At 67.3% G+C, this 57,671-nt stretch carries 51 protein-coding genes and 1 tRNA gene (2 of these 52 only partly in view); 32 read left to right on the forward strand and 20 right to left on the reverse strand.

Annotated features, from left to right (window positions below):
• The 15 genes from DM480_RS13760 to DM480_RS13830 form a co-directional block, all read left to right on the forward strand.
• On the forward strand, window positions 1-2,174 hold the 3' portion of the coding sequence (locus DM480_RS13760; RefSeq protein WP_232834011.1) for a TonB-dependent receptor. The gene continues 259 nt to the left of window position 1, outside the view; the window shows 2,174 of its 2,433 coding nt (coding positions 260-2,433); its start codon lies beyond the left edge, outside the window; it ends in the stop codon at window positions 2,172-2,174.
• 175 nt (window positions 2,175-2,349) lie between these two features.
• Window positions 2,350-3,081, forward strand: coding sequence for a UMP kinase (pyrH, locus tag DM480_RS13765; RefSeq protein ID WP_115379888.1), 732 nt, complete (start codon window positions 2,350-2,352; stop codon window positions 3,079-3,081).
• 3 nt (window positions 3,082-3,084) lie between these two features.
• Window positions 3,085-3,642 (forward strand): ribosome recycling factor, encoded by a 558-nt coding sequence (frr, locus tag DM480_RS13770; RefSeq protein WP_115379890.1) that lies wholly within the window; start codon window positions 3,085-3,087, stop codon window positions 3,640-3,642.
• A 73-nt stretch (window positions 3,643-3,715) separates the two neighbouring features.
• The gene (locus DM480_RS13775; protein ID WP_198665842.1) at window positions 3,716-4,453 is read left to right on the forward strand and encodes an isoprenyl transferase; all 738 of its coding nucleotides are present in this window, start codon (window positions 3,716-3,718) and stop codon (window positions 4,451-4,453) included.
• Between the two features lie 44 nt (window positions 4,454-4,497).
• Complete coding sequence (locus tag DM480_RS13780; protein WP_115381375.1) at window positions 4,498-5,259, forward strand: phosphatidate cytidylyltransferase; 762 nt, start codon at window positions 4,498-4,500, stop codon at window positions 5,257-5,259.
• Complete coding sequence (locus tag DM480_RS13785; RefSeq protein ID WP_115379894.1) at window positions 5,256-6,431, forward strand: 1-deoxy-D-xylulose-5-phosphate reductoisomerase; 1,176 nt, start codon at window positions 5,256-5,258, stop codon at window positions 6,429-6,431. Before DM480_RS13780 ends, DM480_RS13785 begins: the two co-directional genes overlap by 4 nt.
• On the forward strand, window positions 6,428-7,561 hold the full coding sequence (gene rseP, locus DM480_RS13790) for an RIP metalloprotease RseP (RefSeq protein ID WP_198665843.1): 1,134 nt from the start codon (window positions 6,428-6,430) through the stop codon (window positions 7,559-7,561). Before DM480_RS13785 ends, rseP begins: the two co-directional genes overlap by 4 nt.
• 69 nt (window positions 7,562-7,630) lie before the next feature.
• Window positions 7,631-10,381 (forward strand): outer membrane protein assembly factor BamA, encoded by a 2,751-nt coding sequence (gene bamA / locus DM480_RS13795; RefSeq protein ID WP_115379896.1) that lies wholly within the window; start codon window positions 7,631-7,633, stop codon window positions 10,379-10,381.
• 8 nt (window positions 10,382-10,389) lie between these two features.
• Window positions 10,390-11,103 carry an OmpH family outer membrane protein gene (locus DM480_RS13800; RefSeq protein ID WP_232834012.1) on the forward strand — a complete coding sequence of 238 codons (714 nt, stop codon included), beginning with the start codon at window positions 10,390-10,392 and terminating at the stop codon, window positions 11,101-11,103.
• 53 nt (window positions 11,104-11,156) lie between these two features.
• The gene (gene fabZ, locus DM480_RS13805; protein WP_115381378.1) at window positions 11,157-11,609 is read left to right on the forward strand and encodes a 3-hydroxyacyl-ACP dehydratase FabZ; all 453 of its coding nucleotides are present in this window, start codon (window positions 11,157-11,159) and stop codon (window positions 11,607-11,609) included.
• A 100-nt stretch (window positions 11,610-11,709) separates the two neighbouring features.
• Window positions 11,710-11,943: a 50S ribosomal protein L31 gene (gene rpmE / locus DM480_RS13810; RefSeq protein ID WP_115379900.1), complete on the forward strand. Its 234-nt coding sequence runs from the start codon at window positions 11,710-11,712 to the stop codon at window positions 11,941-11,943.
• A 55-nt stretch (window positions 11,944-11,998) separates the two neighbouring features.
• Complete coding sequence (locus DM480_RS13815; RefSeq protein WP_115379902.1) at window positions 11,999-12,310, forward strand: PilZ domain-containing protein; 312 nt, start codon at window positions 11,999-12,001, stop codon at window positions 12,308-12,310.
• Between the two features lie 125 nt (window positions 12,311-12,435).
• Window positions 12,436-14,490 (forward strand): S9 family peptidase, encoded by a 2,055-nt coding sequence (locus DM480_RS13820; RefSeq protein ID WP_115379904.1) that lies wholly within the window; start codon window positions 12,436-12,438, stop codon window positions 14,488-14,490.
• Between the two features lie 50 nt (window positions 14,491-14,540).
• Entirely contained in the window at window positions 14,541-17,354 is a 2,814-nt protein-coding gene (locus DM480_RS13825; RefSeq protein ID WP_115381380.1) for a valine--tRNA ligase, read from the forward strand.
• 56 nt (window positions 17,355-17,410) lie between these two features.
• Window positions 17,411-18,844 (forward strand): MATE family efflux transporter, encoded by a 1,434-nt coding sequence (locus DM480_RS13830; protein ID WP_115379906.1) that lies wholly within the window; start codon window positions 17,411-17,413, stop codon window positions 18,842-18,844.
• Window positions 18,845-18,864: 20 nt separating this feature from the next.
• On the opposite strand, the gene DM480_RS13835 is transcribed toward DM480_RS13830, so the two are convergent.
• On the reverse strand, window positions 18,865-19,743 hold the full coding sequence (locus tag DM480_RS13835; protein ID WP_115379908.1) for a diacylglycerol/lipid kinase family protein: 879 nt from the start codon (window positions 19,741-19,743) through the stop codon (window positions 18,865-18,867).
• A gap of 70 nt (window positions 19,744-19,813) precedes the next feature.
• On the opposite strand from DM480_RS13835, the gene hemB reads away from it, so the two are divergent.
• The 3 genes from hemB to DM480_RS13850 are packed head-to-tail and all read left to right on the forward strand — an operon-like array spanning window position 19,814 to window position 23,542.
• A complete protein-coding gene (gene hemB / locus DM480_RS13840) occupies window positions 19,814-20,806 on the forward strand; it encodes a porphobilinogen synthase (RefSeq protein WP_115381382.1) in 993 nt (330 codons plus the stop codon).
• A complete protein-coding gene (locus tag DM480_RS13845) occupies window positions 20,799-21,347 on the forward strand; it encodes a GNAT family N-acetyltransferase (RefSeq protein ID WP_115379910.1) in 549 nt (182 codons plus the stop codon). The genes hemB and DM480_RS13845 overlap by 8 nt, the downstream gene beginning before the upstream one ends.
• Complete coding sequence (locus tag DM480_RS13850) at window positions 21,344-23,542, forward strand: spermidine synthase (RefSeq protein WP_232834013.1); 2,199 nt, start codon at window positions 21,344-21,346, stop codon at window positions 23,540-23,542. Before DM480_RS13845 ends, DM480_RS13850 begins: the two co-directional genes overlap by 4 nt.
• Here the strand turns inward: DM480_RS13850 and DM480_RS13855 are convergent.
• Entirely contained in the window at window positions 23,539-24,036 is a 498-nt protein-coding gene (locus DM480_RS13855) for a hypothetical protein (protein ID WP_115379912.1), read from the reverse strand. The genes DM480_RS13850 and DM480_RS13855 overlap by 4 nt on opposite strands.
• A gap of 83 nt (window positions 24,037-24,119) precedes the next feature.
• On the opposite strand from DM480_RS13855, the gene DM480_RS13860 reads away from it, so the two are divergent.
• Both DM480_RS13860 and DM480_RS13865 read left to right on the forward strand, forming a co-directional pair.
• Window positions 24,120-24,196: transfer RNA gene (locus tag DM480_RS13860), tRNA-Arg, on the forward strand.
• Between the two features lie 126 nt (window positions 24,197-24,322).
• Complete coding sequence (locus DM480_RS13865) at window positions 24,323-25,291, forward strand: bile acid:sodium symporter family protein (protein ID WP_115379914.1); 969 nt, start codon at window positions 24,323-24,325, stop codon at window positions 25,289-25,291.
• A gap of 23 nt (window positions 25,292-25,314) precedes the next feature.
• Here the strand turns inward: DM480_RS13865 and DM480_RS13870 are convergent, their stop codons facing one another.
• The 10 genes from DM480_RS13870 to DM480_RS13915 form a co-directional block, all read right to left on the reverse strand.
• The gene (locus tag DM480_RS13870) at window positions 25,315-26,049 is read right to left on the reverse strand and encodes a 3'(2'),5'-bisphosphate nucleotidase CysQ (protein ID WP_232834014.1); all 735 of its coding nucleotides are present in this window, start codon (window positions 26,047-26,049) and stop codon (window positions 25,315-25,317) included.
• Window positions 26,046-27,959: a sulfate adenylyltransferase subunit CysN gene (gene cysN, locus DM480_RS13875; protein ID WP_115379918.1), complete on the reverse strand. Its 1,914-nt coding sequence runs from the start codon at window positions 27,957-27,959 to the stop codon at window positions 26,046-26,048. The genes DM480_RS13870 and cysN overlap by 4 nt, the downstream gene beginning before the upstream one ends.
• Complete coding sequence (cysD, locus tag DM480_RS13880; RefSeq protein ID WP_115379920.1) at window positions 27,959-28,858, reverse strand: sulfate adenylyltransferase subunit CysD; 900 nt, start codon at window positions 28,856-28,858, stop codon at window positions 27,959-27,961. Before cysD ends, cysN begins: the two co-directional genes overlap by 1 nt.
• Before the next feature lie 67 nt (window positions 28,859-28,925).
• On the reverse strand, window positions 28,926-29,144 hold the full coding sequence (locus DM480_RS13885) for a hypothetical protein (RefSeq protein WP_115379922.1): 219 nt from the start codon (window positions 29,142-29,144) through the stop codon (window positions 28,926-28,928).
• Window positions 29,145-29,197: 53 nt separating this feature from the next.
• The gene (locus DM480_RS13890) at window positions 29,198-30,460 is read right to left on the reverse strand and encodes an N-succinylarginine dihydrolase (protein ID WP_115379924.1); all 1,263 of its coding nucleotides are present in this window, start codon (window positions 30,458-30,460) and stop codon (window positions 29,198-29,200) included.
• Between the two features lie 5 nt (window positions 30,461-30,465).
• Entirely contained in the window at window positions 30,466-31,485 is a 1,020-nt protein-coding gene (locus DM480_RS13895; RefSeq protein WP_115379926.1) for an arginine N-succinyltransferase, read from the reverse strand.
• On the reverse strand, window positions 31,482-32,690 hold the full coding sequence (locus DM480_RS13900; RefSeq protein WP_405053281.1) for a hydrolase: 1,209 nt from the start codon (window positions 32,688-32,690) through the stop codon (window positions 31,482-31,484). The genes DM480_RS13895 and DM480_RS13900 overlap by 4 nt, the downstream gene beginning before the upstream one ends.
• 49 nt (window positions 32,691-32,739) lie before the next feature.
• Window positions 32,740-33,657 carry a DUF481 domain-containing protein gene (locus DM480_RS13905; protein ID WP_115379930.1) on the reverse strand — a complete coding sequence of 306 codons (918 nt, stop codon included), beginning with the start codon at window positions 33,655-33,657 and terminating at the stop codon, window positions 32,740-32,742.
• A 38-nt stretch (window positions 33,658-33,695) separates the two neighbouring features.
• Entirely contained in the window at window positions 33,696-34,187 is a 492-nt protein-coding gene (locus DM480_RS13910; protein WP_115379932.1) for an RNA pyrophosphohydrolase, read from the reverse strand.
• Window positions 34,184-35,167, reverse strand: coding sequence for an alpha/beta hydrolase (locus tag DM480_RS13915; RefSeq protein ID WP_115379934.1), 984 nt, complete (start codon window positions 35,165-35,167; stop codon window positions 34,184-34,186). The genes DM480_RS13910 and DM480_RS13915 overlap by 4 nt, the downstream gene beginning before the upstream one ends.
• Window positions 35,168-35,212: 45 nt before the next feature.
• Here DM480_RS13915 and DM480_RS13920 point away from each other — a divergent pair, with 45 nt between their 5' ends.
• Together DM480_RS13920 and DM480_RS13925 are read left to right on the forward strand one after the other, a co-directional pair.
• A complete protein-coding gene (locus tag DM480_RS13920) occupies window positions 35,213-36,136 on the forward strand; it encodes a histone deacetylase family protein (protein WP_115379937.1) in 924 nt (307 codons plus the stop codon).
• A 26-nt stretch (window positions 36,137-36,162) separates the two neighbouring features.
• On the forward strand, window positions 36,163-37,344 hold the full coding sequence (locus DM480_RS13925) for an SAM-dependent methyltransferase (RefSeq protein ID WP_115379939.1): 1,182 nt from the start codon (window positions 36,163-36,165) through the stop codon (window positions 37,342-37,344).
• An 18-nt stretch (window positions 37,345-37,362) separates the two neighbouring features.
• Here the strand turns inward: DM480_RS13925 and DM480_RS13930 are convergent, their stop codons facing one another.
• Window positions 37,363-38,070: an SDR family NAD(P)-dependent oxidoreductase gene (locus DM480_RS13930; protein WP_115379941.1), complete on the reverse strand. Its 708-nt coding sequence runs from the start codon at window positions 38,068-38,070 to the stop codon at window positions 37,363-37,365.
• Between the two features lie 4 nt (window positions 38,071-38,074).
• Window positions 38,075-39,532 (reverse strand): amidophosphoribosyltransferase, encoded by a 1,458-nt coding sequence (purF, locus tag DM480_RS13935; RefSeq protein ID WP_115379943.1) that lies wholly within the window; start codon window positions 39,530-39,532, stop codon window positions 38,075-38,077.
• Window positions 39,533-39,657: 125 nt separating this feature from the next.
• Between purF and DM480_RS13940 the strand changes: the two genes are divergently transcribed.
• Window positions 39,658-39,909, forward strand: a complete 252-nt coding sequence (locus DM480_RS13940) for a DUF7218 family protein (RefSeq protein WP_115379945.1) — start codon at window positions 39,658-39,660, stop codon at window positions 39,907-39,909.
• Window positions 39,910-39,963: 54 nt separating this feature from the next.
• On the opposite strand, the gene DM480_RS13945 is transcribed toward DM480_RS13940, so the two are convergent.
• Entirely contained in the window at window positions 39,964-42,894 is a 2,931-nt protein-coding gene (locus tag DM480_RS13945) for a TonB-dependent receptor domain-containing protein (protein WP_198665844.1), read from the reverse strand.
• A 443-nt stretch (window positions 42,895-43,337) separates the two neighbouring features.
• Between DM480_RS13945 and hisI the strand changes: the two genes are divergently transcribed.
• The 4 genes from hisI to DM480_RS13965 are packed head-to-tail and all read left to right on the forward strand — an operon-like array spanning window position 43,338 to window position 46,476.
• On the forward strand, window positions 43,338-43,697 hold the full coding sequence (gene hisI / locus DM480_RS13950) for a phosphoribosyl-AMP cyclohydrolase (RefSeq protein WP_115381386.1): 360 nt from the start codon (window positions 43,338-43,340) through the stop codon (window positions 43,695-43,697).
• On the forward strand, window positions 43,694-44,209 hold the full coding sequence (locus DM480_RS13955) for a hypothetical protein (RefSeq protein ID WP_115379949.1): 516 nt from the start codon (window positions 43,694-43,696) through the stop codon (window positions 44,207-44,209). Before hisI ends, DM480_RS13955 begins: the two co-directional genes overlap by 4 nt.
• A 32-nt stretch (window positions 44,210-44,241) precedes the next feature.
• Complete coding sequence (locus DM480_RS13960) at window positions 44,242-44,661, forward strand: MerR family transcriptional regulator (RefSeq protein WP_115379951.1); 420 nt, start codon at window positions 44,242-44,244, stop codon at window positions 44,659-44,661.
• Window positions 44,662-44,673: 12 nt separating this feature from the next.
• Entirely contained in the window at window positions 44,674-46,476 is a 1,803-nt protein-coding gene (locus DM480_RS13965; RefSeq protein ID WP_115379953.1) for an acyl-CoA dehydrogenase C-terminal domain-containing protein, read from the forward strand.
• Between the two features lie 101 nt (window positions 46,477-46,577).
• On the opposite strand, the gene DM480_RS13970 is transcribed toward DM480_RS13965, so the two are convergent.
• The 3 genes from DM480_RS13970 to DM480_RS13980 are packed head-to-tail and all read right to left on the reverse strand — an operon-like array spanning window position 46,578 to window position 50,154.
• Complete coding sequence (locus DM480_RS13970; RefSeq protein ID WP_443026397.1) at window positions 46,578-47,855, reverse strand: cell wall hydrolase; 1,278 nt, start codon at window positions 47,853-47,855, stop codon at window positions 46,578-46,580.
• 29 nt (window positions 47,856-47,884) lie between these two features.
• Window positions 47,885-48,805 carry a cysteine synthase A gene (gene cysK, locus DM480_RS13975; protein ID WP_115379957.1) on the reverse strand — a complete coding sequence of 307 codons (921 nt, stop codon included), beginning with the start codon at window positions 48,803-48,805 and terminating at the stop codon, window positions 47,885-47,887.
• Window positions 48,802-50,154, reverse strand: coding sequence for an MFS transporter (locus DM480_RS13980; protein WP_115379959.1), 1,353 nt, complete (start codon window positions 50,152-50,154; stop codon window positions 48,802-48,804). Before DM480_RS13980 ends, cysK begins: the two co-directional genes overlap by 4 nt.
• Window positions 50,155-50,486: 332 nt before the next feature.
• On the opposite strand from DM480_RS13980, the gene pdhA reads away from it, so the two are divergent.
• A complete protein-coding gene (pdhA, locus tag DM480_RS13985; protein ID WP_115379961.1) occupies window positions 50,487-51,533 on the forward strand; it encodes a pyruvate dehydrogenase (acetyl-transferring) E1 component subunit alpha in 1,047 nt (348 codons plus the stop codon).
• Between the two features lies 1 nt (window position 51,534).
• A complete protein-coding gene (locus tag DM480_RS13990) occupies window positions 51,535-52,959 on the forward strand; it encodes a pyruvate dehydrogenase complex E1 component subunit beta (protein ID WP_115379963.1) in 1,425 nt (474 codons plus the stop codon).
• A 69-nt stretch (window positions 52,960-53,028) separates the two neighbouring features.
• Here the strand turns inward: DM480_RS13990 and DM480_RS13995 are convergent, their stop codons facing one another.
• On the reverse strand, window positions 53,029-53,496 hold the full coding sequence (locus tag DM480_RS13995) for an Lrp/AsnC family transcriptional regulator (protein WP_115379965.1): 468 nt from the start codon (window positions 53,494-53,496) through the stop codon (window positions 53,029-53,031).
• A 184-nt stretch (window positions 53,497-53,680) separates the two neighbouring features.
• Between DM480_RS13995 and DM480_RS14000 the strand changes: the two genes are divergently transcribed.
• The 3 genes from DM480_RS14000 to DM480_RS14010 all read left to right on the forward strand — a co-directional run bounded on the left by DM480_RS14000 (window position 53,681) and on the right by DM480_RS14010 (window position 56,788).
• Window positions 53,681-55,375, forward strand: a complete 1,695-nt coding sequence (locus tag DM480_RS14000; RefSeq protein ID WP_232834015.1) for a histidine kinase dimerization/phospho-acceptor domain-containing protein — start codon at window positions 53,681-53,683, stop codon at window positions 55,373-55,375.
• Between the two features lie 53 nt (window positions 55,376-55,428).
• A complete protein-coding gene (locus tag DM480_RS14005) occupies window positions 55,429-56,373 on the forward strand; it encodes a WalW protein (RefSeq protein ID WP_232834016.1) in 945 nt (314 codons plus the stop codon).
• 181 nt (window positions 56,374-56,554) lie between these two features.
• Window positions 56,555-56,788, forward strand: a complete 234-nt coding sequence (locus DM480_RS14010) for a hypothetical protein (protein WP_198665845.1) — start codon at window positions 56,555-56,557, stop codon at window positions 56,786-56,788.
• Between the two features lie 113 nt (window positions 56,789-56,901).
• Here the strand turns inward: DM480_RS14010 and DM480_RS14015 are convergent, their stop codons facing one another.
• On the reverse strand, window positions 56,902-57,671 hold the 3' portion of the coding sequence (locus DM480_RS14015) for an LLM class flavin-dependent oxidoreductase (protein WP_115379973.1). It continues 247 nt past the right edge of the window; only the last 770 of its 1,017 coding nucleotides appear in the window; its start codon lies off the right edge, out of view; it ends in the stop codon at window positions 56,902-56,904.

A 57,671-nucleotide genomic window follows, 5' to 3' on the forward strand; every position in this document is an offset into this window, starting at 1 on the left:
CGATCGCCAAGCTGCCCGGCGTCAATTTCCAGTCGGCGGACGCGTTCGGCGCCTATGAATGGTCGACGCGGATCTCCTTGCGCGGCTTCAACCAGAACCAGCTCGGCTTCACGCTCGACGGCGTGCCGCTGGGCGACATGAGCTACGGCAACGTCAACGGCCTGCACATCAGCCGTGCGATCATCTCCGAAAACCTCGCCAGCACCACCGTCGCGCAGGGCGCGGGCGCGCTCGGCACCGCCTCGACCAGCAACCTCGGCGGCACGATCCAGTTCGTCAGCCGCAAGCCCGCCGACACGCTGGGCATCGCCGCGTCGGGCACCTATGGCAGCGACAATACCTGGCGCGGCTTCGCGCGGCTCGACACCGGCGATCTGGGCGGCGGGCTGAAGGGCTATATCAGCTACGGCTATCTCACCACCGACAAGTGGAAGGGCTTCGGCGCGCAGCGGCAGCATCAGGTCAATGCCAAGCTGATGGAGGATCTGGGCGAGCGCGGCAGCATCACCGCCTTCGTCAATTACTCGGACCGTCGCGAGAACGACTATCAGGATCTGAGCTACGACATCATCCGTCGGCGCGGCCTGAACGACGACAACATCTCGGACAATTACGCGCTCGCGCTGCAGATCGCGCGCGTCTACCAGAACCAGGCGACGCTCGCGGCCTATCAGGCGGCCAACAAGGGATCGTCGGTCGGCTATGTCGCGCCCTGGGCAGGCGCCGGCTTCACGCTGCCGAGCGGGTTCGGTACCGTGGACGACGCCTATTACGACGCGGCTGGCCTGCGTCGCGACTGGCTGGCGGGCGTGACGTTCGACGGTCGCCTTACCGACGCGCTGTCGATCGTCTCGACGACCTATTATCACCACAACAAGGGGCAGGGGTCGTGGATCACGCCCTATTCGCCCACCCCGGCAGGCGCGATCGGCGGCAACGGCCAACCGCTACCGCTCGCATCGACCGCCGCGTATAACTTCGCCTCGCCGCTCGGCTTCCGCACGACCGAATATGGCATCGACCGCGGCGGCAACCTGACCCGGCTGACGCTGGAGACGGGCGCGAACCGGCTGGAGGTCGGCGGCTGGTACGAAAGCAACAGCTTCACGCAGGCACGCCGCTTCTATGGCATGAGCAATGCGACGCCGGACCGCAACGCGCGCGATTTCCAGTCCAACCCCTATTTCACGCAGTGGAACGGCAAGTACGATACCGAGACGCTGCAATATTTCGTCGCCGATACGCTGAAGCTGGGCGCGCTGACGCTGAACGGCGGCTGGAAGGGGATGCGCGTCAAGAACCAGGCGAACCTGCTGACCGGCACGCTGGTCAACGGCAAGATCAAGGCGGAGGACTGGTTCCTGCCGCAGGTCGGCGCGGTGTTCGCATTGGGCGGCGGCGCGGAACTGTTCGCCAGCTATACCGAGAATATGCGCGCCTTCGTCTCGTCGGCAACGACGGGACCGTTCGCGACGACGCAGAGCGGCTTCAACGCGATCGCCAACACGCTGAAGCCCGAAACGTCGAAGACGATCGAGGGCGGCGCGCGCCTGCGCTCGGGCGGACTGCAGCTGTCGGCGGCGGGCTATTACATCGACTTCTCGAACCGCCTGCTCAGCTTCTCGAACGGTGCCGGAATCATCGGTAACCCGCCGACGCTCAACAACGCGGGCAGCGTCCACAGCTATGGTGCGGAGGTTTCGGCCTTCTACCGCATCGTTCGCCCGCTCACCATCTTCGCCAGCTACAGCTACAACAAGGCGACGTATGAGGACGACGTGCGCAACGCGGCCGGCGCGGTGCTGACCGCGACGGCGGGGAAGACGGTGGTCGATACGCCCGAACATATGGCGAAGGGCGAAATCGTCTACGACGATGGCCGCTTCTTCGCGCGCGGCGGTGTCGACTATATGTCGAAGCGCTACTTCACCTATCTGAACGATCAGTCGGTGGCGGGGCGTGCGCTGGTCGATGCCAGCATCGGCTATCGCTTCGGCGAGACGGGCGGCGGCGTGCTGCGCGGCTTCGCGATCGAGGGCAGCGTGACCAACCTGACCGACAAGAAGTATATCTCGACGATCGGGTCGAACGGTTACACCGCCAGCGGCGACAACCAGACCCTGCTCGCCGGCGCGCCGCGGCAGTTCTTCGTGACGGTGCGTACCGGTTTCTGATCGCCCGGACACGGGACCGGAGAGGGGGGCGTCGCCTGGTAGGCGGCGCCCCTTTTCGTGCGTGTCGCCTGCACCGAAAACACACAGAGGCGCGCGCGCAGGGACGGTTGCTCCGCCGCGCCTCTCCGCCTAAGGTCCGCGCCGCCCCCTCCCCGCAAAAGACCCCAAGGACCTCATGAGCCCCGCGCCGCGCTTCAAACGCATCCTGTTGAAATTGTCCGGCGAAGTGCTGATGGGCGACGGCGGCGGTCTCGCGATCGATCCGACCGTCACCGCGCGGGTTGCCGAAGAGATCGCCGATGTGAAGGCGCAAGGGTTCGAGCTGTGCATCGTCGTCGGTGGCGGCAACATCTTCCGCGGCATTTCCGGCGCGGCGCGCGGGATGGAGCGCGCGACGGGCGATTACATGGGCATGCTCGCGACCGTGATGAACGCGCTCGCGGTGCAGAATGCGCTCGAGCAGATCGGCGTGGAAACCCGCGTCCAGTCCGCGATCCCGATGTCGTCGGTGTGCGAGCCCTTCATCCGCCGTCGCGCGATGCGGCACCTGGAAAAGGGGCGGATCGTGATCTTCGCCGCGGGCGTCGGCTCGCCGTTCTTCACGACCGATTCAGGCGCCGCGCTGCGCGCCGCCGAGATGAACTGCGACGCTCTGTTCAAGGGCACCAGCGTCGACGGCGTCTATAACGCCGACCCCAAGAAGGACGCGAACGCGCAGCGTTACGCCACGGTCAGCTACGACACGGTGCTCGCCGACAATCTCAAGGTGATGGACGCGAGCGCGGTGGCGCTGTGTCGCGATTCGAATATCCCGATCGTCGTCTTCAACATTCGCGAGCATGGCAATTTCGCCGCCGTGCTGCACGGAGAGGGCGTGTCGACGGTCGTGCAGAAGGAAACGGAGTAACCCATGGCCGCCTACGACAAGTCCGATCTCGAGCGCCGCATGGCCGGCGCGGTCGAATCGCTGAAGCACGATCTCAATGGCCTGCGCACCGGTCGCGCCTCGACCGCGCTGCTCGATCCGGTGACGGTCGAGGTTTATGGCAGCCACATGCCGCTCAACCAGGTCGCGACCGTCTCCGCGCCGGAGCCGCGGATGCTGTCGGTGCAGGTGTGGGACAAGTCGAACGTCGGTCCGGTCGAAAAGGCGATCCGTTCGGCGGGCCTTGGCCTCAACCCGATCAACGACGGCCAGACGCTGCGTCTGCCGATCCCGGACCTGACCGAAGAGCGCCGCAAGGAACTCGCCAAGCTCGCCGGCAAGTACGCCGAGCAGGCGCGTATCGCCGTGCGCAACGTGCGCCGCGACGGCATGGACAGCCTGAAGACCGACGAGAAGAAGGGCGTGTTCAGCGAAGACGAGCGCAAGCGCCACGAGACCGAGGTGCAGAAGCTGACCGACGCGACGATCGCCGACCTCGATGCGGCGGCGGCGGCGAAGGAAAAGGAAATTCTCGGAAAGTGACGGGCAAACAGCCTTTGCTGTTTAGCGCATGCCGGGGGCATGCGCGGCCCGTCGCTCGTTCGGGAGCGATGGCATGAGCAGTGCTCCGATCCTCTCCAGCGTGCCGGTCACCATGGCCGTCCCGCGCCATGTCGCGATCATCATGGACGGCAACGGCCGCTGGGCGAAGGCCCGGCATCTGCCGCGCGTCGCCGGGCACAAGGCGGGGGTGGAGGCGGTGCGCCGCGTCACCCGCGCCGCGCGCGCGATGGGGATTGAGGCGCTGACGCTATACGCCTTCTCCTCGGAGAACTGGCGCCGGCCGGAGGAAGAGGTCGGCGCGTTGATGGGCCTGCTGCGCCTGTTCATCCGATCCGACCTTGCCGAACTGGTCGCGGAGAACGTGCGCCTTCGGATCATCGGCGATTACCGGCGGTTCGCACCCGATCTCGTCGCGATGGTGGACGATGCGGTCGCGCGCACCGCGGGGAACACTGGCCCGATCCTGGCGATCGCGCTCAATTACGGCTCGCAGGCGGAGCTCGTCGCCGCGACGCAGCGGCTGGCGGCGCGCGCCGCCGCGGGCGAGATCGATCCGGCCGCGATCACCCCGGCGGATATCGAGGCGGAACTCGATACCGCCGCATTGCCGCCGCTCGACCTCGTCATTCGCTCGTCGGGCGAGCAGCGGCTGTCGAACTTCCTGTTGTGGCAGGCGGCCTATGCCGAGCTGCTGTTCGTCGATACGCTGTGGCCGGACTTCGATGCGGACAGTCTGGCGGAGGCGGTCGCCGCCTTCGGCCGGCGCCAGCGGCGTTACGGCGGCCTGTGACCGCCCCCGACCAGCCGCCCGGCGGGCGGCGGCCGTCCGAATTGATGTTGCGCACGCTGACCGGGCTCGGCCTGATCGCGCTTGCGATGCTGTGCCTGACGCTCGGCGGCTTTCCCTTTTGGCTGCTGACCGCGGTGGCGGGCGTCTTCATGATGGCGGAGTGGAGCGACCTCAACGCCGCAACGCCGCGCGATAAGCGCCTCAGCCAGTTCGCGCTGTTCGCCGCGCTCGCGATCATGAGCCCGCTTGCCGCCGGCCCCAATTTCTTCGCGCTCGGCCTGCTCGTCGGGGTCTTCTTCTTCATCACGATCGTCACGCGCCGGCCGCAGCTTGGGGCAGGGGCGCTCTACGTTGGTCTGCCGATCTTCGCGCTGCTGCTGATCCGCCATCAGCAGCCGGACGGCATTGTTTACACGCTGTGGGCGCTGGCATTGGTATGGGCGACCGACATCGGCGCCTATTTCGCCGGGCGTGCGATCGGCGGACCGAAGCTCGCACCGACGATCAGCCCGAACAAGACCTGGGCCGGCCTGATCGGCGGCGTCGTCGCGGCGGCGCTGGTCGGGCTGGCGATGCATGTCGCCTACGGCCTGCCGCTGCGCCTGACGCTGGCGACGCCAATCCTTGCGGTGCTCGCGCAGGCGGGCGATCTGTACGAAAGCCACCTGAAGCGCCGCGCCGGCGTCAAGGATTCGGGCAGCATCATTCCCGGCCATGGCGGCGTGCTCGACCGGCTCGACGGGCTCGTCCCCGTCGCCCCCGTCGCCGCCTTGCTGGTCGTCCTTCCTGCATTGCTGGCGGCATGAAAACGATCAACATCCTCGGCGCGACCGGCTCGGTCGGTACCTCGACGCTCGATCTGATCGAGCGCGAGCCGGACCGGTTCCGCGTCCGCGCGCTGACCGCGAATTGCGACGTCGACCGGCTCGCCGCCGCGGCGATCCGCACCAATGCCGAACTGGCGGTCGTCGCGGACGAAACCTGCCTGCCGGCGCTGCGCGATGCCTTGTCGGGCACCGGTACGAAGGTGGCGGGCGGCCGCGAGGCGATCTGCGATGCCGCACGCGGCGCGGACTGGACGATGGGCGCGATCGTCGGCTGCGCCGGCCTCGGCCCGGTCATGGCGGCGATCGAGGATGGCGGCACCGTCGTTCTCGCCAACAAGGAGCCGCTGGTGTCCGCGGGCGAGGTGATCCTCGCCGCTGCCGCCAAATCCGGTGCGACTTTGCTGCCCGCCGACAGCGAGCATAATGCGATCTTCCAGTGCCTCGACACCGCGCGGCCCGATCGCGTCCGGCGCATCATCCTGACCGCCAGCGGCGGGCCGTTTCGCGACTGGTCGACCGACGCGATGCGCACCGTCACCCCGCAACAGGCGGTCGCGCATCCGAACTGGTCGATGGGCGCGAAGATCAGCGTCGACAGCGCGACGATGATGAACAAGGGGCTCGAACTGATCGAGGCCGCGCGCCTGTTCCCGGTGCCCGCCGACCGGATCGAGATCGTGCTGCACCGTCAGTCGGTGATTCATTCGATGGTCGATTACGTCGATGGATCGATGCTGGCGCAGCTCGGCCCCAGCGACATGCGCGTGCCGATCGCGCATACGCTCGCCTGGCCGGACCGGATGGCGACGCCGATGGCGCCGCTCGACCTCGTCCGGATCGGCAGGCTCGACTTCGAGGAAGCGGACCCGGTGCGCTTCCCCGCGCTGGCGCTGGCGCGGGCCGCGCTCGATGCGGGCGGCGCGCGGCCGGCGATCCTCAATGCGGCGAACGAGATCGCGGTCGCCGCCTTCCTGGCGAACCGGATCGGCTTCCTCGAAATTGCCGCAATCGTCGCCGATACGCTCGACAGGTTCGCGCCACCGCCGCCGGTCAGCCTCGACGACGTTCTCGCCATCGATGCCGAAGCGAGACGATTGGCGGAGGAGCTGATACGGGGGTACGGTTCGCGCGTTGAGGATTGCGTAGCTTGATCCAGTCTCCCGGCATCCTGTTGGCGATCGTCGCCTTTCTCTGTGCGATCGGGCCGCTCGTGTTCATCCACGAAATGGGCCATTACCTTGCCGGCCGGCTGTTCGGGGTGAAGGCGGAAGCCTTCTCGATCGGTTTCGGGCGCGAGGTCGCCGGCTTTACCGACCGGCGCGGCACGCGCTGGAAGTTCGGCTGGCTGCCGCTCGGCGGCTACGTACGTTTTGCCGGCGATATGAACCCCGCCAGCCAGCCCGATGCGGCCTGGCTGTCGCTGCCCGCCGCGGAGCGGATGCGCACCTTCCAGGCGAAACCCCTGTGGCAGCGCGCGGTCATCGTCGGCGCGGGGCCGGCGGTGAACCTGATCCTCGCGGTGCTGATCCTCGCCGGTTTTGCACATATCTACGGCGTCGACCGCACGCCGCCCGTCGTCGGCAGCGTCGTTGCCGGAGGGCCCGCAGCGAAGGCGGGGCTGGTCGCCGGCGACCGCATCGTCGCGATCGACGGGCGCGGGATCGACGCATTTTCCGACCTCGCGCGCTTCGCGCTGATCCGTCCGGCGCAGACCGTGACGGTGACGATAGCTCGCGGCGGCGTCGAGACGCAGCGGCCGCTGACGATCGGCACGGTCCACCAGCGCGACCGGTTCGGCAACGAATACCGCATCGGCCGAATCGGCATCGCCAGCGACGCGCCGGTGCTCGCCCCCGTCAGCCTGGTCGAGGCGCCGGTTGCAGGCGTGCGCATGACGGTGGACATCATCGGCGGCACGCTGGAGACGCTGGGCCAGATCATCAGCGGCCGCCGGTCGATCGACGAACTGGGCGGCCCGATCCGCATCGCGAAAATCTCCGGCGAGCAGATGGCCCTCGGTTTCCCCGCCTTCGTCTGGCTGGTCGCGATGCTGTCGATCAATCTGGGGTTCATCAACCTGCTGCCAGTGCCGATGCTCGATGGCGGCCATCTGTTCTTCTATGCGATCGAAGCAGTGCGCCGCCGTCCGCTCGAACCCCGCGTCCAGGAATGGGCGTTTCGCGGCGGGTTGGCGATGGTGCTTGCGCTGATGCTCGTCGTGACATTCAATGATTTGATCGCCGTTGGCCTTTGGCAACGGCTGGCCGGGTTGATCGGCTGAACCGCTTGGGGCAGGGCAGACGCCCGGGCCTTGTCGCCTGATGTATTTGGGGTGGGTTGAGTGACCGCGATGAAGAGTTCCAAGTTCGCGCAGACGGGTGCGCTGCTGCTGGCCGGCACCGTCCTGTCGGGCGTGCCCGCGCTGGCCCAGACCGCCCCGGGCAAGGCACCCGCCGCGGCCAAGGCTTCCGCCCCGGCAAGCACGACCGCGCAGGACGCGACGCCGGCGACCGCGACCGCCCAGCCGCAGCGGATCATCAAGACGCTGCGCGTCGAGGGATCGCAGCGGATCGAGCCCGAGACGGTGCTGTCCTACACCAAGCTGCGCGTCGGCATCCCCTACACCGCCGAAACGCTCGACCAGGCGCTGAAGGACCTGCAGGCGTCGGACCTGTTCGTCGATTACACGATATCCGGCGTCGAGACCGGCGACATCGTCGTCAAGGTCCGCGAGAATCCGATCATCAACCGCGTGATCCTCGAAGGGAACAAGGCGCTCAAGAGCGACAAGATCACCAAGGAGATCAAGCTCGCGCCGCGCCAGATCTTCACCCGCACCGCGGTGCGCCAGGATGTGGCGCGCATCATCGAACTGTATCGCCGCCAGGGCCGCTTCGCCGCGGTCGTCAATCCGCAGATGGTCAACCTCGACCAGAACCGGGTCGACGTGGTGTTCGACATCACCGAAGGGCCGAAATCCAAGGTCCGCCAGATCAACATCATCGGCAACGAGGTGTTCAGCGACGACAAGTTGCGCGGCGAGATGGCGACCAAACAGTCGCGCTGGTTCCGCCTGCTGTCGTCGAACACCAGCTACGATCAGGATCGCCTGAACTACGATCAGCAGAAGCTGCGCCAATTCTACCTGACGCAGGGCTATGCCGATTTCCGCGTGACGAGCGCGGTGGCGGAGCTGACGCCCGACAAGCGCGACTTCATCATCACCTACGTCGTCGAAGAGGGGAAGCGATACAAGTTCGGCGACGTAACGGTCGACAGCGAGATCCGCGACTTCGACAACAAGAAACTGGCCGCGTCGCTGCCGGTCAAGAAGGGCGAATGGTACAACGCCAAGCTGGTCGAGGATTCGCTCGACCAACTGAGCGAGGCTGCGGGCCTGTTCGGCTATGCGTTTACGCAGGTCGATCCCGAGTATAACCGCGACCCCGAAACGCTGACGATGGGTCTCAATTTCCACATCGGGCAGGCGCAGCGCACCTACGTCGAGCGGATCGAGATCAACGGCAACACGCAGACGCAGGACAAGGTCGTGCGCCGCGAAATCCGTCTGGCCGAAGGCGACGCGTTCAACAGCTTCCAGGTCAAGCGCTCGCAGGATCGCATCAACTCGCTGGGTTTCTTCCAGGACAAGATGGAGATCAAGCAGAACCCCGGTTCGTCGCCCGATCGTGTCGTCCTCGAAACCAACCTCGAGGAAAAGTCGACCGGCGAACTGCAGCTCTCGCTCGGCTATTCCAGCCTCGAACGGTTCATCGTTCAGGCGAACATCACGCAGCGCAATTTCCGCGGCAAGGGCCAGGAATTGCGCGCGGGCGTCAACTATTCCGTCTATTCGAAGTCGATTGAACTGGGCTTTACCGAACCGTATCTGTTCGACAAGAACGTCGCGGTCGCGGTCGACGTGTTCCGCCGCGACTATAATTCGTTCAATTATATCGGCACGCAGCGCCAGACGACCTATTCGCAGGTATCGACGGGTTTCCAGGTGCGCGCCGGCGTGCCGCTGACCGAATATTGGCAGCTGGCCGGGCGTTATGGCCTGTCTTACGATCAGGTCGGGCTCGACCAGGCGACCTATTTCACCAACGGCGTCTGCGATCCGTTGAAGGCCGGCCGCTACCTTTGCGAGGCGATCGGCAACCGCTGGACCTCGTCGATCGGCTATTCGCTGATCTATGACAGCCTCAACAGCCGCCTGCGTCCGACCGCGGGCCAGCGCTTCACCTTCAGCCAGGATTTCGCCGGCCTCGGCGGCGACGTGAAATATATCCGCACGCGCGCGGAAGGGTCGAAGTTCTGGGGCCTGGGCAAGGGCTTCGTCTTCTCGACGCTGGCAGAGGGCGGCTACATCAAGTCGCTCGAGGGCAGCCGCGGGCCGGGCATCGATCCGGTGCGCATCACCGATCGTTGGTATCTGGGCGAGCCGCAGTTCCGCGGCTTCGACATCCGCGGCGTCGGCCCGCGCGTGACGCGCCAGGCCTATACCACCGACGCCAACGGCAAGCAGGTGCTGGTCACCGACCGCAACCAGTTGGTCGACGACGCGCTGGGCGGCACGGCCTATTACCTCGCGCGTGCAGAACTCGAGCTGCCGCTGGGCGCGGGTGCGCGCGAACTCGGTCTGCGGCCATCGATCTACGTGCAGGCGGGCAGTCTGTGGGGCCTGACGCGTCCGTTGCCGACGGCGAGCTTCCCGACGATCACCGACGCCAACGGCAACGTCACGGTGTTGCCGATCCAACGCCTGCTGACCGATGCGTCGGGCAACCAGATCTATGTCGTGCCGTCGACCGCGACGGCGAACGCCGGCTTGGCCACGACCTGTTCGATCGGATACGCCGCGACGGTGGGCGCGCCCTGCGTCGGCAGCTCGACCAACAGCCTCGCCTACCAGTCGCCGATTGCTCCGTTCAAGGAAACCTATTACGGCTCGACGGCCCTGCCGCGCGTGTCCGTCGGTATCGGCGTCAACTGGAATTCGCCGTTTGGCCCGCTGCGCATCGATCTTGCCAAGGCGATCGTCAAGCAGCCGGGTGACGACCCCAAGCTCATCACCTTCAACGTAGGGACTCAGTTCTAATGAAGACCATGACCAAGACCTCGCTCGCGGCCCTCGCGGGTGCGGCCGCCGCGCTGGTCGCGGGCGGCGCCACGGCGCAGACGGCCGGCATCGCCACCGTCCAGCCCGACGCGGCGATCCTGAGCGCCAAGGCGTTCGACGCGGCGAACCAGCAGATTTCGACGACCTACAAGACGCAGCTCGATCAGGCGGCGGCGCAGCAGACTGCGCTGAACACGCAGCTGCGCACCTTGCTCGACACCAACAAGGACGGCCAGGTCAGCCAGGCCGAGCTGCAGGCCGCGCAGACGCCCAACAGCGCGATCGGCAATCAGGTCCGCGCCGCGCAGCAGAAGGCCGAGCCGCAGATCGAATCGCTGCAGCGTCCCGCGACGCTGGCGCAGGCCTATGCGATCGAACAGATTTCGCAGAAGTATGACGCCGCGCTGCGTGCCGTCGTCACCGCGAAGAAGATCAACATCGTGCTCAGCCCGAACGCGATCCAGTACGCGCCCGCGTCGACCGACGTGACCCGCGACGTGATCGCGGAGATCGATCGTTCGACGCCGACCGTGCCGATCACGCCGCCCGCGAATTGGCAGCCGACGCAGGAGACGGTGCAGCTGCTCCAGCAGTATCGCCAGATCGTCCAGGCGAACGCCCAGCGTCAGGCGCAGGCCGCGCCGGCCGCCGGCACCCCGGCCGCTCCGGCACCCGCCGGCAAGGCGCCGACGGGCCGCTGAGCACGTCCCCGGTGAGCGACAACGAAACCGCCACCGGCGCGGGCAAGGGCGCCATGACCACGTACGACGTGACGAAGGTCATGGCGGCCCTGCCGCACCGTTATCCGATGCTGCTCGTCGATCGGGTCGAGGAACTCGTCCCCGACCAGTCGATCGCCGCGATCAAGGCGGTGACGATCAACGAAGGCTTCTTCCAGGGGCATTTCCCCGGTCGCCCGATCATGCCCGGCGTGCTGATCGTCGAGGCGCTGGCGCAGGCGGCGGGCGTGCTCGCGGTCGAGAGCCTGGGGCTCGCCGGGTCGGGCAAGCTCGTCTATTTCATGGCGATCGACGGGGCGAAGTTCAGGAAGCCGGTCGAACCCGGCGTGCTGTTGCGCCTCGAGGTGTCGTTCGTGCAAAAGCGCGCCAGCGTCTGCAAGTTCGCAGGCGCTGCGAAGATCGGTGGGCAAGTCGTTGCAGAAGCGAACTTTACCGCGATGATCGCCGATCCGCCCGCCAAGGGGTGACACCGCGACTTTTGCGACCTTTGACAAAATGCGGCGTCCCGGCTAGGGGCGCCGCCTTCCCACAGGCTGGTCGGAACCAGCCGCTTCGAGGACTTGAGACATGAAGGCCGATACCCACCCCGACTATCACATGATCAAGGTGCAGATGACCGACGGCACCGTGTTCGAAACCCGCTCCACCTGGGGCAAGGAAGGCGACACGATGCAGCTCGACATCGATCCGCTGGCGCATCCGGCCTGGACCGGCGGCCGCGGCACCATGCTCGACGCGGGCGGCCAGGTCGCGCGCTTCAACAAGCGTTTCGGCGGCGGTCTAACCCTGCGCAAGGGCTGACACGCGCAATTCATCGTCAATGCGGCATTAACCGTTCCGGACGTAAGGCTGGTTCATGTTTGCCGCGGAATATGAAGATGCCGAATCCAACGGCCGGCGCCGCTCCCCGCGTGCGCCGGTTTCGCTGGATGCGCAGATCGGCAAAGCGGCGCGAACCCTGTGCAGGGTGGTCGACATTTCGATCCACGGCGCGCGTTTGCAGACCTACTCGGCGCTGAAGCGGGGATCTGTGATCTGGCTGACGCTGCCCGAAGCGGGCTCGATCGCGGCGGACGTGATGTGGGCCGACGATTTCGTCGCGGGCTGCCAGTTTCAGAAGCCGCTGGATCCCGAGGTCTTCGACCGTCTGGTGGCATCGCAGCGCTGACGGTCGCGTTTTCGCCGCGCTTTATCATCGCAGGTTAGGGTAGCGTCCGATCAAGGGGACGGTGTGGCCGGTGACGACGCAGGCGATGCGTTGCCCCGCCCGTGTGCATCTGCTTATCTGGGCGGATGAAGACGACGCTTTTGTCCGCGAGCCTGCTCGCGCTCGCCCCGATGATGTTGACCGCGACCCCGGCTGCGGCGCGTCAGCTTACCATTGCCGACGTCACGATGTTGCGCCGGATCGGCGCGCCCAGCGTGTCGGGGGACGGGCGCTGGCTCGTCTGGGCGCAGCGCGAGACCGACCTTGCCGCTGACCGCGGCCGGTACGATCTCTGGCGGCTCGATCTGTCGAGGAAGGGCGCCCCGCCCGAAAAGCTGGTGGGCGAGGCGGACGTCGACGAGAATGCGCCACAGGTCGTCGGCGACACCGTCTATTACACCGCGAACAAGGGTGGCGAGGATGCGATCTGGGCGATCGCCGTCACGGGTGGAACGCCGCGCAAGCTGACCGATTTCGCGGGCGGCTTCGGCGGTTTCAAGGTCGCGCCGACGGGCGACCGGATCGTCATATGGGCGGATCGCAAGCCCAATGCGCCGAGCCTTGCCCCTGTCATGGAAAAGAAGGCCGCCGACGCGGGCGCGGCGCGCACCTTCGACAAATTGTTCGTGCGCCATTGGGACAGCTGGGTCGACGGTACGCATTCGCAGCTGTTCGTGCTGCCGCTCGGCGCGGACGGGGCGCCCGGCAACGGCGTCGCGGTCGAACACGGCCTCGACGGCGACACCCCGTCGCGACCGTTCGGCGGCGGGGAGGAAGTGTCGTGGAGCGCGGACGGTCGCACGCTCTATTTCGCGTTACGCGTCGCCGGGACGAACGAGGCGCTGTCGACCAACCTCGACATCTGGTCGGTGCCGTCCGACGGGTCTGCCGCGCCGGTGAACCTTACCGCGGCGAACGCGGCGACCGACACGCTGCCGACGGTGTCGCCCGATGGCAAGTCGCTGGCATGGGTGGCGATGAAGCGGCCCGGCTATGAATCGGATCGGCAGGTGCTGATGCTCCGCGACCTTGCGACCGGGCAGGTGCGTGCACTGACCGAAGGATGGGATCGCTCCGTGGGTTCGATCACTTGGTCGCCCGATTCGAAGCGCCTCTACGTCACCGCGCAGGATACGCAAGAGATGCCGCTCTGGACGGTCGATCCGGCGTCGGGCAAGGTCACGCGGCTGACGCAGCAGGGGCACGTGTCCGCGGTGGCCGCGACGACGAAGGGCGCGGTGATCGCGCTGAACAGCCTGACCGCGCCCGACGATTTCTACGCGGTCGGTGCGGCTGGCAAGCGCACACGGCTGACCGCGGTCAATGCAGACAAACTGGCGGGCATCGACATGCCCGTCGTCTCGCGGTTCAGCTTCACCGGCGCCAACAACGACACCGTCTGGGGCTATGCGGTGAAGCCGGCGGATGCCCGCGGCCGGGTGCCCGTCGCCTATATGGTGCATGGCGGCCCGCAAGGGTCGAGCGACAACAGCTGGTCGTATCGCTGGAACCCGGCGGTATTCGCCGGGGCGGGCTATGGCCTCGTCGCGGTCGATTTCCACGGCTCGACGGGCTACGGCCAGGCCTTCACCGACGCGATCCGCAACAATTGGGGCGGCTGGCCGCTCGAGGATCTGCAGAAGGGGCTTGCCGCGGCGACGGGCAAGTTTGCCTGGCTCGACGGCGACAGGGCCTGCGCGCTCGGTGCGTCCTACGGCGGCTATATGATGAACTGGTTCGAGGGGCGCTGGCCCGACCGGTTCAAGTGCATCGTCCAGCATGACGGCGTGTTCGACGCGCGCGCCATGGCATATGAGACGGACGAACTGTGGTTCGACACGTGGGAACATGGCGGCAAGACCTATTTCGAGGACCCCGCCGCCTACGAAAAATGGAACCCGGTCGATTACGTCAGCGCGTGGAAGACGCCGATGCTGGTCATCACCGGCGAGAAGGACTTCCGCATCCCGTACACGCAGGGGCTGGCGGCGTTCACCGCGCTGCAGCTGCGCGGCGTACCGTCGCGCCTGGTCGTCAACCCGAACGAGAACCATTGGGTGCTGAAGCCCAGGAACTCGCGGCAATGGTATGCCGAGGTGATCGGATGGATGGACCGGTGGACGAAGGGCGACGGCAACTGACGGGGCGGGGCGGTTGTCATCCCGCCGCGTGCTAGCCTATGCGCGCAGGCATGAGCGAGCTTCCCAAGACCTTCGACCCTGCCGCAATCGAAACCCGCTGGTACGACCATTGGGAAAGCAACGGGCTTTTCCGTCCTGACCGGCCGGGGGCGGAGCCGTGGACGATCGTCAACCCGCCACCCAACGTCACGGGCAGCCTGCATATCGGCCACGCGCTCGACAACACGCTGCAGGACATCCTGACGCGCCACGCCCGGCTGAAGGGCAAGGATGCGTTGTGGGTGGTCGGCACCGACCATGCCGGCATCGCGACGCAGATGGTCGTCGAGCGCCAGATGGCGCTGCAGCAGCAGAAGCGCACCGACTACAGCCGCGAGGACTTCATCGCGAAGGTGTGGGAATGGAAGGCGGAAAGCGGCGGGCAGATCACCCGCCAGCTGCGCCGCCTGGGCTGTTCGATGGACTGGGCCAACGAACGCTTCACGATGGACGATGGCTTTTCGAAGGCCGTGCTCAAGGTCTTCGTCGAGTTGCACCGGCAGGGCCTGCTCTATCGCGACAAGCGGCTCGTCAACTGGGACCCGGGTCTCGGCACCGCGATCAGCGACCTCGAAGTCGAGACGCGCGAGATCAAGGGGAGCTTCTGGCGCCTGCGCTACCCGCTCGCCGACGGATCGGGCTTCATCGAGGTCGCGACGACGCGGCCCGAGACGATGCTCGCCGACATGGCGGTCGCGGTGCACCCAGACGACGCGCGCTACACCGCGCTGGTCGGCAAACAGGTGCGCCTGCCGATCACCGGCCGCCTGATCCCGATCGTCGCCGACGAACATGCCGATCCGGAACTGGGGTCGGGTGCGGTGAAGATCACGCCGGGCCACGACTTCAACGACTTCGAGGTCGGCCGCCGCGCCGGGATCGAAGCGCGCGACATGCTCAACATGCTCGATGCCAAGGCGCAGATCGTCCAGACCGCGGACGGCCTGATCCCCGCCGACCTCATCGGCCTGTCGACGGCGGAAGCGCGCAAGGCGGTAGTCGCCCGCCTGAAGGACGACGGTGTGCTCATCCCGCACATCGACAAGGACGGCGCGGAACACGACGCCGAACCGCGCACGATCCAGACCCCGTTCGGCGACCGTTCCGGCGTGGTCATCGAACCCTGGCTGACCGACCAATGGTATGTCGACGCCAAGACGCTCGCGAAGCCCGCGATCGAGGCGGTGCGCAGCGAGGCGATCAAGATCGTCCCCAAGACGTGGGAGAAGACCTTCTTCAACTGGATGGACAACATCCAGCCGTGGTGTGTGTCGCGCCAATTGTGGTGGGGGCACCAGATCCCGGCATGGTTCGGGCCAGAGAAGGATCAGTACGGGATTGGAACTGTAACGCCCGGTGAAGCAAGCGCGACCGAACCGTTGAAGGAAACACCGGTAAACTTCCGGGCTTTTGTGGCCGACACGGAGGAAGAAGCGGTAGCGGCGGCTGAGGCTTACTACGGTGCTGGCGTTGCGGTCACGGTTGGCGACCAAATTTCGTTCGACGCGAAGAGCGTTGTTCTTCGCCGCGACCCCGATGTGCTCGACACATGGTTCTCGTCGGCGCTCTGGCCGTTCGCGACGCTCGGCTGGCCGGACGATACCGACCCGACGCTCGGCGGCCGCTATCCCAACGACGTGCTCATTTCCGGCTTCGACATCCTGTTCTTCTGGGACGCCCGCATGATGATGCAGGGCATGCACTTCATGAAGGAGGTGCCGTTCCGGACGCTCTACCTGCACGGCCTCGTCCGCGCCGCGGATGGGGCGAAGATGTCGAAGTCGAAGGGCAATACCGTCGACCCGCTCGGCCTCGTCGATGCCTACGGCGCCGACGCGCTGCGCTTCTGCATGGCGGCGATGGAAAGCCAGGGCCGCGACATCAAGATGGATGAGCGGCGGGTCGAGGGATATCGCAACTTCGCGACGAAGCTGTGGAACGCCGCGCGCTTCTGCCAGGCGAACGGCATCGGCGGTTCGACCGCGACGGAGGCGCCGCGCGCGAGCCTTGCGGTCAACCAGTGGATCATCGCCGAGACGATCCGCACCGTGCAGGCGGTCGACCTCGCGCTCGCCGACTATCGCTTCGACGGCGCCGCCAACGCCATCTATCAGTTCGTCTGGAGCCGGTTCTGCGACTGGTATCTGGAACTCATCAAGGGCGGGATCGATGACGAGACGAAGGCCGTCGCCGGCTGGGTGCTCGACCAGATCCTGGTCATGCTCCACCCATTCATGCCGTTCATCACCGAGGAGCTGTGGCACGCCATGGCGCCGCGCGCGCACGACCTGATCGTCGCGCAATGGCCGATGGCGGATGCGCGCAGCCTCGATCCCGCGGCGGATGCGGAGATCGATTGGCTCATCCGGCTGATCGGCGAAATCCGCGCCGCACGGACCGAGCTGAATGTGCCGCCGGGCGAGAAGTTGACGATGGACGTTTGGGGGTGGAACGCCGAAACCGCGGCTCGAATAGTTCGTCAGCGAGAGGCACTGATGCGCCTGGCTCGGTTGTCGCACGTCGAAGCGAAGGGGATCGAAAAGGGTGACCCGAGCCCACCGCGCGGCACGGCGCAAGTCGTCGTCGACGAAGCGACCTTCGTGCTTCCCCTCGAAGGCGTGATCGACCTCGACGCCGAACGCGCGCGCCTGACCAAGGCGATCGCGGCGGCGGCGAAGGAGCGCGACGCGCTCGCCGGCCGGCTCGGCAACCCGAGCTTCGTCGAACGCGCCAAGCCCGAAGCCGTGGAAAAGGCGCGCGCCGACCATGCGGACAAGGCGGCGGAGGCGGAGCGGCTGTCCGCGGCGCTGGCGCGGTTGGGGTAAGCGACCGTTCCGCCCCACGACAAAAGCAGAAGCAACCGATTGAAGGGGAAGCCCGAATGGCGAAACCGCAGCGTGACCTGACCACCGGGCCGATCGGCCGCACGCTGCTGCTGTTCGCGCTGCCCACTTTGGGGTCGAGCGTGCTGCAGTCGATCAACGGGTCGATCAACGCGATCTGGATCGGCCAGCTGCTCGGCGAACGCGCGCTGGCGGCGACGACCAATGCGGGCCTCGTCATGTTCCTGCTCGTCTCCGCAGTATTCGGCTTCGGCATGGCGGCGACGATCCTGATCGGGCAGGCGATGGGGCGTCGCGATATCGATGGCGTGCGCCGCGTGTTCGGCACTGCGCTCGGCCTGTTCGCGGGCCTGTCGTTGCTGGTCGTCGTGGTCGGCTGGCTCGCCGCGCCCGCGATCCTGGTCGCGCTGCGCACGCCGGCGGACGCCTATCCGCTCGCGCTCGCCTATCTGCGCGTCATCTTCGTTGCCATGCCGACCGGGTTCCTGTCGGTGCTGCTGGCGATGGCCCTGCGCGGCACCGGCGATTCGGTGACGCCGCTGAAATTCATGGCATTGGGCTCTGCATTCGACGTCGCGCTCAACCCCGTGTTCATCCGCGGGCTGGGGCCGGCGCCCGCGCTGGGGATCGCGGGATCGGCGGTCGCGACGTTCATCGCCAATACCGTCTCGTTCGCGGCGCTGCTCGCCTATGTCTATCGCCGCGACCTCGTCGTCCGGTTGCGGGGGGCGGAGCTGCGCTATCTCCTTCCCGACCCCGCATTGCTGCGGCCGATCGTCACCAAGGGCGTGCCGATGGGCATGCAGATGCTCGTCGCGACCGGATCGGCGCTGGCGATGATCGGGCTGGTCAACGGCTATGGCACCAACACGACCGCGGCTTATGGCGCGGCGAGCCAGCTGTGGACCTATATCCAGATGCCCGCCATGTCGGTCGGCGCCGCAGTCAGCGCGATGGTCGCGCAGAATATCGGCGCGGACCGGTGGGACCGGGTGTCGCAGATCACGCGCTCCGGCGTGCTGCTCAATCTGGCGATGACGACGGCACTGATCGTCGTGGTGGCCGTGCTCGACCGGGCGGTGCTGGGCCTGTTCCTCGGCAGCGATTCGCGTTCGATCGATCTTGCCGCGCACATCAACATCATCGGCTCGGCGAGCTTCCTGCTGTTCGGCGTGTCGATGGTGCTGTCGGCGACGGTGCGCGCGAACGGTGCGGTCGTCGGCCCGCTCGTCATCCTGGCGGTCGCCCTGTTCCCGATCCGGCTGGGCCTTGCCTGGGCGATGCAGCCCTCCTGGGGGGCGGACGCGATCTGGTGGAGCTTTCCGGCGGGATCGGCGGCGTCGATGCTGATGACGATCGCCTATTACCGCGCCGTACGCTGGCGCAAGGGTCGGCTGATCCCGGCGCGCCAGGGCAAGGAGCAGGCGCTGGCGCACGGCGAGCCCGCCGCCAGGCAGATGCCCGTCGGCTGAACGCGCGATCAGGCGCTGTCTTAGATGGGGGCCATCACCTCGATCACCCCCGGCGCGATCCGCGCGGTGACCGGCGTGTGCGCGAGCACCTCTCCGTCGATCGATATGGGCAACGGCGGCTCGGTCGTCACCCGCAATGACGTGCCGCGGAACGTCACGGTATCGTAATGGCGCACGTCGGATCCGACGACGGACGCCGCCCAGTTGCGCACCAGCCGCCGCTTGTAATGGCCGACCACCGCCTGGACGACGATCTCGCCCGAATCGACCGCCGCATCGTCGACCAGCCACGTGCCGCCATGATACGGGCCGTTGGAGATGCGGACCTCCGTCACGCGCATGCGCCGCGCGGCCTGGCCATCGTCGACGATCAGCGTGAACGGCTTGAAGTGGAGGAACTGATACGCCGCCCAGCCGAGGTAGCCGATCCGACCCAGCACCTTCTTGAGGCCGTGCGGCACGGTCTCGGCGATCTGCGGGCTGATCCCCATCGCGGCGCAATTGGCGAAATAATCGCCGTCGATCATGCCGAGGTCGATGCGGCGGCGACGGCCGTTGCGGATCACCTCCACCGCGCCCTCGACGTCGAGCGGAATGCCCAGCGTGCGCGAGAAGCTGTTCGCCGTGCCCAGCGGCAATACTCCCAGCACGATGCCGCGCCCGACGAGGTCGTCGACCAGGCCGCTGATCGTCCCGTCCCCCCCGCCCAGGATGACGAGGTCGGGATTCTTCGCCAGTGCGCGCTCCAGCGTCGCCTTCAGGTCGCGCGGGTTCTTCACCGCATGCGCGTCGACGGGATAGGGCAGGCCCGACAGAGCGGCGCAGGCCCGCTTGAACATCCGCTGGCCCCGACGCGAGCGGGCGTTGACGATCAGTGCCGCGGCGGCGAATTCGGGCATGGGATATTCCAACGGTTACGCGCGCGCAACGCTTGGCAAGCGGCTCGCGATCCATCATGGCCGATACGTCATGACCGCTGCCTATCCCGCCCTTCGCCTGCGTCGCACGCGCGCCACCGCCTGGAGCCGGCGGCTCCACGCCGAAACGATCCTGACGCCGGCCGACCTGATCTGGCCATTGTTCATCATCGACGGCGATGGCGAGGCGCAGCCGATCGCCAGCCTGCCGGGGGTGTCGCGCTGGTCGGTGGACGGCATCGTCGCGCGCGCGAAAGAGGCGCGCGACCTCGGCATCCCGTGCGTCGCGCTGTTTCCCTATACGCCCGCGCATCTGAAGACGGAGGACGGGCGCGAAGCGCTCAATCCCGATAACCTGATGTGCCGCGCGACCCGTGCGATCAAGGATGCGGTGCCCGACATCGGCGTGCTGACCGACGTCGCGCTCGATCCCTATACGACGCACGGACACGACGGGCTGGTCGACGCCGCCGGCTATGTCCGCAACGACGCGACCGCAGACCTGCTCGTCGGACAGGCGCTCAACCAGGCGCGCGCCGGCGCCGACGTCATCGCGCCGTCGGACATGATGGACGGCCGCATCGGCATGATCCGCAGCGCGCTGGAGGGGGAGGGCGCGCACAACGTCCAGATCATGAGCTACGCGGCCAAATACGCCAGCGGCTTCTACGGCCCGTTCCGCGATGCGGTGGGCAGCCGCGGCCTGCTGAAGGGCGACAAGAAGACCTATCAGATGGATCACGCCAACGCCGAGGAAGCGTTGCGCGAGGTCGCGCTCGACCTGGCCGAGGGCGCGGACAGCGTGATGGTCAAGCCCGGCCTGCCCTATCTCGACATCGTCGTGCGCGTGAAGCAGCGGTTCGAGGTGCCGGTCTTCGCCTATCAGGTGTCGGGCGAATATGCGATGATCGAGGCGTCCGCCGCGGCGGGCGCGGGCGATCGCGACGCGCTGATCCTCGAAACGCTGATGGCGTTCAAGCGCGCCGGCTGCTCGGGCGTGCTCACCTACCACGCCGCGCACGCCGCGCGACTGCTGCATGGCTGATGGGCGGAGCGGCACCGATCGCCTGATCTTGCGGCCATGGCGCGTGGAGGACGTACCGGAGGTTCTGGGAATCGGACGCGACGTGCGCGTGATGCGGTTTCTCGGCCCGGTGATGACGGAGAGGGACGCACGGCATTTCGTCGACGGACAGATCGCCAACCAGCGCCTGTTCGGTCATTGCTTCTGGGCGGTCGAGCGACGCAGCGACGACCGGCTGATCGGCATCTGCGGATTGAACGTCGGCCCGGCGGAAACGCCGCTGGCCGATGCGCTGGAACTCGCCGGATGGTTTGCGGCCGACACCTGGGGCAACAGCTATGCCCATGAAGCGGCGTCGGCTTGCATCGACTGGGCATGGCGGGCAACGGCAACGCAGTCGATCGCCGCGATGACGGCGCCGGGCAATCACCGCAGCCGGCGGCTGATGGAGCGATTGGGCATGCGCCGGTCCGAGGCAGACGACTTTGAACAGTCCATGCTGGCGAACGATGATCCGCTCCGTCGGCAGATCGTCTTCCGGATTGCTCGTCCCCGATCGTGACCCCGCCCTTCGCCGACTACCTGCGCAAAGCCATCTTCGTCGCGACGATCCTGACGGGCTCGTTCCTGCTGTTCCTCGTCCAGCCGATGGTCGCGCGCATGGCGCTGCCGCGGCTGGGGGGCGCGCCGGCGGTGTGGAATTCGGCGATGCTGGTCTACCAACTGCTGCTGCTCGGCGGTTACGCTTATGCCCATGCGCTCGCGCGGGTCAGGCCGTGGCTGCAGGCGGCGGTCCATCTTGCGGTGCTCGCGATCGGCGCGGCGTGGCTGCCGATCGGCCTTGGTGCCGGCGGGCAGCCCGGCGGTATCGATCCCGTCATCGGTGTGCCGATGCTGCTGGCGCTGTCGATCGGGCCGCTGTTCTTCGCCGTCGCCGCGCAGGCGCCGTTGCTTCAGCGCTGGTTCGGCCTTGCCGGCCGCGGCGATCCCTATGCGCTCTACGCCGCGTCGAACCTCGGCAGTTTCGCCGGCTTGCTCGCCTACCCGTTGCTGGCCGAGCCGTTGCTGTCGCTGCGGCGGCAAAGCCTGGTGTGGAGCGTGGGCTATGTCCTGCTGATCGGCCTCGTCCTGCTCTGCGCGACGCGTTTGCCGCGCGAGGCGCGTGGCGCACCGGCCCGGCCGACGAGCTCGCCGCCCCGGTCCGGCCGCATCGCGCACTGGATCGCACTGGCGCTGGTGCCGTCCGGTCTGATGCTGGCGACGACGACCTATATCACGACGGATATCGTCGCGATGCCGCTGCTGTGGGTGCTGCCGCTCGGGCTATACCTGCTCAGCTTTACGATCGCCTTTGCCGCGACGCGGGACCTCGCGAACCTCCTGACGCGGATCGCGCCGGTGACGATCCTGGTGTTCGGCGGGGTCATCATCGGCGGGGTCAACGCGCAACCGTTTGCCAATCTCGGCATCGCTCTGCTGCTGTTGTTCATGGCGTCGGTCGCCCTGCACACGCAGATGTACCGGCTGCGCCCGGCTCCCGACCGGCTGACCGGCTTCTATCTGGCGATGGCGGTCGGCGGCGCGCTTGGCGGGATGTTCGCAGGGCTGGTCGCGCCGGTGATATTCGACTGGACGTACGAATATCCGCTGCTGATCCTCGCGGCCGGGCTGCTCGTGCCGCAGATCGCGCTGACCAGGTGGCTGCGCGACCTTTGGACTGGGCCCCGCCGCCCCGCGATGTGGGGGGTGGTGATCGCCGTCTGCCTGCTTATCGTCGCCACCGCCCTGCTCGATCCGAGCGGCCGTGTCGGCGAGCGGCATCAGGGTATCGCTTTCCTGATCGTCACCGCCGCCGGCCTCGCCGCAATCGGGACGCGCCGCGCTTATGCCTTGGTGCTGATATCCGCGTTGATCCTGTTCGGCGGCTGGCGGGCGGTCGAACTGTCGTTGGAAAAAGGCGCGCGCACACGCAGCTATTTCGGCGTCTACACGATCCGCGACGGGGAAGGGCGCCGCGAGCTCGACCACGGCACGACCGTCCACGGCATTCAGCTGACGGGCAGCGCGGCGCGCGAACGCATGGCGACCACCTACTACGTAGCCGGCGCCGGGATCGGCCAGGCGCTGCGCGTCACGCCGTTGCTTTACGGACCCGCGGCGCGGATCGGCATCGTCGGGCTCGGCACCGGTACGCTCGCCTGTTACGCCACGCCCGGCCAACGCTGGCGCTTTTACGAGATCGACCCGACCGTCATCACGATCGCGCGCGATTCGGGGCGCTTCACCTATCTGGCGCGCTGCGCACCGCAGGCGCAGATCGTGCTCGGCGACGCACGGCTCAGCCTGTCGACGGCGCCGTCGGCCAGCCTCGACCTGCTCGCGCTCGACGCCTTTTCGTCGGACGCGATCCCCATGCACCTGATGACGCAGGAGGCGTTCGCGACCTATGCCCGGGTGCTCGCCCCGCGCGGGCTGCTGCTCGTCCACGTCTCCAACCGCTTCCTCGATCTCGAACCGGTGGTGGCGGCAGCGGCGCACACGGGCGGCTGGCACGCGGCGGAATTCTCCTATCGTCCACCGACATATGAGCCGGAGGCGTCCCCCAGCCAGTGGATCGCATTGTCTCGCGATCCGGAAGCGATCCGGACGCTCACCGGGGTAACGCCAGGCTGGCGCGGTCTCGCCGCTCGGCCCGGCATGCCGGCGTGGACCGACGATTATTCGACGATCCTGCCACTGCTCAAGTGGCGCGGTTAGGCGCGGGCGAGGCGTCCCTGGATGCGTGCAATCGTCGCGGCCTGTTCGTCCGCGGCCTTCGCCACGGCGTCGCGCACACTGGCCAGCGCGGGATAGGGCGGCAGCAGCTGCGCGCCGCGATCGGCGGCGATCATATCGACGTCGGTCAGCAGCGACGACGTCTGCGCACGCCAGTCGTCGAGCTGTGCGAGCGCGGTCTGTGCGTCCAGCCACGGGTCGCTGCCCGCCGCGGCGCCACGGGCGCGATCGGCGGCGGCATCGGCCTTGCGTGCATCGTCGGCAAATCCGCCGCTCAGCGTGGCGAGCTTCGCTCGGACATCGCCGATCTTCGCATCGAGCGCCGGGTCGGGCTTGGCGACGACGACGGGCGCCTTGGGTTCGGCAAAGCCCATTTGTTCGACGGGCCGCAGTGAAAGCGAGGGATAGACGCGCGTGTCGCGCGTGCAGCCGGCAAGCGTCAGGATCAAAAGGGCGAGCGGTACGACGCGGTTCATGGACGCGTGTCTATTGGGGTAAGAAAAAGTGCGCAACGCACTTGCGCGTTTCCGACCGTCTGCTATCAGCGCGCCTCCGGTTGGCGCCCGTAGCTCAGCTGGATAGAGCATCAGACTACGAATCTGAGGGTCGGACGTTCGAATCGTTCCGGGCGCGCCAAAACACCCCGCCGGGTCGCATGACCGGGCGGGGTTTTTGCTGTCTGGGCGCCACGAGTGCGCCTGCCGCACGCCCTGAATCGCGCGCCGCACTCGCTTCCGTGGCGCGACCGGTTAAAGCGGCGCGATGCTCCGTCGCCTGGTCTCCTTCGCCGAACCGTTCATCCTGTTGCTGCTGGCAACCGTCCTGCTCGCCTCGCTGCTGCCACCGCGGGGGGCGATGGCCGCCGTGGTGGCAAGCGCCGCGGACGTCGGCATCGTACTGCTGTTCTTCCTCCACGGCGCGAAGCTGTCGCGCGAGGCGATCTGGCAGGGCGCGCGCAACTGGCGGCTTCACCTTGCGGTATTTCTGACCACGTTCGCGGTCTTTCCGGTGCTGGGTCTTGTGCTGCGCCACGCGCCCGGCATCACGCCGCTGGTCGGCACCGGATTGCTGTTCCTGACGTTGCTTCCCTCGACGGTGCAATCGTCGATCGCGTTTACGGCCATCGCGCGCGGCAATGTCGCGGCGGCGGTGTGCAGCGCTTCCTTCTCCAACCTCATCGGCATTCTCGTCACCCCCGCGCTGGTCGCGCTGCTGATCGGCGGGATCGGCGGGGCGGGTGGCGGCGTGTCGACGTCGGCGGTGGAAGCGATCGTCTTCCAGCTGCTCGTACCTTTCGTCGCAGGCCATATGCTGCGCCCCTGGATCGGCGGGATGGTTGCGCGGTGGAAGGGCGTGGTCGGCATCGTCGATCGCGGCTCGATCCTGCTCGTTGTCTATTCCGCATTCGGCGCCGCGGTGGTGGAGGGGCTGTGGCACAAGGTATCGCCGCGCGATCTCGCGCTAATCGGCGGGCTGTGCCTCCTGCTGCTCGCCGTGGTGCTGGCGTTCACCTGGGCAGCGGGCCGCGCGCTGCGCTTCTCGCGCGAGGATGCGATCGTGTTGCTGTTCTGCGGGTCGAAGAAGAGCCTTGCGTCGGGCGTGCCGATGGCCGGCGTCTTGTTCGCCCCGGCCGAGGTCGGTGTGGTCCTGCTACCGGTGATGCTGTTCCATCAGATCCAGCTTATCGCCTGCGCCGTCATCGCGCGGCGCTACGCGGACGCTACCGCCTGACCCGAGCGCCGCTGGATCGGCCTTCAGAGATTAGCGGCAATCGCCGCGAGCACCGCCGGCGCGAGCTCGGGCCGGCAGATCAGCAGGTCGGGCAGCAAGGGGTCGGCGCAATTGTAGACGAGCGGACTGCCGTCGATCCGCGACGCGTGCAGCCCCGCCGCCAGCGCGACCGCCGCCGGCGCGCAATTGTCCCACTCATATTGGCCGCCGTCGTGCAGATAGATGTCGGCGGTGCCGTCCACGACCGCCATCGCCTTGACGCCGGCAGAGCCCATGCCGTGCCGCGTCGCGTCCAGCGCGGCGCCGACCTGATGCACCAGCTCGGACGCGCGCGTTCGGCTGACCACCATGCGCGGCGGCGTCCCGCACCGCGTCGCGGCGCGGCTCGCTTGCGCCGTGGTGTATACCCGCCGCTGCGTCGGGATCGCGACCGCGCCGATCGCGGGGCGGCCATCGATCGCCAGCCCGACATGCACCGCCCAATCGTCCAGCCCGTCCGCATAGTCGCGCGTGCCGTCCAGCGGATCGACGATCCACACGCGCCGCGCACCGCACCGCGCCCGGTCGTCGAGCGCCTCTTCGGACAGAATGAAATCGTCCGGCCGCGCCGTGCGCAGCCGCTGCAGGATCAGCGCATTCGCCTCGGCGTCGCCCGCATCGCCGAGCGCCTTGCCGCTGATGCCGCCGCGCGCACGAACCGCGAGCAGCAACTCGCCCGCTTCCTCGGCAATGGCGGCGGCGAGATCGACGTCGGTCACAGTTCGAAGCTCCACACGCCCAGCACATGCTCGACGATCCGTTCGGCGGCAGCTTCGGCGCTTTCGATGCGCGTGTCGACCCGGATGTCGGGCCGCTCTGGCGCTTCATAAGGGCTGGAGATGCCGGTGAAATGCGCGATCTCCCCCGCGCGCGCCTTGGCGTAGAGGCCCTTCACGTCGCGCGCCTCGGCATCCTCGATCGGCGTGTCTACGAAAATCTCGACGAACTCGCCCGCGGGCAACAGGCTACGCACCATCTCGCGCTCCGCCCGGAACGGCGAGATGAAGGCCGTGAGCACGATCAGGCCGGCATCGCACATCAGCTTCGCGACCTCGCCGACGCGGCGGATATTCTCCACCCGGTCGGCGTCGCTGAAGCCCAGATCGCGGTTCAGGCCGTGGCGGATATTGTCGCCGTCGAGCAGGAAGCTGTGCCGGCCAAGCGCATGCAATTTCTTCTCGACGAGGTTGGCGATCGTCGACTTGCCCGACCCGGAAAGACCCGTGAACCACAACAGGCGCGGCGACTGGCCCTTCTGGCGCGCATGCGCGTCGCGGCCGATCTCGATCGCCTGCCAATGCACGTTCTGCGCGCGGCGCAGCGCGTGGGCGATCATCCCTGCCGCGACGGTCGCGTTCGTCTCGCGGTCGATCAGGATGAACGCGCCCAGCACCGGGTCTTCGGCATAGGGGGCGAAGGCGATGCCGGCATCGGTCTGCACCTCGACCACGCCGATGTCGTTGAGCGCCAGCGTCGCGGCGGCGAGCTTCGCCTGCGTGTTGACGTCGACGACATACTCGGGCGCGCGTACGCTCGCGCCGACCGTGCGCGTTCCGATCTTCAGCCAGTATCCGCGACCGGGCACCAGGGGCGTATCCGCCATCCAGACCATCGTTGCCTCGAACTGGTCCGCGACTCCCGGTGCGTCGGCCGCGCTTGCGATGACGTCGCCGCGCGAGCAATCGACCTCGTCTGCCAGCACCAGCGTCACCGCCTCGCCCGCGACGGCGCGCTCGCGGTCGCCGTCGAAGGTAACGATCCGGGCGATGCGCGTCGTACGGCCCGACGGCACGATGCGCACCGCGTCGCCCACCGCGACCCGCCCGCGCACGATCGTGCCGGCAAAGCCACGGAAATCGAGGTCGGGGCGATTGACCCACTGCACGGGGAAGCGGAACGGCCCCGCCGCGGCCCGATCCGCCTCCACCGCGACGCTTTCCAGATGCGCCAACAGAGCGGGGCCGCGGTACCAGGGCATCGCATCCGATCGCGTGGTGACGTTGGCGCCGGTCAGACCCGACAGCGGGATGGCGGTGAAGTCGGCGATGCCGATCCCGCGCGCAAACGCTGCATAATCGGCGACGATGGCCTCGAACGTCGCCTGGTCGTGCCCGACGAGATCCATCTTGTTCACCGCCAGCACGATGTGCCGGATGCCGATCAAGTGCGCGAGAAACGAATGGCGCCGCGTCTGCGTCAGCACGCCCTTGCGCGCGTCGATCAGGATGACCGCGAGATCGGCGGTGCTCGCGCCGGTGATCATGTTGCGGGTATATTGTTCGTGGCCGGGCGTGTCCGCGACGACGAACTTGCGCCGCTCCGTCGCGAAGAAGCGATAGGCGACGTCGATCGTAATGCCCTGTTCGCGCTCGGCGGCAAGGCCATCGACGAGCAGCGCGAAATCGATATTCTGTCCCTGCGTCCCGACGCGCCGGCTGTCCGCCTCCAGCTGGCTCAGCTGATCCTCGAAAATCGTCTTCGAATCGTAGAGCAGGCGGCCGATCAGCGTCGATTTGCCGTCGTCGACCGATCCGCACGTGATGAAACGCAGCATCGACCTGTGCGCATGCACCTCGAGATAGGTGTGGATGTCCGCGGCGATCAGCGCATCGGGGGTATAGGCGGTCATCAGAAATACCCCTCGCGCTTCTTCTTCTCCATACTCGCGGCCTGGTCGTGATCGATCGCGCGGCCCTGCCGCTCCGACGTGGTGGTCAGCAGCATCTCCTGGATGATCGCGGGCAGGGTATCCGCCTCGCTCTCGACCGCGCCGGTCAGCGGATAGCAGCCGAGCGTGCGGAAGCGGATCGAGCGCTCGACGGGCACCTCGCCGGGACGCAGGCGGAACCGGTCGTCGTCGACCATCAGGATCATCCCGTCGCGCTCCACAGTCGGGCGGGGCGCGGCGAAATAGAGCGGGACGATCTCGATCCCTTCGCGCAGGATATATTGCCAGATGTCGAGTTCGGTCCAGTTGGACAGCGGAAAGACGCGGATGCTCTCGCCACGGTGGATACGCGCATTGTACAGCGACCATATTTCCGGCCGCTGCGCCTTGGGATCCCAGCCCTGGCTTGCGGAGCGGAACGAGAAGATGCGCTCCTTCGCGCGGCTTTTTTCCTCATCCCGGCGCGCGCCCCCGAAGGCGACGTCGAACCCGCCCGCGCGCAGCGCCTGTTTCAACCCTTCGGTCTTCCATACATCGGTGTGGCGGCTGCCGTGATCGAACGGGTTGATGCCCGCCGCCTCCGCCTCAGGGTTGCGATGGACGATCAGCCGCATGCCCGCATCCGCCGCCGCCTTGTCGCGCAGCGCGTACATCGCGCGGAATTTCCACGTCGTATCGACATGAAGCAACGGGAAGGGCGGCGTCGCGGGGTGAAAAGCCTTGCGCGCGAGATGCAGCATCACCGCCGAATCCTTGCCCACGGAATAGAGCATCACCGGCGCTTCCGCCTCGGCGACGACTTCCCGCAGGATATGGATACTCTCGGCTTCCAGCCGCTGCAGATGGGTCAACCCGGTCATGGACGCCCGACATAGGGTCCGCTTGCGCGGATGCGACCAACTTATCCTGTTGCGCGCAAAAGCCGTGTCACTCGTACCGGCGCCGCTCGACCGTATCGATCAGGATGCCGCCGACCATGAACACCGACAACGGGCAGACCGCGAACAACAGCCATCCGCCGAACCCCGGGTATAGGTCGAGGTAGTGGACACCCCGCGCGACCGCCCCCGTGGCGAGCGCGTAGATGACGAGGAATGCCTCGAACTTCGTCTTGATCGTGAACAGTCGCTTGATCCGGTCCCACATGCCGCATCGTTAAGCAAAGGTGATGCCAACGGCGGATTTACGTGGCTTGCCCGTTATCGGCGATGGTTAATCGTAAGGTAACCCGACAGGTCGAGCGTCTCGAGCAGCGCTGCATGCGCCGCCTCGATCTGCGCGACGAGCGCGGGGTCGGCGAGCGCGGCGGGGTCGATCGCCTCGGGCCAGTGCGCCTCCACGACCGCCTCGATCCGGGCGATGCGGGCGGCATCGACGAGGAAGCGGGGATCGATCCGCGCCGGGTCGGCGACGACGCGCAGCCGCAGGCACGCGGGGCCGCCGCCATTCGCCATCGACTGTTTGACATCGACCACCTCGACGCGCCGGATCGGCCCGTTGCCGGCGCGATGCGCCTCCAGCCAGCGCCAGACGGCGGCATTCGCCCGTGCCTCTGTCGGGACGATCAGCGTCGGACCATCCGCAGTGGTGACGAGCTGCGCGTTGAACAGATAGGAGGCGATGGCGTCCGCCAGCGACACCGCCGCCGCCGGCACCTCGACGATCTCCACCTCGGGCAGCAGGCGCCGGAGGTCGGCGTAGAAGCCGTCCCGGTCGGCGAACGCCTGTTCGTGCGCGAACAGCACGCGCTCGTTCGCCACCGCGACGACGTCGTTGTGAAAGGCGCCCGCCGCGATCGCTTCGGATGACTGTTCGACGAACAGCGTGCGCGCGGGGTCGAGACCGTGCCGCCGCGCCACCGCCGCGCTCGCTTCGGGATGCTGGCGGGCGGGGAAGGGGCCGCCGGCGAGCGTATAGACGAACACCTCGATCCCCGGCGCGCCATGCTGCGGACACAGGCGCATGTGGTTCGCCGCGCCCTCGTCGCCGAACGGCGGCGGGACGGCCTCGTGCACCACGAACGCGGGGTCGGCGAAGGCCAGCCGCAGCTGCGCCAGCGTTTCGGGCCATTCGTGGCTGCGATGCGGCATCGTCATCAGATTGGCGACCGAGAGGTGGCAGCGGCCGTCCGCGGTATCGGGCGCGGGCGAGACGGTCGCCGCATTCGCCGCCCACATCGCCGATGCCGACATCGCCTGCGCCCGCAGCAGCGGCGGCGCATCGGCATAATGTGTGCCCAGCCTCGCCAGCCAGTCATGATCCGGCCGCCGATGCGGCAGCAGCACGCCCTGCGTCAGCCCCAGCGCCAGATTGGCGCGCATCTTCGCCAGCCCTTCCAGCGCCGCGGCGCGCGGGTGCGAGATCCGCCCCGCATTGTGCGTCGCCGCCAGATTGCCCGCGGACAGGCCCGCATAATTGTGGCTCGGCCCGACGATCCCGTCGAAATTGATTTCAGTCAGCATAACGATCACCACCGCGGTACGTGGAGCACGACGTCATCCTCGCGCACGTCGAGCAGCGTGGCGCATCCCGCCGACAGCGCGATATCCTCGCCGACCTCGCGCACGTTGCCAAAGGCGCAGCGGAAATCGCTGAGCTGCCCGATCGCGACGAGCGATTCGACCCCGCCGTCGTCCTCGTCGATCACGAGGACCCGGCTCGCCTTGGCCCCCACGATCGAACGGACGCGGTCCGTCCGCGCGGTCATCGTCGGACCACCGTCGAAGATGTCGACGTAATTCTCGAAATGGAAGCCTTCGTTCTCCAGCATCCGCATCGCCGCCCGCCCGCTGGGATGCGGCAGGCCGATCGCGCCGCGCGCGGCCTCGGACAGCATCGCGATATAGATCGGATGCTTGGGCATCAGGTCGGCGATGAACTGGTGGCCGTTGATCGCATTGAACTGGTCAGCGTCCTGAAAGGTCATGCCGAAGAACCGGCCCGCGAGCCCGTCCCAGAAGGGCGATCCGCCGGCCTCGTCGATCACGCCGCGCAGTTCGGCGAGGATGCGGTCCGCGAACCGGTCGCGATGCGCGCGAATGAACAGGTAGCGGCTGCGCGCGAGCAGCAGGCCGAGGCCGCCCGCCCGTTCGCCGGGATGCAGAAACAGGCCGCCGACTTCGCACGATCCTTCGAGGTCCGTGGTCAGCGTCAGCATCTCGGCACGGAACGTCCGTCCCAGCTCGCGGCTATGCTGCGTCAGCGTACCGATCCGATAGCTGTAGAAGGGATGCTGCTGCCCCACCTGCGTGAAGATCTGGCTCGTCCCGCGCACCTCGCCCGTCACGGCATTTTCGAGGATCAGCACGAACAGTTCGTCGCGGATCGGGCCGCCGTCGTGCGCGATCGCTGCCGCGCTGCGCTCCAGCTTGGCGCGCAGCGCCTTGCGGTCGGGGGGCAGGTTGGTGAAGCCGCCCCCGGTCAGCTTCGCCATTTCGTACAGGTGCGGCAGGTCGCCCGGATGCGCGGCGCGAATGCGAAAGGTCATGCGTGGCCCCCAGCGAGGATGCGGCGGATCGTCAGGATCGACAGCGCCGCGCGCTCGACCAGGCTGTCCGCGATCAGGAATTCGTCGGCGGAATGGATCGCACCGCCGCGCACCCCCATCGTGTCGACGACGGGGACGCCGGCCGCGGCGATGTTGTTGCCGTCGCACACGCCGCCCGTCGTCCGCCAGCCGATCGGGATGCCGAGGTCGCGCCCCGCATCGGCGACGATGCCGAACAGGCGCTCGCTGTTTGCGTCCATCGGCTTGGGCGGGCGGTTGAAGCTGCCATGCGTGGTGATGGTCACGTCGTGCGCGGCGGCCACCGTGGCGACGGCGTCGCGGATCGCCGCGTCGGCGCGCGCGATCGCGTCCGGATCGCGCGGGCGAAGGTTGACGCGCAGCACCGCGAGGTCGGGGACGACGTTGTTCGGCCCGCCCCCGTCGATCCGCGCCGGGTTGACGCTGAGTCCGTCGCCCGTCGCCGCCGCCAGCCGCACGGCGATGGCGGATGCCGCGACGATCGCGTTGCGCCCGTCCTCCGGGTTGCGCCCGGCATGCGCGGCACGCCCGCGCACGACGATCGAGAAATTGCCCGTGCCGCCGCGCGCGCCCGCCAGCGTCCCGTCGGGCAGCGCGGGCTCGTACGTCAGCGCCGCGACCTTGCCGTGTGCCGCCTGCGCCAGCAGCGCGGCGGAGGATAGCGACCCCGTTTCTTCGTCCGAGTTGATGACGACCGCATATCCCAGCCGCGCCGCGCCGGCATCGCGTTCGATCGCCTGCAATGCGGCGAGCAGGACGCAGAGGCCCCCCTTCATGTCGGCGACACCCGGACCATTGATGGTACCATCGTCGCGACGCGCGATCGTCTGGAACGGATGATCGACCGGATAGACGGTGTCCATGTGCCCGGTGAACAGCATCTGCACCGGCGCGTCGGGCCTCACCGTCACGTGGAGGTGCCGGCCGTGCGCCAGCGGCGCAACGCTGCCGTCGGCGCCCACCGTGTCGACCGGCGCGGCATCGACCAGCGCAAGCTTGCCGGGGAGCGCCCCGAAGGCATCCGCCAGCACCGTCGCCATCCGCGCCAGGCCGGCGAGGTTGCGTGTCCCGCTGTTGATCGCCGCCCAGTCGCACGTGCGCGCGAGCATACCCGGTCCATCCAACGCCGCGATCACCGCCTGCGCCTCGCTCGTCATTCTCTCCATCGCCGCCTGCTAGCCGAGGCGGCGTTGGAAGGGAAATGGCGAAGCGGCGTCAGAAGCTGTAGACGAGCGAGGCGCGGCTGGTGGTATCGGTGGATACGGATCCCGCCGGCGGCTGGCTTTCATACTGGACGTTGTATGACAGCGCCGCGGACAGCGGGCCGATCAGCTTGGCGTTGAGCGCGGTCGTCCCGCTCAGCGTCGAGTTGAACCGCTCGACATAGGCCGCGGCATTCTGCGTCACCGACAGGCCGGGCAGCAGGCGCCAGCTGAACGCCATCGTGCCGCGCGCGGCCAGACTGCCTTCCATCAGATTGTTGGTGAAGCTGGTCTGGCGGAACGCCGGGCCCAGTTCGACGTCCAGCCGGACGCGCGGTGTCGTCACCGCGCTGTAGCCGATGCCGGCCGAAGCCGAATACCGATCGAAATAGCCGAGGAACCGGTCGCTTTCATATTGCGCGGCGCCGTAGACATAGGCGCGATCCTCGAATTTGTAGTTGGGTTCATAGCTGACGAGATAATGTTCGCGCGTCGTGATCCCCGCATTTTCCTGGTAGTCGCCCTGCGCGTGGAACTTGTGCCGCCACTGCAGCCCCTCGCGCTTTAGGTCGAGGACGGCGGTGCCGCCCTTCGAATTGGTGTTGCCCGTGGTGATGTAGCCGCCCAGCTCGGCGCGGCCGGACCATAGGTCGAAGATATTGGCCTGGCGGATCGTCTCGCTGCGCGCGGCGGCGCGCTCGCTGCGCCATTTTTGCGCGATCGCCAGCACCTGGTCCGCGCTCGCCGGGTCGGCGAGGCGGGCGTATTTGACGACGACGGACACGTCATTGTCGTTGCCGCCCTCGATCGCGGCGTCGAGCATCGCCTTGATCGGCCCGGGGATGGGCACCGCATTCTGGTCCGGCGCCGGATTGCCCTCGCCATTGGCGAGCAGCAGCGGGGCGAGCAGCAGGAACGACAGGCGGCGCATCACCGGGCGACCTACGCGAAGGGATGCGACAGGCAAACCTACGGTGTTTCGCTTGCGGCGAGATGGGGCTGGAATGCGGCGAGCACCGCCTCGTACAGCGACTTCTTGAACGGCACGATCATCGCCGGCAGATCCGCCGGGTCAGCCCAGCGCCACGCGCGAAATTCAGGATGCGCGGTGACGATGTCGATGTCGCGGTCCTCGCCCAGGAAGCGGAACAGGAACCAGCGCTGGCGCTGGCCGCGCCACTTGCCCTTCCACACCTTGCCGATCATGTCGTCGGGCAGGTCGTAGAACAGTTCGTCCGGTGCCTCGGCGATCAGCGTCACCTTGTCCGGCGCGACGCCGGTCTCCTCGCCCAGCTCGCGGATCGCGGCACCAAGCGCGTCCTCGCCCGGGTCGATCCCGCCCTGCGGCATCTGCCACGCTTCCAGCGTCGAATCGATCCGCTGGCCGACGAACACGCGGCCTTCGCGGTTGACCAGCATCACCCCCGCGCAGGGACGATACGGCAGCGCCTCGCGGTTCATGCCGCCGCTCCCGCCGCCTGCGCTTGGACGCGCGCGCCCTCCGTCTCGACGATCATCGCCTTCACCGCGGCAAGATAGCCGGCGACGTCGCCGCGCGCGGACGGGATCGCCTTGCGTAACGTGACGAAGCCGTGGACGGTGCCGACTGCCTCGCGGAAGACGACGGGCACGCCCGCCTGCGCCAGCGCCGCGGCATAGGCGCGGCCCTGGTCGCGGATCGGATCGAGGCTGGCGGTGACGATCACCGCGGGCGGAAGGCCCGCGACATCGCCGGTGAGCGGCGAGCCGCGCGGATGCGCGACGTCCGCCTGATAGGCATCGACGAACCACAGCATCGTATCGCGCGTCAGCAGATAGCCGTCGGCAAAGGCGTCGAACGAGGGATACATCTGCGACGAATCGGCAGCGGGATAGATCGGCGCCTGGACGATCACCGGCACCGCGGCGGGTCGATCGCGCAGGTCCATCGCCGCGACGATCGCCAGCGTCCCGCCCGCACTGTCGCCCGCCAGCACCAGCGACGTGACGCCGCGGCCGAGCGCCTCGGGCCCTTCCGCCACCCAGCGCGCCGCGGCCTCGCAATCGTCGGGCGCGGCGGGCCAGGGGTTTTCCGGCGCCAGCCGGTATTCGACCGAGACGACGGGCAGATCGAGCACGCGCGCCATCTCCGCGCAGAAGCCGGCATGCGTATCGATCGTGCCGATGACGAAGCCGCCGCCGTGGAAGAAGACGACGACCGGGCCCGGCGCGCGCGTTTCCCGCGCGTCGAACAGGCGGGCCGGGATCGTGCCCGCGGGGCCGGGGATGGCGAGGTCGCGGATCGTCGCCAGATCGCCGACGGGCAGATCGGCGACGTCCTTCATCGCCAGGAACACCTGCCGCGCGTCGGCGGGCGTCATCTGATGCGTGCGCGGCCCGGGCACGGCGTTGAGATAATCGAGGAAGGCGCGAACGTCGGGGCGGACGAAGGGCACGGTCATGCGGGCTCTCTTGGGCAACGGCGGGATGGCCCCTACCTAGGATGCGTGATCCCCGTCGTCCATCATCCCGCCTATGTCGCGCCGGCGCCCGCCCGCTCCACCTACCGCTGGAACAAGAACGGGCTGATCCGCGACCTGCTCCGCGCGGAGGGCGCGCGTATCGACTGGCATGTTCCCGACGCAATGCCGCTTTGCTGGCTGGAGGCGGTGCACGATGCTGATTACGTCGCAGAGGTGATGGAGGCGCGCGTTCCGCCCGCGAAGGTGCGGCGGATCGGCTTTCCGGTTACACCGGCGGTCGCAGCGCGGGCGGCTGTCGTGCCCGGCGGCACGTGGCTCGCCGCGCATCTCGCGCTCGCGCACGGCTTCGCCGCCAACACGGCTGGCGGCAGTCACCATGCGCTCGCTGACACGGGCGCGGGCTATTGCGTGTTCAACGACCTTGCGCTCGCGGCGGTCCGCCTGATCGAGGAAGGGACGGTCGACCGGATCGCGGTGGTCGATTGCGACGTGCATCAGGGCGACGGCACCGCTGCGCTGCTCGCCGGCCGTCCCGGTATCGTCACCTATTCAATCCACGCCGAAAAGAACTTTCCCGCGCGCAAGGCACGTTCGACGCTCGACGTGCCGCTCGCCGATGGGATGGGTGACGACGCCTATCTCGCGACGCTTGCCGACACGCTCGCGCCCTTCCTAGGCGAGCATCGGCCGCAGCTGATCCTCTACCAGGCGGGCGTCGATCCGTTTGCCGACGACCGGCTTGGCCGCCTGTCTCTCAGCCTCGATGGGCTGACCCGGCGCGAGCTGCTCATCGCGCGACTGGCGCAGGGGGTCGGTGCACCGCTCGCGAGTACGGTCGGCGGTGGCTATGGCGATGACGCGCTGGAAATCGCGCGGCGGCATGTCGCCGCGATCCTGACGCTGGGACGCGCGCTCGCACCGGCACCGGCGGCAGCGTCTTTCGCTTGACCCGATCCTGGGGCAAGGGCGGAGCGATGCCGAGCCTTCCTGCCCGCCTGATCGCGATCCCGTTCCACCGTCTGCTCGACCGAATCGATGCCGGGTTGGTGAGCGGCGGAATCGAGGCGCGGCTTCCCGACGGGACGCACCGCCTGCTGGGCGGGCGAAAGCCGGGACCGGTGCCGATCGTCACGATCGTGTCGTGGCGCGCGCTGGTCCGCCTCGCGACGGAAGGGTCGGTCGGCTGGTATCGCGCCTGGGAAAAAGGCGAATGGTCGAGCCCCGATCCCGTGCCCTTGTTCGACCTGTTTATGCGAAACCGCACCGCGCTCGGTGGTGCGGCGCGGGCAGGGGGGCTGCCCCGCCGCCTGCTACGTGCTTGGCATCGCCTGCGCCGCAACGACCGCGATGGTGCGCGCCGCAACATCGCGGACCATTATGATCTCGGCAACGATTTCTACCGTGAATGGCTCGACGACAGCCTGACCTATTCGAGCGCGATCTACGCGTCGGGCGATACGCTGGAAGCGGGGCAGGCGCGCAAGCTCGCCGCAATCCTCGACCGGACGGGGACCAAGGCTGGCGACACGATCCTCGAGATCGGCTGCGGCTGGGGATCGTTCGCGGCCACCGCGGCGGCGGCGGGGCGGCAAGTCCACGGCCTGACGCTGTCCTCCGAACAGAAGGCCGCGGTCGATGCGCGCGCGCTGCCCGGCGTCACCGTCGCGCTGACCGACTATCGCGACGTCGACGGCCAATATGACGCCATCGCCAGCATCGAGATGGTCGAGGCGGTCGGCGAGGCATATTGGCCCGCCTATGTCGACACGCTTGCCCGCGCGCTGAAACCCGGCGGGCGGGCTGCCCTTCAGTATATCTCGATCGCGGACGACGTCTTCGCCGACTATTCGCGCGGGGTCGATTTCATCCAGCGGTACATCTTTCCCGGCGGCATGCTGCTGTCGGAAAGCCGCTTTCGGGCCTTATGCGCCGCACGCGGGCTGGACTGGACCGATCACCACGCCTTCGGGCTAGATTATGCGCAGACGCTGCGCCACTGGCGCGAACGATTCGAGAATGCCGATCGCGAAGGCCGCCTGCCCGAACGGCTCGACGCGCGCTTCCGCGACCTCTGGCGCTATTACCTCATGTATTGCGAGGGTGGCTTCCGCGGCCGGGGCATCGACGTCGCGCAGGTGACTTTGGTCAAACGCTGACCTGTCACCGCAACGGGGTCAGCCGACCCGTTCGAAATGCCCCGGCGGGAAACCCTCGGCCGCCAACGCCGCGATCCGCTCGGCGACGATTTCGGGGGCCTTCACCGATTGCGGATCCTCACCCGGATAGGCGCGCGCACGCATGTTCGTGCGCGTCGCGCCCGGATCGACGATCGCGGTCCGGATCGCGCTGATTTCCGCCGTCTCGTCACCATAAGCGCCGATCAGCGTCTCGAACGCCGCCTTGGAGGCGCCATAGGCTCCCCAATAGGCGCGCGGCTTGCGCGCGACGCTGGACGTGACGCCGATCACGCGCGCGCCCTTCGACCGGCGCAGCATCGCATCGAACGCGGCGATCATCGCCGCCTGCGCACTGACGTTGAGCGTCAGCACCTCCGCGAATTCCTTCGGCTGGATCGCCGGCACCGCCGCCAGGCTGCCGAGCGTGCCGGCGTTGAGCACCAGTACGTCCAGCGCCTGCCACCGTTCGCCGATCGCCGTCGCCAGCCGCGCGATCGCATCGCTTTGGGCCAGGTCGAGCGGTGCGATCGTCGCCGACCCGCCAGCCTGAAAAATCGTCTCCTCGACGGCTTCCAGATCCTTGGCGGTACGCGCGGTCAGTACGACATGCGCGCCCGCCGCAGCCAGTGCGACCGCGGTCGCCGCGCCGATCCCACGACTCGCGCCGGTGACCAGTGCGAGCTTGTCCTGCAAGGGCTTGTCCATCCGCTCAGTTCACTCGTTCCGCAAGCATCGCGAACTGGTCGACCGGCGCGACATCGTCATGATCGGTCAGCGTCGTCGGATAATCGCCGGTGAAACAGGCGTCGCAATATTTCGGGCGGATATCCGCGCGGCTCGCCTCGCCCAGCGCCTTGTAGAGGCCGTCGATCGAGACGAACGAGAGGCTGTCGGCGTGGATGAAGTCGGTCATGCCGCCGACGTCGAGCTGGGCGGCGAGCAATTTGGCGCGTTCGGGGGTGTCGACGCCGTAGAAGCAGCTGTGCCGCGTCGGCGGCGAGGCGATGCGCATGTGGACCTCTGCAGCGCCCGCATCGCGCATCATCTGCACGATCTTCAGGCTGGTCGTACCGCGCACGATCGAATCGTCGATCAGCACGATGCGCTTGCCCTGGATCAGCGCGCGATTGGCATTGTGCTTCAGCTTGACGCCCAGATGCCGGACCTTGTCGCCCGGCTGGATGAAGGTGCGCCCGACATAGTGCGAGCGGATGATGCCGAGTTCGAACGGAATGCCCGATTGCTGCGCATAGCCGATCGCCGCGGGCACGCCCGAATCGGGCACGGGGATCACGAGGTCGGCATCGACCGGCGCCTCGATCGCCAGCTGCGCGCCGATCTCCTTGCGCACCGAATAGACCGACTGGTCGCCCGCGATCGAATCGGGGCGGCTGAAATAGACCCATTCGAAGATGCACGGCCGCGCCGCCATCGGCGCGAACGGCTTGACCGAGCGGATTTCGCTGCCCTGCACGATGACCAATTCGCCCGGCTCGACCTGGCGTTCGAACGTAGCACCGCACACATCGAGCGCCACCGTCTCGCTGGCGAAGATCACCGCGTCGTCCAGCTTGCCCATCACCAGCGGCCGGATGCCGAGCGGATCGCGGCACGCGATCATCCCCTCCGGCGTCGTCACGATCAGCGAATAGGCGCCCTCGATCTGCTTCAGCGCGTCGATGAACCGGTCGAGCAACGTGCGATAGCTCGACGTCGCGACCAGGTGGATGATCGTTTCGGTATCGCTGGTCGACTGGAAGATCGACCCGCGCCGCACCAGCTCGCGGCGCAGCTTCATCGCGTTGGAGATGTTGCCGTTATGCGCGATCGCAAAACCGCCCGTCGACAGATCGGCGTAGAGCGGCTGCACGTTGCGCAGCGCCGTCTCGCCCGTCGTCGAATAGCGGACGTGGCCGCTCGCGACGTTGCCGGGCAGCGCGCGGATCACCTCGTCACGGTCGAAATTGCCCGCGACATGGCCCATCGCGCGATGCGTGTGGAACAGCGTGCCATCGAAGCTGGTGATGCCCGCCGCCTCCTGCCCGCGATGCTGCAGCGCGTGGAGCCCGAGCGCGACGAGCGCGGCGGCGCTGTCGTTGCCCGAAACACCGAAGATGCCGCATTCCTCATGCAGCGTGTCGTCGTCGAATGGATGTGTGGTCAGCATGGCCCGGCCTGATGTCGTGCGAGCGCGCATATAGGCACGCCGAACGGGTTTGTCGCCTGTTTGTCATCGATCCGCGTGGAGCGATACGACGACCGCGTCGTTGGACCTGCCGAGGAGACCAAGCGATGGCCAAGGATCACGGCAGCCAGATCAAGGACGACGCGCTCTACGAAGAGCTGCGCAAGCAGGGCAATTCGAAGGAGAAGGCGGCGCGCATCGCCAATGCCAAGGCCGCCGGCACGCTCGACCACAAGGCGACGCATCTGGAGGATCGCACCAAGGCCGATCTGATGAAAGAGGCGCGCGAGATCGGCATCGCCGGCCGTTCGACGATGACCAAGGCGCAGCTCGTCAAGGCGATCCGCGACCACAAATAGCGGGTCGAAAAGAAACGGGGGCGATCCCTGCGACAGGATCGCCCCCGATGATCGTCAGAACTTCAGGCTAACGCCGGCGAAGAACGTCCGGCCCAGCGCGTCGTAGACGTTGGGGAAGGTATTGCCCGAGTTAGACCCGCTGCTGCCCGCCGAACCGCCGACGATCGGCGGCTGGATGTTGAACAGGTTGGTCGCGCCCAAGCGGAAGGTATATTGCTTGGCGACGTTGAACGACAGCGTCGTGTCGAAATATGAGTAGGACGGGATACGCTTGACGAGGATCGCGGTCCCCGAGTCTGCGCTTACCGGTCCGATATAGCGCCACCGGCCCTGGATCGCGACGTCGCCGACGCTGTAGGTCGCGGTGAACAGATGCTTCCAGCGCGGGATCGGATTGATCGACCCGGCCGCGCAGCTGTTGCCGAACTTGCCCGCACAGGTGACCGGTGCCGCCGAGCCGCCCGGATTGAACGAATATTCATCGACGTAGGTGCCCGCGATCCCCAGCGACAGGGTGTTACGGTCGCCGAAGTCGAACCGATAGTCCGCCGACACGTCGATGCCGCTGGTCTTCAGCGTCGCGATGTTGACGAGCAGTTCGGACACGCCCGGGAACTGTCCGTTGGCATTGGGCGATCCGGTCAGCTGGCCATTGATGGTGTTACGCACCATCAGGCTGCAATAGGATTGGATGTTGTTGTTGAAGCACTGGTCGGAAATGTCCTGCGACCCGTCCGACGCGATATAACCGTTCACCTTGAGGCGGTAATAATCGACCGTCACGTTCAGCCCGCGCAGGAAGCGCGGCGAGAACACCGCGCCGGCGGTCAGCGTGTTGGCGGTTTCGGGTTTCAGCGCGGGGTTGCCGCCCGCATTGATGTTCGTCTGGTTGGCGGTGACGTCCTGAATGATGCCGTTGTTGACGAGCGCCGCCGGTGCACCCTGCGCGATACAGATCGCGGCCAGCTGCGCATTGCCCCGCGGCCTGCCGTTGGCGCACGGATCGGTCTGCAGCACGTCGGTGCCCGCCTGCGTGACGGGGCTGTTGAGCTCCGCAATATTCGGATCGCGCGTCGCCCGGTTAAAGATCGCGCGAAGCCGCAGGCCCTCGATCGGTTCCCAGTTGCCGCCGACCTTATACGTCACCGCGTCCAGCTTGTTGCGGCCGGCCACCGTATTGTTGGTATAGGCCGAATAGCGCACGCCGCCTTCAAGGCCGAGCGAGTGCGCGAAGGGCCGATCGCTGACCAGCGGCAGCTGGACTTCGCCATAGACTTCCTTGACGTCGAACGACGCGTTGGGAACCGCGGTGCCCTGGCCGTAATAGATCAGGTTGCCCGACCCGTAATTGGCGTCGACCGACTGGCTGCCGCTCTCGCGACGATATTCGACGCCGAGCGCGATCGCGGCGGGCGCGTCGGCGAAGGGGCTCTTCAGGAACTTGAGGTCGCCCGACAGATTGCCGCCCGTCACGAACTGCGTGTAGCGATTGTCCTGCTGCCCGTTCGCGGTAACGAACGCCAGCGCGGCCGGCGAGATCGGCTGCGACGTGAACAGGTTGAGCGGAACGCAGCCGCCCGACGGATTGGCACAGACAGGTGCGCCGTTTGCGCCCGTTGTCGCGTTGATCGCCTGCGCGGTCTTGTTGTAGTCGAGGTCGTTGAGCAGGTCCTCGTGGCGCTTCGTCAGGCCGTATTGCGCGAAGACGTCGTAATGGAAGCCATCGAGGATGTCGCCGCGCATGCCGGCGATGCCGTAATAGACGTCATTGGTGAATTGCTGGATACGCCCGCCGGTTTCGGTGATGCGGCGGCGGATACCGACATTGGCGGTGCCGTCGGCGTTGAGATTGTTCGGATCGCCGAAGATCAGCGCTGCGTTCGTCGCATTGAGATAGGGATTGGTCGGCGAGATCGTGAAGTTGAAGCCCGCGGTCGCGGTCGGTGCGAGGATCGCGGTCACGTCGGAGCGCGTATAGCTGCCCCGCGCGTAGAATTCCGCCGCGTCGGAGAAGTGATAGCTCGCCAGTGCGGTGACGTTGTAACGGTCGAGCGGCACCTGCAGATAATTGGCAGGGTTGAAATTGTACGGCTTGTAATATGGCACGAAGTTGTTTGCGCCGCCGGCCTGACTACCGTCGTTGATCTGGTAGCGGCCCGAAGCGATGTCGATCACGGTCGGCGTCGCGTTGCTCGACCCGCTCGGCTTCAGATTGGCGTCGAGGTTCTGCGCGGAATAGGCGCGGGCGGATTGGTAGACGCCGTCGCGCTTGGTGTACTGGCCGGCGATGACGAAATTGCCGCCCTCGCCGAACTTCAGACCCGCGGCCAGCTCGGCGTTATACTGCTGCGCATCGCCGTATTCGGTGACCTGCGAGCTCGCATTCGCCCGCACGCCGACCAGTTTGTCGTCGAGCACGAAATTGACCACGCCCGCGATCGCGTCCGCGCCATAGACCGCCGAAGCGCCGCCGGTGAGCACATCGACGCGCTTGATGAGGACGGTAAGGATAGCGTTGATGTCGACCGCGCCGCCGATGTCCGACGGCACCATGCGCCGCCCGTCGATCAGTACTAGCGTCCGCTTCGGGCCGAGCGCGCGAAGGTCGATCGTCGCGGTGCCGCCATTGCCGTTGTTGGTGGTGTTCGTCGTCGCCGGGACAAACTGCGGCGAGCTCGACAGATACGATTCGGCGGTGACGGCGTTGCTGGTCTGCAACGATTCGGAGCTGATCGTCGAGATCGGGCTGTTGCTCTGCAGGTCGGGGCGCTGGATGCGCGATCCGGTGACGACGATGTCGCCCTGCTGCGCGGCGTTCGGCGCGTCGCCGATCGGGGTGGCCGCGGTGTCCTGTGCCGGTGCCGTCTGCGCGGCGACAGGGGCCGCGAACAGCACCATGCCGATGCTGGTGCAAAGCGCGGCGACCGCCGGCATGGCGGTGCCGCTGCGCAGGAGCCGGCGGGTCGGGATGCGGGTGCGGGTCATTCGGTGTCCTCGATAGGCCCGGCGCGCGAAACGCCCGCGCCGGGCGATGTCTGTTCCCCGGCGTCGATCGATGGCCGCGGACATAGGGCAACAGAACAGTCACAATCGCATTGTGTAAATGACGATCGCACCAAGGGGCATGCGAGCTGAAAAGATGTGGCGAAATGAACACGCTTTTTGGCTAAGTTTACGGCGCGATGACATTTTCTTCATTCTTGGCGATGTGGAGCATGACGTATAAATGACAGATGTTTTATTATTCGGGTGATTGTTCCTGATGTGAAATACGCCGCAATCTCTTGGTCGCACTCCGGGCCCTCACGGCGCAAGGGGCCGGATAGCACGGAAAGCTGATTCGGATGGAAGGCCCATCGGTGCCACGGTTCGCCATGCTTCGCGGATGCGCGGATGACGCATGGCGCTTCGCGGGCTAGTCCATGGCGATGTCCGATCCCCGCGAAACCGAACTCGTTCTCGATCCCAGATACGATCCCGCCGGCCTGATCACCGCGGTGGTGACCGATCGCAGTGGCGCGCTGCTGATGGTGGCGCATATGAATGCCGAGGCGCTGGCGGCCACGCAGGCGAGCGGGCATGCGACCTTCTGGTCGCGCAGCCGGCAGCGGTTGTGGAAGAAGGGCGAGACGTCGGGCAATGTCTTGTCCGTCGTCGAGATGCGGATCGATTGCGATCAGGATGCGATCTGGATCATCGCCGATCCCGCGGGCCCCGCCTGTCATACCGGCGCGCGCAGCTGTTTCTATCGCCGGATCGACGGCGATCGACTCCGCTCCGTCGGATGACGCGGCGCGCGCTCGCTCTGCTGCTGCTCCTTGGTGGCTGTCAGCGCGAGGCGGCAACGCCGCGCGACGACGCCGGCTCGCGGCTCGAACGGGCGGCGGTGGCGGCGGGGATCGTCGCCGATCCGTCGCGGATCGACCTGACCGGCGCCTGGGCGCGCGAAACGGATCGCCTGTGCATCGTGCCCGGGCAGGGTTCTGCGACGGATCAGGGGCAGGGGCGCGACCGCCGCATCGGCGTGCTGGTCGATTATGGCGAGGGGCAGGGCTGCGCCGCCTCTGGCACGCTGCGTCGGCGCGGTGAGATCGCTGCGATCGCATTCGGCGCGTGCCGGTTCGACGCGCGGATCGACGGCGAGCATATCGTCTTTCCGGCCGAACTGCCTGCGACCTGCGATTCGCTGTGCACGGGGCGCGCCTCGCTGTCGGCGCTGTCGGTCGATCGCGTCAGCGCCTCCGCCTCCGAAGCCGCGCAGCTGCGGACGCCGTCGGGACGGGCGCTGTGCGGCAGTTGACGTTGACGTAAAGGTAAGTTACCTCTCGTTGCATGGACCTCACGCCTGCCTATGCGCCGATCGCGCCGCGGGACGATCGCGAGAGCTACACGATCTCCGATCTCTCCGACGAATTCGGCGTCACCGCCCGCGCGCTGCGCTTCTATGAAGACGAGGGGCTGATCGCTCCCGAACGGCGTGGCACGCAGCGCATCTATTCGCATCGCGACCGCGCGCGGCTCGCCTGGATCCTGCGCGGCAAGCGCGTCGGCTTCAGCCTGGGCGAAATCCGCGAAATGATCGACCTGTATGACGTCGGCGACAATCGCCGCGCGCAGCGGCAGGCGACGATCGATCGCTGCCGCGGACGGATCGCTTTGCTCGAGCGGCAGAAGCAGGACATCGATGCGGCCATTGCCGAACTGACCGAATTCGTGACCGTCGTAGAAGCGGTCCACGCCCAGGACGCCTGAGAGGAAGCCCGAATGCCCCAGTATACGCCCCCCGTCCGCGACACGCGCTTCGTCCTCGAGCATGTCGTGCAGTTGCAGAACTATGCCAACCTCCCCGGTTTCGACGCCGCGACACCCGACGTGGTCGACGCGGTGCTCGAAGAGGGCGGCCGCTTCGTCGCCGAAGTGCTGTTCCCGCTCAACCAGTCGGGCGATCAGGAAGGCTGCACCCGCCATGACGACGGCAGCGTGACGACGCCTGCGGGTTTCAAGGACGCATACAATCAGTATGTCGAAAGCGGCTGGGCGACGCTGGGCAACATGCCCGAATATGGCGGGCAGGGGATGCCGCACGTCGTGTCGACCGCGTTCCAGGAATATATGATCTCGTCGAACATGGCGTTCGCCATGTACCCCGGCCTGACGCACGGCGCGATCGCCGCGCTGATCGCGCAGGGGTCGGACGAACAAAAGGCGATGTACGTCCCCAAGATGGTGTCGGGCGAATGGGGCGGCACGATGAACCTGACCGAGCCCCAGTGCGGCACCGACCTCGGCCTCATCCGTACCAAGGCGGAACCGCAGGCGGACGGCAGCTACGCGATCACCGGCACGAAAATCTTCATCTCGGCAGGCGAACACGATCTCACCGACAACATCATCCACCTCGTGCTGGCGAAGACGCCGGGCGCACCCGACAGTTCGAAGGGCATCTCGCTGTTCGTCGTGCCCAAGGTGCTGGTCAACGAGGACGGCAGCCTCGGCGAGCGCAACGCCGTCACCTGCGGCTCGATCGAACACAAGATGGGCATCCACGCCAATTCGACCTGCGTCATGAACTATGACGGTGCGAAGGGCTGGCTGGTCGGCGAGGAGATGAAGGGCCTTGCCGCGATGTTCATCATGATGAACGCCGCCCGCCTCGGCGTCGGTCTGCAGGGGCTGGGCGTTGCGGAGATCGCCTATCAGAACGCCGTCCAATATGCCGGCGACCGCCGCCAGGGCCGCGCGCTGACCGGCCCGCAGGAGCCGAACGAAAAGGCGGACACGCTCTTCGTCCACCCCGACGTGCGCCGCATGCTGATGGAGGCGAAGGCGTGGACCGAAGGGCTTCGTGCCTTGTGCCTGTGGGGCGCGCTGCAGGTCGATCTGGAGCATCAGGCCGCGAGCGAGGCGGACCGCGAGATGGCGGCGGACCTGATCGGCCTACTGACCCCGGTTATCAAGGGCGTCGGCACCGACAAGGCCTATGAGGTCGCGACCAACGCGCAGCAGGTTTATGGCGGCCACGGCTATATCCAGGAATGGGGGATGGAGCAGTACGTGCGCGATGCGCGGATCGCGATGATTTACGAAGGCACCAACGGCGTCCAGGCGATGGACCTCGTCGGCCGCAAGCTCGCGCAGAAGGGCGGCCGGGCGATCCAGGCCTTCTTCAAGATCGTCGGCGAGGAAGCCGCGAAGGGCAAGGGCGATGCCGCCACCGCCGGGATCGCGGAGGCGATGGAAAAGGCGCTCGGCCAGCTGCAGGCGGCGACGATGTGGTTCATGGCGAACGGCATGAAGAACCCGGAGAACGTCGGCGCGGGTGCGGTGTCGTACATGCACCTCACCGGCATCGTTGCCACCGGCCTGATGTGGCTGCGCATGGCGAAGGCGGCAGCGGCGCTGAAGGCGGCCGGCGAGGGCGACGCGGCCTTCCTCGACGCCAAGCTCGTCACCGCGCGCTTCTTCGCCGAGCGGATCATGCCCGACGCAGGCGCGCTCCGCCGCAAGATCGAGGGCGGCGCGGAGACGATCATGGCGCTGCCGCCCGAGATGTTCCGCGCGGCGTGAGGCGATGATCCTCCCCGCTCGCGGGGAGGGGGGCCGCCGCAGGCGGTGGAGGGGACGTGCCACACACGCTGCACCGCGTGGCAGCGCCCCTCCGTCGGCCCTTACAGGCTGCCACCTCCCCGTGCCGGGGAGGAGACGGGTTCGTCACCCTTGCGCCGCACGCCGCCGAGCTCCGCCGGCCCGCGTTGCTCCGGCGCCGGGGCGGGCGTCGGCGTCGCGCTCGGCGTGACCGTCGCCGCCGGCGCCGCGGTCAGCATCACCTGCTGCTTCATGCACTGGGTGCGCACCGGCCGCGGCGTCTGCTGGCAGTTCCACAGGCTCTTCTCGATCCCCGCCGCCCGGTCGCGCATGTAGCTGAAACTCATCGTCGCGATCTGCGCCGCCTCCAGCGGCAGCGCGGCCGGCGTCCTGGTCGCATCGGTCCAGCCCGAGAATTTGCACACCGGCCGATCGCCGCACGCCTTCGCCGCCAGCGCCGGATAGGTTTCGGGCGCGACGCCATGCGGCAAGGTGACGAGGAAACTGTCGCTGGTCCCCGCGACCGTCACAGCCTGCGCGCCCGTCGTCGCGGCCGCCGCCTCGGCCAGCGCCGCCTGCGCCTCGACAAGCGCCGCACCCGTCTTGTGCGCATAGGACACGGGCGCGAGCTGCGCGACCACCGGCTCGCCTGCCAGCATGTGGCGGTTGAAGGCGGGCGGCGTGCCCCACCAGCCGCTCCAGCGAAAGAACAGGTGGCTGCCCACCGCGGCGATCTTGTCGAGGCTCGCCTGCCAATAAGGCACCACCCAGTCGGTATGGTAATGCGTCGCATAGCCGACGGGCCTGTACACCGACCCCGACAGCGCCATCGCCGCGACCGCACGGGCGCGCGTCCATGCCGCCTCGCCCGGCTTCCACCGCGTCAGCGCGCCGTCGCAGCTGAAGGTGAACTGGCAGCCGGTGCTGCGATCCTGGCCCTCGAAAACGACGCCGCACACCGTCTTGGGAAAGGCGGGATGGCGCAGCCGGTTGAGCACTACCTGCGCCACCGCGCGCTCGCCCGTCGCGTCGTCGCCCGCCTCGTAGAGGACGCCCGCCGCCAGACAGTCGGTCGCGCGCGCCAGATCGTCGGCGCTGCCGACATAGCGAAACGGGCGCGCCGCGGGATTGGAGTCGGTGGAGAAGGGTACCGACGCGTTGAACGCGCGGGCATCGTCGGGCGACAGGTCGACAAGCCGTACCGGTTCCACCGGCGGCAGCTCCGCCGGCGGCACGACGCGGCGCGGCGGCAGCTTCACGCGGGCGACGGCGGCGTGCGGGATTGCGGGCGGGTGCGTCACCACCCACGCGGGCACGCCGAGCGCCAGCGTCGCCGTACCGGCGAGGACGATACGGATCACCGCGCGTCCCCGCGCGCCAAGCGGTTCGTTCACTGTTCGGGCAGGAAGTCCGGTACCGACAGATACCGCTCGCCGGTATCGTAGTTGAAGCCGAGCACGCGCGCGCCATCGGGCAGGTCTGGGAGCTTCTGCAGGATGGCCGCGAGCGTCGCGCCGGACGAGATGCCGACGAGCAGGCCTTCCTCACGCGCGGCGCGGCGCGCCATGTCCTTGGCAACCGCGGCGTCGACCTCGATCACGCCGTCGATCGCCTGCGTGTGCAGGTTGGCGGGGATGAAGCCTGCTCCGATGCCCTGGATGGGGTGCGGCCCCGGCTGGCCGCCGGCGATGACGGGCGAGGCGGCGGGCTCGACGGCGAAGACCTTGAGGTCGGGCCATTCCTTCTTGAGTGTCTCGGCGACGCCCGTGATATGGCCGCCGGTGCCGACGCCGGTGATGATGACGTCGATCGGCGAATCGCGGAAATCGTTCAGGATCTCTTGCGACGTGGTGCGCACGTGCACGTCGATGTTGGCGGGATTTTCGAACTGCTGCGGCATCCACGCGCCCGGCGTCTGCTCGACCAGTTCCAGCGCGCGTTCGATCGCACCTTTCATGCCCTTCTCGCGCGGGGTCAGGTCGAAGCTCGCGCCATAGGCGAGCATCAGCCGCCGCCGCTCGATCGACATCGATTCGGGCATGACGAGGATCAGCTTGTATCCCTTCACCGCTGCGACCATCGCCAGGCCGACGCCGGTATTGCCGCTGGTCGGCTCGACGATCGTGCCGCCGGGTTGCAGCCGGCCGTCCTTTTCCGCCGCCTCGATCATCGCGAGTGCGATCCGGTCCTTGATCGACCCGCCGGGGTTCGACCGTTCGGACTTGATCCACACTTCGGAATTGGGGAACAGCCGCTGGATGCGGATATGCGGCGTGTTGCCGATCGTCTCCAGGATCGTATTGGCCTTCATGGCTTGTCGTCTCCGTGGCTGGTGTCTGTCGTCGGATGTTCGGGAGGATCAAAGGTTCGCGCCCGCCGGAGTTCCGGGAACAGCCGCGACCATAGCAGCGTGACGCCGATCGCGCCCAGTCCGCCGAATACGACCGCGCCGACCGGGCCGAGCACCGAGGCCATCACCCCGCTTTCGAACTCGCCAAGCTCGTTGGACGCCGAAATGGTGAGCTGCGACACCGCGCTCACCCGGCCGCGCATCGCATCGGGCGTATGCAGCTGGATCAGCGACTGGCGGACATAGACCGACACCATGTCCGCGCCGCCGGCGCAGATCAGTGCGGCGAGGCTGAGCAGGAAGGCCGGGTGGACGAGGATCGCGGTGCCGCCGAATGTGAGCGTGCGCGCCTCAAGGCCGAGCGCGCCGGTGATGTGGCTGGCGATGCCGAACGTCAGTATCGACAGGCCGAAGACGACCACCGCGACCAGCATCTTGACGCCGACGTTGGTCGTCATCGGCCGTAAGGAGAACCAGACCGCAGTCGTCGCCGCGCCGATCCCCATGCCAGCCGCGAGCAGGCCCAGCCCCTGCGACCCGACGTGCAGGATGTCGCGCGCATAGACGGGCAGCAGCGAGGTTGCGCCCGCGAGCAGTACCGCGAACAGATCAAGCGTGATCGCTGCCTGCACCAGCCGGTTGCGTCGCACGTAGCTGAAACCCTCGACGATCCGGGCAAGCGGACGATGGTCGCTTTGCGCGGGCGGCTGCGGCACCGGGCCGATCAGGAAGATAAAGAGCAATGCGATCGCGAACAGGATCGTCGCGACGCCATAGGCGACCTCGGGATGGATGGCGTAGAGCAGGCCGCCGACGCTCGGGCCCGCGATCGTGCCGACCTGCCACGCGATCGAGCTGACCGCGATCGCCGTCGGCAGGCTCTCGCGCGGCACCAGATTGGGCGCGAGCGCAGAATAGGCCGGGCCCGAAAAGGCGCGCGCGACGCCGAACGCGACCGCGGCGGTGAACAGCGCGGCCAGCGTCAGGTGGCCGGTCGCGGTGAGCAGCCAAAGCGAGGCGGCCGTTATGACAAGCAACGCCGTCGTCCCGCGCACGATCCAGCGCCGGTCGACGCTGTCCGCGACCAGCCCCGTGACGGGGGTCAGCAGGAACAGCGGCACGAACTGCGCGAAGCCGATCATCCCCAGCATGAACGCCGCCTGCCGCACGTCCATCGTCTCTCGGGCTAGGTTGTACACCTGCCAGCCGATGACGATCGACATCGCCGAGACGGCGATCGTGCCGCTGAACCGGGACAGCCAATAGCTGCGGAAATTGGCGATGCGGAACGGGTGCGTCGGCTTGCTCATCTGCCGCGCGGTTTGGCGTGCCGTGCGGCAAAGGGCAACAAACTTGCGCTATGCACCGGTGTATCGAGGCACTGTCCTACATCGCATGTTTATGATATGTTCTCGCCATGCCTGCCTTGTTTGATCCTAGAAGAAGGGCTGCGATCCCGGTCGGCCGCCCTTCCGTCGCGCAACAAGATTGCGCGAGTTGGTGTCAATTTTGTCAAGACTCGCGCCGCCGCGGTCACGGGAAACGCTACGTAACGGCCATCTTTGCGCAGGGAATTGATGTTCGCGCAAAACCCGGCCTATAGGCGCTCCCACACTCTTCCCCAGGACCGTCGAGGTATTACGTGGCCAAATCGCCTGCCGCTCGTCCCGCCGAACCGCTGCTCAGCAACCGCGAGCGGCCCGCAGACCCCAAGCCGTTCGAGGCGACCAAGGACCAGCTGCTCGACTTCTACAAGCAGATGCTGCTGATCCGCCGTTTCGAGGAAAAGGCGGGGCAGCTGTACGGGCTCGGCTTCATCGGCGGCTTCTGCCACCTGTATATCGGCCAGGAAGCGGTTGCGGTCGGTCTGCAGTCCGCGCTCAACGGCGATACGGATTCGGTCATCACCGGCTATCGCGACCACGGCCACATGCTCGCCTATGGCATCGATCCCAAGATCATCATGGCCGAACTCACCGGGCGTGCCGCGGGCATCTCGAAGGGCAAGGGCGGGTCGATGCACATGTTCTCGACCGAGCATAAGTTCTATGGCGGCCACGGCATCGTCGGCGCGCAGGTGTCGCTGGGCACCGGCCTCGCCTTCAAGCACAAATATTCCGAGGACGGCGGCGTCTGCCTCGCCTATTTCGGCGATGGCGCGGCCAACCAGGGCCAGGTGTACGAGAGCTTCAACATGGCGGAGCTGTGGAAGCTCCCGATCATCTTCGTGATCGAGAACAACCAATACGCCATGGGCACCAGCGTTAACCGTGCCTCGTCCGAGGACCAGCTGTATCGTCGCGGCGAGAGCTTCCGCATACCCGGTATCCAGATCGACGGCATGGACGTGCTGGCGTGCCGCGGCGCTGCCGAAGAGGCGCTCGCCTGGGTCCGCGCGGGCAAGGGCCCCGTCATCCTCGAGATGAAGACCTATCGCTATCGCGGGCATTCCATGTCCGACCCCGCCAAATATCGCAGTCGCGAGGAAGTGCAGGCGGTGCGCGACAAGTCCGATCCCATCGAGCACGTCAAGAAGCTGCTCGAAGGGCACGGCGTCGGCGAGGCCGACTTGAAGTCCATCGAACAGGAGATCCGCAAGGTCGTGAACGAAGCCGCCGATTTCGCCGAAAGCACCCCCGAGCCCGAGGCGGGCGAGCTGTATACCGACGTGCTGGTGGAGAGCTACTGAGATGGCGATCGAGATCAAGATGCCCGCGCTGTCGCCGACCATGGAGGAAGGCACGCTGGCCAAGTGGCTCGTCAAGGAAGGCGACGTCGTCAAGTCCGGCGACATCATGGCCGAGATCGAGACCGACAAGGCGACGATGGAGTTCGAGGCGGTCGACGAGGGCACGATCGGCAAGCTCGTCGTCGCCGAGGGCACCGACAATGTGAAGGTCGGCACCGTGATCGCGACGTTGCTCGCCGAGGGTGAAAGCGGCGACGATGCCGCCGCCGCGCCGGACGCGACCAAGGACGACAGCCCGAAGGCGGACGCCAAGGCCGACGAAAAGAAGGCCGACACGGTCGAGGATTCGGCGCATCCGGCGCAGGAGAAGGTCGACACCGGCGCGCGCCAGCTGTTCGAGGCTGCCGCCAACGAGGGCCGCGCCGATCCGACGATCCCCGAGGGCACGGAGATGGTGAAGACCACCGTCCGCGAGGCGCTGCGCGACGCGATGGCGGAGGAAATGCGCGCCGACGACCGCGTCTTCGTGATGGGCGAGGAAGTCGCGCAGTATCAGGGCGCGTACAAGGTCACGCAGGGCCTGCTCGACGAATTCGGCGAGAAGCGCGTCATCGACACGCCGATCACCGAATACGGCTTTGCCGGCGTCGGCACGGGCGCCGCGATGGGCGGGCTGAAGCCGATCGTCGAATTCATGACGTTCAACTTCGCGATGCAGGCGATCGACCACATCATCAACTCGGCCGCTAAGACCAACTACATGTCCGGCGGCCAGATGCGCTGCCCGATCGTGTTCCGCGGCCCCAACGGCGCGGCGAGCCGCGTCGGCGCGCAGCACAGCCAGAATTACGGCCCGTGGTACGCCTCCGTCCCCGGCCTGATCGTGATCGCGCCGTATGATGCGGCCGATGCGAAGGGCCTGCTCAAGGCGGCGATCCGCAGCGAAGACCCCGTCGTCTTCCTCGAGAACGAGCTGATGTACGGCCGCTCGTTCGACGTGCCCAAGATGGACGACTACGTCCTGCCGATCGGCAAGGCGCGGATCATGAAGCCGGGCAAGGACGTGACCTTGGTCAGCTATTCGATCGGCGTCGGCATTGCGCTCGAGGCCGCCGAAACGCTGGCGGGCGAGGGGATCGATGCGGAGGTCATCGACCTGCGCACGCTGCGCCCGCTCGACAAGCAGACGGTGCTGAAGAGCCTCGCCAAGACCAACCGCATCGTGGTGGTCGAGGAAGGCTGGCCGACCTGCTCGATCGCGTCGGAAGTCGCGGCGTTCGTGATGGAGGAAGGGTTCGACGACCTCGACGCGCCGGTGCTGCGTGTAACGGACGAGGACGTGCCGCTGCCCTACGCCGCAAACCTCGAGAAGAAGGCACTGATCAGCGCCGACAAGGTGGTCGCGACCGTCAAGAAGGTCGTCTAAAAGAAGTAAGGTGAGGGGGGCTTCGGCCCCCCCTCACGCGGTGTTCCCGCGACCGCGGGAACGCCTATGTCAGTCGGCGGACACCGGAATACCGGACACCGACTTGGCGGTACGGATCGTCAGTGACGTCTTGACGCTCGCCACGTTGGGCGCGGGCGTCAGGTGCGTGGTCAGGATTTCCTGGAAGCTCTTGAGGTCCGCGGCGACGATTTTCAGGATGAAATCGATCTCGCCGTTGAGCATATGGCATTCGCGCACCTCCGGAATGCCGGCGACATGCGCCTCGAAGGCGGCGAGGTCGTGCTCAGCCTGGCTGCGCAGCGACACCATCGCAAAGACGGTGATCGGAAAACCCAGGCTGGCTGGGTCGAGGTCGGCGTGATAGCCGCGAATGACGCCCGCCTCCTCCAGCGCGCGGACGCGGCGCAGGCAGGGCGGCGCGGTCAGGCCGACGCGTTCGGCGAGTTCGACGTTGGTCATCCGTCCATCCGCCTGGAGATGGGCGAGGATCTGCCGATCGATCCGATCGAAGGACATTGCGTGCAACTCTCCTAATACGCGCCGACGATCGGCAGGCGCTGCCTTTAAACATAAGAAAATTACGGCGCAACGCAATTGTCCCACATTGCGACGGGTCACATTTGCCGGTTTCCACATGGAATCTCCGGCGGTAGGACAGGTATGCGGCTCCCCTGTTACGGAGCGCAGGAGTTGCACCCCGTTGCGTTTCGATGACAGCCTCAGCACCGTGCTTTCCGCCGACATGGACAGCGGGGTCGGCGCGCGATCGGCTTGGCGGCAGTTGATCGACCTGATCGGCCGCGGCCGCGCGCAGCCGGACGCCGCTGCGATGGCGCGGCTGCGTGCCTTGCGCGCCAACGTGCCGGTCGAGGTTCGCGCCGCCAGCGGTCGCGCGCTGGCCTTTGCCACGCCTCCGGCAGCGCTGGTCCGCTTTCTGGCCGAGGACGTCCTTGCCGTGTCCGCGCCCGTGCTGCGCATCGCGACGCTCGACGCGGAAGACTGGCTGGCGATGCTGCCCGCGCTGACGCCCGAGGCGCGTGCCGTGCTGCGACATCGCCGCGACCTGCCCGCCGCCGTCGTGCGCGGGCTCGAGGCGTTCAATCCGGTCGACTTCGTGCTGCCCGACGAGACCGGCGCCTCCACCCCGTCGCCCGCGGCCGCCCCCGTGCCATCCTCTTCCGTCATACAGATCGCCAGCTTCCGCGCCAGCGAGCCGGTGGAAGCGATTGCGGAGGCCGTTCCCCCGATCGACCTGACGCCGGCGCCCGATGGCGGCTATCATATCGCCGACGTGGTCGCGCGGATCGACGCCTTCCAACGGCAGCGGGACGAGATCGCGCCGGAGGCGTCGACGGTCACCGTGCCAACCGCGTTCCGCTTCGAAACCGATGCGGCCGGCATGATCCGCACGGTCGACGGTGTGGCGCGCGGGCCACTGATCGGGGTCCTGCTGGGACGCGCTGCGACGCAGGGACTGGTCGGCGTCGACGCGGTGATCGCGGGGGCGTTCCGTCAGCGGCAGCGCTTCAACGCGGCGCGGATCGACATCGGGGGCGGTTCGGATGCGGCAGGAACCTGGCGGGTCGCCGGAACGCCGTCGTTCGATCCGGCGAGCGGCCGTTTCGTCGGCTATGCCGGGATCGCCCGCCGGCCGCGCGCCGACGAGGATGTTGCCCCGTCGCGGCGTATGGCATCCGACTCGTTGCGCCAGCTTGTCCACGAGCTTCGCACGCCGACCAATGCGATCGCGGGGTTCGCCGAACTGATCGAGGCGCAACTGCTCGGACCGGTGAGCGACGTGTATCGCGGCCATGCCGGAACGATCCATGCGCAGGCGATGCGGCTCGTCGCTGCGATCGACGACCTCGATACCGCGGCGCGGATCGAGGCGCACGCGCTCGACCTGAAGGCGGAGGCGGTCGATCTCGCCGCGTTGCTCGATCGCGTTGTCGAGGACCTTATGCCGCTCGCGGCAACCCGGCGCACCGGGTTCGACATCCATCCGATGGCGGCGGATCACATCGCGGTCGTCGATTCGCGCGGGGTCGAGCGACTCGTGTCGCGGCTGCTCGCGGCGCTCGCCGCATCGGCCAGCCCCGGCGAGCGGATCGACATCGCTGAAGCCCCAGCAGCGGATGGCGAGGTGGCGCTCTGCTTCGCGCGGCCGATCGCGCTCGGGACGGGCGATGCGGACGACACGCTGTCGATGCTCGATATCGAGGGCGACGACGGTGGCGAGGATGGCGCGCTACTCGGGGTCGGTTTCGGATTGCGGCTGGCTCGTAACCTTGCGCGCGAGCTGGGTGGCACGCTGGTATTCGGCGACCATCTCTTGACATTGCGGCTGCCCGCGGTCGTCACTGGACATATGGAGCGGGCGACCATCGGATCGTGAGCGGTACGCAGCGCCCGCCTTATCGGGTCCCGCCTCCGCCGCCGGATACACACGTGCGATGGCCCGCAGATTTCGGGCGGCGCTTCGTGGTGTTCGTCGATGTCGAAGAAGAGTTCGACTGGTCTCAGCCGCTCGACAAGGCACAGCGCGCGGTCACCGCGACCGCTGCGCTGCCGGACGCTTACCGGCGCTTTGCCGACGCGGGCGTCGGCCTCGCGCTGATGGTCGACCATCCGGTCGCGGCCGATCCGGCTGCGGTGGCGCGCATTCGCGATATTCTGGATGATCCGCGCTGTTCGCTTGGCGCACAACTTCACCCTTGGGTGACGCCGCCCTACGCCCCGCCCGCGGACGGCGACAGCTTCGCCGGCAATCTCCCCGTCGCGCTGGAGGCCGCCAAGATCGACGCGTTGACCGATCTGTTGGTGGCGGCCTTCGGGCGACAGCCGTTGGCCTTTCGCGCCGGCCGCTACGGTATCGGTCCGGCGACGCTGGGGCTGCTCGCCGCGCGCGGCTATCGGATCGACACGTCGATGCGGTCGCGATATGATTATTCGGGGCAGGGCGGTCCGGACTTTCGCACGATCGGCAACCACGCCTTCCACCGCGACGGCATGATCGAGATGCCGCTAACCACGGTGTTCACAGGCCGCCTGCGGCGCTCGGGAGCGTGGCTCCATCCCGTCATCGCCGGGTCGCGTCCGTTCGCCGGTGCGCTCGCGCGGGCGCGGCTGCTGGAACGCATCGCGCTGACGCCCGAGGACATGCCGATCCGCGCTGCGCTGGATGCGGTATCGATAGCTGTCGACGAGGAGGACCTGCGCTTACTCTCGTTATCCTTCCACTCGCCCTCGCTCGCGCCTGGTCATACGCCCTATGTCCGGGACGCCGCCGACCTTCGCCGGTTCTGGCGCTGGTGGGATGCGATGCTGGCGCATCTGGCCCGACTGAACGTACGCCCGATCACGCTCGACACGCTTTCACATGCCGCCGCTTGACGTAATCGGCATCGAGCGGACGAACAGTATTTTCCAATGTCGCCGATAAAATTGCGCGAGCGTCGGCCTTTATCTTCAAAATGCACCATTTTGCCTGACGATTTTGCACTGCAGCGCGAACTGGACTTGAATTCCGGTCAGAATCTGCGATGAAGCAGGCTCACCATCGAAGGGGAGTACCATGGTTTCCAAGACTCTGATGGCGCTGGCTGCTGCGACGCTCACGGTTGCTCCGGCCGCCGCCGCCCCGGCCAACCCGGCCGCCAGCCTGTCGGTCGCCAAGTCGGTTCGCACCGGCTCGGTCTCGGGCAAGAAGAACGAGCTCGCCGGTGGCGGCATCATCGTCGCGGTGATCGCGGCGGCTGCCGTCGTTGCGGGCATCATCATCGTTGCCGACAGCAGCGACAGCAACTAAGATCGTTTCCGGTCGCGCGGCGGGGTTCCCAAGGCGCGCGCTGCCGACCATGACGGTTACGCAAGGGGGGCAGATGCCCCCCTTGTTGTATCTGATGTTCCTGCCGCGGTGCGTCACCGCCAACCGAGCGCTGGCGCCACCTGCGTCAGGATGCTTTCGATGACGTGCGCATTGTACGCGACGCCAAGCTGGTTGGGCACGGTGAGCAACAGCGTATCCGCCTCTGTGATCGCCTCATCATTCCGCAGTTGTTCGACCAGCTTGTCGGGCTCGGCGGTATAAGACCGGCCGAAGATGGCGCGCATGTCGTCGATTACGCCGATCTGGTCACCGCCCCCATCTCGTCCGAAATAGGCGCGGTCGCGGTCGTCGACCAGCGGAAAGATCGATCGCGACACCGATACGCGCGGTGCATGGGCGTGCCTGGCCGTGTCCCACGCGGCGCGATAGGCGCGGATTTGCCGCGCCTGTTGAACGTGGAACGGCTCACCCGTCTCGTCCGCCTTCAACGTCGAACTCTGCAGGTTCATGCCGCGTTGGGCCGCCCAGACCGCCGTCGCATCCGACGCGGACCCCCACCAGATCCGGCGACGCAGACCATCGGCGTACGGCTCCAGGCGGAGCAGTCCCGGCGGGTTGGGAAACATCGGACGCGGGTTCGGTTTGGCAAAGCGGCGACCTTCGAGAAGCTGAAGAAACACATCGGCGTGACGGCGGCCCATGTCGGCATCGCTTTCGCCCGCGGCGGGCGCATAGCCGAAGTACCGCCAGCCCTCGATCACTTGCTCCGGCGATCCGCGACTGATGCCCAGTTGCAACCGGCCGCCGCTGATCAGATCCGCCGATCCGGCGTCCTCGACCATGTAGAAAGGGTTTTCGTAGC

The sequence above is a fragment of the Sphingomonas sp. FARSPH genome (assembly GCF_003355005.1).
Taxonomy (GTDB): Bacteria; Pseudomonadota; Alphaproteobacteria; order Sphingomonadales; family Sphingomonadaceae; genus Sphingomonas.

Coding starts and splice junctions, on each gene's coding strand:
- pyrH (WP_115379888.1), top strand. CDS start 2,350: ATGAGCCCCGCGCCGCGCTTCAAACGCATCCTGTTGAAATTGTCCGGC.
- DM480_RS13930 (WP_115379941.1), bottom strand. CDS start 38,070: ATGGACAAGCCCTTGCAGGACAAGCTCGCACTGGTCACCGGCGCGAGT.
- DM480_RS13820 (WP_115379904.1), top strand. CDS start 12,436: ATGAAGACGACGCTTTTGTCCGCGAGCCTGCTCGCGCTCGCCCCGATG.
- DM480_RS13890 (WP_115379924.1), bottom strand. CDS start 30,460: ATGCTGACTGAAATCAATTTCGACGGGATCGTCGGGCCGAGCCACAAT.
- DM480_RS13780 (WP_115381375.1), top strand. CDS start 4,498: ATGTTGCGCACGCTGACCGGGCTCGGCCTGATCGCGCTTGCGATGCTG.
- DM480_RS13980 (WP_115379959.1), bottom strand. CDS start 50,154: ATGAGCAAGCCGACGCACCCGTTCCGCATCGCCAATTTCCGCAGCTAT.
- DM480_RS13800 (WP_232834012.1), top strand. CDS start 10,390: ATGACCAAGACCTCGCTCGCGGCCCTCGCGGGTGCGGCCGCCGCGCTG.
- cysN (WP_115379918.1), bottom strand. CDS start 27,959: ATGACCGCCTATACCCCCGATGCGCTGATCGCCGCGGACATCCACACC.
- bamA (WP_115379896.1), top strand. CDS start 7,631: ATGAAGAGTTCCAAGTTCGCGCAGACGGGTGCGCTGCTGCTGGCCGGC.
- DM480_RS13855 (WP_115379912.1), bottom strand. CDS start 24,036: ATGAACCGCGTCGTACCGCTCGCCCTTTTGATCCTGACGCTTGCCGGC.
- fabZ (WP_115381378.1), top strand. CDS start 11,157: ATGACCACGTACGACGTGACGAAGGTCATGGCGGCCCTGCCGCACCGT.
- frr (WP_115379890.1), top strand. CDS start 3,085: ATGGCCGCCTACGACAAGTCCGATCTCGAGCGCCGCATGGCCGGCGCG.
- rpmE (WP_115379900.1), top strand. CDS start 11,710: ATGAAGGCCGATACCCACCCCGACTATCACATGATCAAGGTGCAGATG.
- DM480_RS13900 (WP_405053281.1), bottom strand. CDS start 32,690: ATGGAGAGAATGACGAGCGAGGCGCAGGCGGTGATCGCGGCGTTGGAT.
- DM480_RS13910 (WP_115379932.1), bottom strand. CDS start 34,187: ATGAACCGCGAGGCGCTGCCGTATCGTCCCTGCGCGGGGGTGATGCTG.
- DM480_RS13945 (WP_198665844.1), bottom strand. CDS start 42,894: ATGACCCGCACCCGCATCCCGACCCGCCGGCTCCTGCGCAGCGGCACC.
- DM480_RS13845 (WP_115379910.1), top strand. CDS start 20,799: ATGGCTGATGGGCGGAGCGGCACCGATCGCCTGATCTTGCGGCCATGG.
- DM480_RS13925 (WP_115379939.1), top strand. CDS start 36,163: ATGCCGAGCCTTCCTGCCCGCCTGATCGCGATCCCGTTCCACCGTCTG.
- DM480_RS13940 (WP_115379945.1), top strand. CDS start 39,658: ATGGCCAAGGATCACGGCAGCCAGATCAAGGACGACGCGCTCTACGAA.
- cysK (WP_115379957.1), bottom strand. CDS start 48,805: ATGAAGGCCAATACGATCCTGGAGACGATCGGCAACACGCCGCATATC.
- DM480_RS13915 (WP_115379934.1), bottom strand. CDS start 35,167: ATGACCGTGCCCTTCGTCCGCCCCGACGTTCGCGCCTTCCTCGATTAT.
- DM480_RS13990 (WP_115379963.1), top strand. CDS start 51,535: ATGGCGATCGAGATCAAGATGCCCGCGCTGTCGCCGACCATGGAGGAA.
- DM480_RS13885 (WP_115379922.1), bottom strand. CDS start 29,144: ATGTGGGACCGGATCAAGCGACTGTTCACGATCAAGACGAAGTTCGAG.
- hisI (WP_115381386.1), top strand. CDS start 43,338: ATGTCCGATCCCCGCGAAACCGAACTCGTTCTCGATCCCAGATACGAT.
- DM480_RS13965 (WP_115379953.1), top strand. CDS start 44,674: ATGCCCCAGTATACGCCCCCCGTCCGCGACACGCGCTTCGTCCTCGAG.
- cysD (WP_115379920.1), bottom strand. CDS start 28,858: ATGACCGGGTTGACCCATCTGCAGCGGCTGGAAGCCGAGAGTATCCAT.
- DM480_RS13960 (WP_115379951.1), top strand. CDS start 44,242: ATGGACCTCACGCCTGCCTATGCGCCGATCGCGCCGCGGGACGATCGC.
- DM480_RS14010 (WP_198665845.1), top strand. CDS start 56,555: ATGGTTTCCAAGACTCTGATGGCGCTGGCTGCTGCGACGCTCACGGTT.
- DM480_RS13775 (WP_198665842.1), top strand. CDS start 3,716: ATGAGCAGTGCTCCGATCCTCTCCAGCGTGCCGGTCACCATGGCCGTC.
- DM480_RS13865 (WP_115379914.1), top strand. CDS start 24,323: ATGCTCCGTCGCCTGGTCTCCTTCGCCGAACCGTTCATCCTGTTGCTG.
- DM480_RS13895 (WP_115379926.1), bottom strand. CDS start 31,485: ATGACCTTTCGCATTCGCGCCGCGCATCCGGGCGACCTGCCGCACCTG.
- DM480_RS13815 (WP_115379902.1), top strand. CDS start 11,999: ATGTTTGCCGCGGAATATGAAGATGCCGAATCCAACGGCCGGCGCCGC.
- DM480_RS13955 (WP_115379949.1), top strand. CDS start 43,694: ATGACGCGGCGCGCGCTCGCTCTGCTGCTGCTCCTTGGTGGCTGTCAG.
- hemB (WP_115381382.1), top strand. CDS start 19,814: ATGACCGCTGCCTATCCCGCCCTTCGCCTGCGTCGCACGCGCGCCACC.
- DM480_RS13785 (WP_115379894.1), top strand. CDS start 5,256: ATGAAAACGATCAACATCCTCGGCGCGACCGGCTCGGTCGGTACCTCG.
- DM480_RS13825 (WP_115381380.1), top strand. CDS start 14,541: ATGAGCGAGCTTCCCAAGACCTTCGACCCTGCCGCAATCGAAACCCGC.
- DM480_RS13905 (WP_115379930.1), bottom strand. CDS start 33,657: ATGCGCCGCCTGTCGTTCCTGCTGCTCGCCCCGCTGCTGCTCGCCAAT.
- DM480_RS13835 (WP_115379908.1), bottom strand. CDS start 19,743: ATGCCCGAATTCGCCGCCGCGGCACTGATCGTCAACGCCCGCTCGCGT.
- purF (WP_115379943.1), bottom strand. CDS start 39,532: ATGCTGACCACACATCCATTCGACGACGACACGCTGCATGAGGAATGC.
- DM480_RS13830 (WP_115379906.1), top strand. CDS start 17,411: ATGGCGAAACCGCAGCGTGACCTGACCACCGGGCCGATCGGCCGCACG.
- DM480_RS13995 (WP_115379965.1), bottom strand. CDS start 53,496: ATGTCCTTCGATCGGATCGATCGGCAGATCCTCGCCCATCTCCAGGCG.